This window comes from Pasteuria penetrans (genome assembly GCF_900538055.1).
GTDB classification, from domain to species: Bacteria; Bacillota; Bacilli; order Thermoactinomycetales; family Thermoactinomycetaceae; genus Pasteuria; species Pasteuria penetrans.
In genome coordinates this window covers 115343-173013 of record NZ_UZAC03000001.1, presented here as the reverse complement: position 1 = coordinate 173013, position 57671 = coordinate 115343, and the positions used below count along the sequence as shown (strand labels likewise).

Below are 57671 nucleotides of genomic sequence, written 5' to 3'. Positions count from 1 at the left end.
TATCTTTCCCCCAATCTCCATGGTCTATGCCGTTTTTGGATCTACTCTTTCCCTCTCTGTTTCTGGTGGTAACGAAAACACGGGTCGGATTGCTATTCGATAGGTAAGCCTTGTCCATCAGGATCATATCGGGTTTTATCTGTGCTATGCTTCCCAAATTTCCGTTGGGGTTTCTTGGGGCAATTGTTTTATAATCCCTGCTAGGCCCCCAGACCAGATGTATGGGCTGTCCCTGAATTCAGAAGATTTCAGAACTTTTCTGTGCAATTTCTCGAAGAGTATTTTCGGCGGGGCGGAAAGGTGTCCTTCCCGTCGGCATCCCGCAGATTCCTATACAGGAGCCGGAGGAATGAATCATCCATCCGCCGGACAACGTGCCCCTTCGAGGGGGGGGAACGGGCTTTTCCCACAGGGGGGGTCCCAATGGAAGTAGGGATCGGCCAGAATCGACGGGAGATTGGCGTTCCGTAAATCGTAGAATCAGGAAGGTAATAGGGCTCCTATGGGTGTCTAGGGTACGTTTTCTATAGCCATTTCTGATGATTTTGCAGTATTCCCCACTGTCCCTTTGGTTGCTTTTCCGCCCCAGATATTCATCTTTTTCCTAGCTAGCGAACCATGTCCAAGCTCTTACTGGAAGTTCCCCAGTTTTTATCGTACAGGATTAGATATCCAACGGTCCGGATGGTCTGTTGGGATGGTCTGTTGGGTTGGTATTTCCCATTTTTGTAACTATGGTAAACGATCCAGGAGATTGTTTACCATTTTTTTCTTGCCGATAGGAGCTGGTAGGGTGGTACAAGTATCATGGGGGTATTGAGTCTATACCCTTTTCTATATCTGTAAATTTTTTCTGTGATATAATGGAGGTATATGGGCAAAAAAGGATAGCAATTTATTCCCATTTTTGATCCATCAAGATGGAATCAGTAGTTGATAAAAATACGTTAAAGAAGGGGAAATAGGGTCTGGATTCCCAATACACTTTATCTTTTGTAATATAATAAAAGTATTATAAATATAAATCCATGAAGGAAGTTTCAAAAGTGGAGAGAAAATCCTCCCTGAAAACCTTGTTCAAAAATTCACATCCACAACGAGATGGTGCTTGTGTATGTCGACTATCTCCTTCATGATTTTTCCCCCTCATCACGCCTGTGTCGATCCCGGTGTACAGACGCGGTCCTATTATGTTCCAGGTCTGTGCTGTATGGGGAATGGGAGTTGCATTCACGAGAATAGATTGTCACAATGGGGCGAGGGTGGGCGTTGTTTTTGATGGACGGGAGGAATGAAAAACGTCTGCATGGACATACAATGGCCATTATATAATTTTATTATATAATTATGAAAAATATGTATCCCTATCCGCCCTTTGGGGGGCGGTATGGTTGCTCTCTTGTCCTTAATTTCGTACTGAAATTGTGATGATTCCTGTGGTAGTTGCGGCGAGCAATGCTGGCAATGTGTTTTGCTTCCCGTTTACTATAAATTTATATTTAGTGGCCCCCTCTATCTTTATGGCATTGGGATAGGGTGATGAGGGGAAGAGAATAAGGAGATGGTTTTTTTGTCAGTCGGGGATGCGTTATTACAGGATATGGTAGCTGCACTCAATGAACAGCAGCAGAGGGCTGTACGGACTACGAAGGGTCCCTTGTTAGTGATGGCGGGTGCGGGGAGTGGCAAGACGCGTGTTCTTACCCATCGTGTAGGTTACATCGTAGCCTCCCAGTTGGCTCCCCCCTGGTCGGTTTTGTGTATTACCTTTACCAATAAAGCGGCAGCGGAGATGCGTCATCGAATTCATGCGCTCCTTCCGGGTCAAATGTCGGGCGTGTGGGTACATACTTTTCATGGATTGTGCGCACGGATTCTACGAACCGATATCCAACATCTTGGATATGATCCTACCTTTACCATTTTAGATACGAATGATCAAATCAGTCTTTTGCGTTCTCTGCTGGTAAAGGAAAATTTGGATGTACAAAAATACCCCCCACGTTTGTTTCGTGCCATTATAAGTACGGCGAAAAATGGTGGTTTGACTCCCCATAAAATGTTGGACCAAGCGAGAGGGGCACAGGATGAGCGGGCGGCGAGGATTTACCATTCCTATGAAAAAGCAATGCGTGCACAACAAAGCCTTGATTTTGATGATCTAATGCTTATGGGTTTACGTTTGCTGGAAGAGGTTCCCTCTGTGAGGGAACGCTATGCTAAGAAATTTCGTTATGTTCATGTTGATGAGTACCAGGATACCAATATGCTCCAGTATCGACTCCTGCGGATTTTGACTGCAGTGCATCGTAATTTATGTGTCGTGGGGGATATGGACCAATCGATCTATCGTTTCCGCGGTGCTGATAGGCGAAATGTTAGCCAGCTACGCGGGGATTTTCCTGATCTCACCATGGTTACATTGGAGCAAAATTATCGTTCTACCAAAGTGATCCTACAGGCCGCTAACGAGCTCATCGCCCATAACCCCGAAAGGGAGAAAAAGGTGCTCTGGACAGAGAATCCTAAGGGGGAGAAAATCCGGGTTTATGAGGCCCGTAACGAGAGAGAAGAGGCGGCCTATATTGTCAACGTAATCAACGAGGCGCATAAGAGGGGTGTTCCTTATTCCCATCATGCCGTGCTTTATCGGACGAATGCACAGGCGAGGACCATTGAGGAAACCTTTCTACAGGCCTGCATTCCGTATCGTGTTTGGGGGGGAATGCGTTTCTATGATCGTCGGGAGATTAAGGATGTACTAGCCTATTTGAGGCTCCTCCTTCGGCCTCAGGATGATGTCAGTTTTTCACGCGTTGTCAATGTACCCCGACGGGGTGTCGGGGGCGTAACTCTGGAGCGTCTGCGTACGAAGGCTGCTGAGCTGGGGTGCTCCCTCTGGGAAGCTCTTTCCCATGGAATGGATAAATCGAAAGGTCTGCAATCCTTTTTTAAAATTATGGAAAAATTGATTTCTTCCATGAACTCCTACAACCTACCCGAGTTGATTGATGCTGTGCTGGAGAGTACAGGTTATCTGACGTGGATTGAGCAACAGGAGAAAGAAAAGGCGGAGGATCGTATCGCCTACCTGGATGAATTTCGTTCCCTGGCGGCCAATTTCGACGCTGACTATGTTGAAACATCGGGGAGCGGTGGTATTCGGGAACGTTTACTGGTTTTTCTGACGGATGTAGCGCTATTGACCGATCTAGATCAGGATTCGGAGGAATCCTCCCCGGCTAACGACGTAGTGCAAATGATGACACTGCATAGCGCTAAGGGTCTAGAGTTTCCTTGTGTTTTTTTAGTCGGCATGGAGGAGGAGAATATACCCCATATACGTGCCCTGACAGAGGATCCTTCGGAAGGTCTTTGGGAGGAACGACGACTTATTTATGTTGCTTTGACACGTGCTCAGGAGACACTGCACCTTGTCCATGCGAATGTACGTACCCAATTTGCTGAGACGCTTCGGCGTATACCTTCCCGTTTTTTACAGGAATTGCCGGAGGACTTACTGGTGCATGAAAAAACATTATGGGAAACGTCCACTACCGTGCCTAGCAAACGCAATCGGTTTGTGGCCTCCCCTGCCCCCGCTTCCTTGGTATTGATGAGGGGTGATGTTGTGGAACATGCGAGCTGGGGGGATGGGAAGGTGGTGAATGTGGATGAAAAGGGGGATTCAGTGGTGATTCGGTTTCCTAAACCAGTCGGGGAGAGAAGGTTGTTGTTGTCCTATGCCCCGCTTGTCAAAAAATAATGGGGAAATTCATTTCCTATGCTCCAGTGATGGTACTGGGGTGGATTGGGAACTATGATTGTATCCCCCTGTGGGGTATAAACCGGGGAAACAAGTTGGGGAAGGGGGACAGGTTATGCAGTTGGATCCTTCATGGTCCTTCTCATCCGGACAAGGACAGGGACCTACAAAAGAAGGGGGGAGTAGTGGGCAAGGGGAGGAGTTACGGGCGAAGGAACGGGTGAGGGAGTTGAGGGTTTGGCTGGAGGAGCAAAATCGCCGTTATTATGATTTGGACTCCCCCCATGTTCCGGATTCATTGTATGATGCCCTTTTACAGGAATTGCTTCGGTTGGAGTCGCGTTTCCCACATCTGAGGAAAAAGGATTCACCTAGTGAACGGGTGGGGGGGAGGCCATCTCATTGGTTTGTAAGGGTGGGGCACAAGAATCCCATGCTTAGTATACAAAATGCCTTTAAAATAGAGGATTTGAGAAGTTTTTTGCATCGTAATGAATCGGTAGCGGGGCAACCGGTAGATTATGTTTGTGAGGCGAAGATTGATGGACTTGCCCTTTCTTTGCACTATGAGAAGGGGGATCTGGTCCTTGCTGCTACGCGTGGTGATGGGAAAACGGGGGAGGTGGTTACGGATAACGCTCGCATGATTCAGTCCCTCCCCCTGCGCTTGACGCGTCCTCTGACTTTGGAGGTACGTGGCGAAGTTTACTTACCGTTTTCCATGTTTCGGCGTCTCAACGAAAAGCGTGTGGAGAGAGGGGAATCTGTTTTTGCTAACACCCGTAATGCAGCTGCGGGTTCTCTGCGTCAGTTGAAACCTGATGTGGTGGCGGAGCGGGGGTTGCGTATGGCCGTTTATTCCCTTGTATCCTGCGAGGAGGAGGGTTTACCGACCACACATAGCAGGGTATTGGAATATTTGGATAGCCTTGGTTTTTTCGTCCATCCGGGTTGGGAAAGGGTCCGAGGCTTGGATGCCATTGTTGCATGCTGGGAGGGTTGGAGGTCCCGAAGATCCCAGTTGGGGTTGGCTATTGATGGCGTAGTGATCAAGGTGGATGATTTGGATCTGCAGCGTCGCCTGGGGGCAACGGTCAGGCAGCCCCGTTGGGCCCTTGCTTACAAGTTTCCAACGTCTGAGGGAGTAACCAGGGTATTGGATGTGGATTGGCAGGTGGGGAGAACGGGTGTACTCACTCCCGTCGCTCTCCTTGAACCCATCGAATTGAACCAAACACAGGTGAAGAGGGCCACCCTTCACAACGTGGTTATGATAATGGATAAGGATGTTCGAATCGGGGATCAGGTACGTGTTCATAAGGCTGGGGAGATCATTCCTGGGGTGATCGACGTAGTTCTTTCCGAACGTATTGGTTTGGAGCGGAGGGTTGAGGTGCCTACCCACTGTCCCTCTTGTGGGGGTCCATTAAAACAGGATTCGGCCGTATTGCGTTGTTCTGCCCACGGTACCTGTCCTGCTCAGGCCCAGGAGATGGTACGGCATTATGTTTCCCGAGGGGCGTTGCAGATTGAGGGCGTGGGCGCGAAGATGATTCAGCATCTATTCGAGGCGGGTTTGGTGAGTGATGTGGCTGATTTGTATGTTCTGCGTGTGGAAGATCTACAGAAGCTCCCTCGCGTGGGTGAAAAGGTAGCGAGGAAATTGGTTCAATCTATCCAGTGGAGCAAGAGGTGTTCCTTGGACCGGTTTTTATTTGGTTTGGGTATTCGGTATGTAGGTGGACGGGTGGCATCCCTGTTGGCCCAACATTTTGGTACGCTCCCCAATTTTCTGAATGCCACGGAGGAAACCCTCCATTCCATTCCCGAAGTGGGTCCTATGGTAGTACAGAGTGTGATGGCGTCCCTTTCCTCGCCCGCATTTCGTGATCTTCTATCACGTTTGAAGGAGGCAGGTGTCGAGCCGTTGCCAGCCCCCGCCGTGGATTCCCCTCCCCGTTCGGTGTGGATGGGGAAGAGCGTTGTGTTGACTGGAAGGTTGTCCTCGATGACACGGGGGGAAGCCACACGGTTGCTGCAACGGCAGGGAGCACGGGTGGTTTCCGCTGTGAGCAGAAAGGTGGATTGGTTGATCGTTGGGGAGGGCGCAGGAAGTAAGAAGTTGGTTGCGGAGGATTGGGGTATCGGGGTGCTAAGAGAGGGGGACTTTCTGCGGATGCTTACTGAATCCGGGACCATGGATGAAAACTATGGAAAATAAAGAACATAACCCTTTTTATTGTGGATCCACCTATTGGAATGCATGTACATACCACATTGTTATAAGAAGTGTGTAAAAGGATGCGGAGATTGGGATGGATTTTTTTCCATGTAAATTTCCTCTAGTACAACTTGATAGTTGATAGGTTTTAATTCCTCTTGTATAAGGTTATACAATGGAAGCAGATCTGCGAGATCTCCTCTCAGGGTAGCCGCCGTGTTCGTTACATGGTGTGCAACCTTAAATTTTTCTACTATTTTGATAACTATGGGTGCGTGGTCCGTGTGGCTAGCGGGTGTGTTTTGGGGTGAAAAACTCATATGGAGAAGGGCTTCGGATGACATCGATCAAGGACCTCCTAGGGATTTTAGTAATAATAGGAACATTATTTTAATAAAAATTACAATTGCAGAATAACAAACGAATAATTTCTCTATTTGATTATAACGTGTATAAGTACATCTGTCTAATGGTTCTCTTTGGTATATTAAATTGCATTCCGAATACGGTGTCACTCCAAAAATGGGTAATTTTCTATATTTTTCACACGGTCCGTGGAGTTCTTTTCTGGGGATATTCTTCAACATGTAATCCAAATTATTATAGGTATAAAAGTAAAATTTACATGGTATTATGGTTTTCCTATTTTTTTATTAATATAAATATGTTTACACAATATCGATATCAATAAAACGGATTTGGGGATCGTAATGCTTATAGACGTAAATGGGAGGGGGTTGTTCGCCCCCCTCTACGAAGTAAACGGGTTGCGAAGCATGTGCTGTCGTGACTGAGGCCGCGGGGGCGATCGCGGGGAGTAGTGTACCTGACTACTGTCCTAGACAAATTTTGAAGCACCTTAGACTTTGTTTGTGCAAACTCACCCAATTTTATGAATGAATTATATTTTAAATAAATAATACTTTCTAGTATGGTAGTTTTCTTATAAAATTCCTGTATAGACTTTTCTAGGAATTTTGCGCACGCGATTGGGAATAACTAAGCTTTTGGATAAATATTTGACAATTTATAAATATTTGTGATAGGATCATCGCGCTACTGTGACGGTCATGTTTACCTAGTATATCCTAAGTCGTGATAGCAATTTCGATCCTATATTGCAAAGGAGTTGGGTTTAAGGCATGGGGAAGAGAATTTCCCTAATAACAATAGTACCCCTTGTTTGGGCAATGACTGTTTCCGAAACCGTAGTCAAAGCTGTGTCCCCGTCCGGTGTGGTGAGCTCATCAGCAGACTTGGATGATACCAACATCCTTGACGGAGGGGTCATCGGGGCAATAGAGTCTGATGTTGTGGAACGATCCGACAGGGGGGTAATGGCGTCCTGGGCGGATAGGCCCCAAATACGAGGTAAACGAGATTGCAACACGTGTGCCATCGTAGGTGGGGCTGCAGGTGCGGTCACGGGGATCATTATGTATCTGATACTGTCCTAGATAAATTTGGGTACCTTGAACCTTGTTTGTGCAAACTTACCCAATTTTATGGATGAAGCTCCCCCTTGAAAAGAAATTCCCTTTTCCTGCGTAGTAGGCCCCTCATAAAATCCCCGATTGTGATGATCATGTTTCCATCCAATAGTGTTCCCGAATTGTTATGGTGGCAATTCGAGAATATACTGTTCAGAAAAGGAGCTGGTCTGAAGCATACCGAAGGAAATTTTTTCTAACAGTGACGTTACCCCCAGTTTCGGCGATGACTGTTTCTGGAATTGTGGTTGAAGCTGCGTCTCCGTCTGGTCTATTGGGCCCCTTGATATAATGACATGTGGGTATAATAATAGCGGATTCCCTGTAAGAAGTGGACATGAAATATGGCATGAAGAAAATTTTCATTGGGATTCGGGTAAAAGATGGGTCAGAAGTGGACACATACTGCCCAGGTATCTAGGTGATGCGATGGTCGAGTAGGGCTGCATCTCAGCCAACCCTCTCACAGAACCACACGTAGTACTCTCGCATTATGTAGCTCTTATGGTCCCATAGGATCCTGCCCATCCAAGAACCCCCGTCTGGTGTCACGTTTTCTGTGCCTTCCTCTGCTGTGTTCTATCTGGGTTTCGATCCGATGTTGCTTGGTCCAACTTGCGATCATCCCTTTGCTTTGGATTGTACGTCGGCTGGTCCAGGCAGACCATTCAACCCCCTCGTCCTCCTCTCATTACAAGGGTTTCTCCACTACTATGAGTTGATCCGATCCTGTTCACGGAAGCCTCGATATACCCCTTTATCCCCCTACACCCGACTAGGGCCAGGTATCCATGCAACAGTCTCTCGTGGTTCCCTTATGAAGGCCCCTAAATCAGGTTCATTCCATCTGTATACAGGATGCCGCCAGAACAGTAGGTGGGGTTCGTCCTCCATAGCTTCGTTCCGAGGATAAGTCCCTTGTTTCGACATCGACCACGTCTTTCGATGCTTTTCCCCCATGGTTCACCTTACTAATCTCCCCGATTCATGCAGGACAGGATTCTCCCATCCTGCCTTTTCCAGGAATGCTCACCACCATTGCTCTTTACAACAGCAGCACTGGGTGGTTTGAAACCTGCATACCACCTGCTCTACCGATTTCGGGGGGGCCCCTCTCCCATATCCCCCATAGGGCACGACACAACACACGAGTCCTGTTTTGTAAGGGGCCTGATTGAAATACTGGGTTTCTAACCGACATGGAACCAGTTGGCGAATCGGTGGAATTCGAGGTAAAAACTAAGGAATTGTCACAGAGCCAGGGGGACGGATTGCGGATTATACACTATGAACGTGGGAGTTACTATACAGGGAATGGGGATTGAAATATCGGACCATGGTAGACCCAAAACCGGGGGGGAAACCGATTTGGCACTTTTTTCATGTTTATTTCGCATAATCCGACGGCGCCCACAAGCCTACATAGGACTGTTATTCAACGAATTCATTTCAATGGCTGTTGTTTTTGCTTACACTACATTACTGTATCATCCCAGATTGCAGATTTTACTACAAGGAACGGACATGTACACGGAAATCACGTTCCCCGCTCTGTCCCTTGGGGTTCTTTTGAGTACATCCGCCCCTATTTATTACTCTTTGACTACACTCTATCGGAGCCGCCAAAGTCAGTTTGGTGTTTTTCTACTTTTAGGGATAAAACCACGGCATTTTTTGACTTTGTTGCTGTTGGAAACAGTGATCGTTGGTGGCTGTGCTGTTATCGGGGGTACGGTATTAGGTATAGTTTTGAGTCTGGGTTTGTTATTTTTTCTGGGTAAAACTTTTGAATATATGGAATTTCCTTTTTATTTTTCCTGGACAGCCTTGGCAGATTCCGTTATCAAATCCCTACTCCTCTTCATAGTATTGGCCATTTTCGTTCCTTTTTTTGTACAAAGGAAGAGTCCGATTCAATTGCTCCAGAGCGGGAAGAGGATGGACGATCAACCGGATTTTTTTCCAGGTTCCCTACGAGCTATCATAGCAGTCCTCTGTTTTGTTTTCCTTTTTGCCATTTGTTTTTTCTTGCCTACGGATATAGGTTGGGGGGCAAGTGTATTTTGGATGTTGTATGCCTGTTTTTTTCTTGCCATAGTGGGTAGCCATTTTTTTTATCGCCAAAGCAGTTTATATCTAGCCAGCTTTTTTCGCTGGAAGAAGAATTTTTCCTGGAAGGGTATACGACTACTTTGGATAGGGGATATGGTACATCGTCTGAGGGATAATTCCCGTTTCTTTCATAAATTTTCCATATCTTTAATGGTTCTTTTTATTTTTTCAGGTGTCGGAGTTGCCTTGATGCAGTGGCCCGTAAAGGAAATTGTACGTATGATGGGGGGAACGGTTCCGCAGGTAGAATCTGCGTTACTGTATCACTTAGGTGAAGAGAGTACAATTGATTCCGGGGTAGAAGAGAAGCTGAAATATATGGATCGAATCCTATTGAGGGAGGGATTGATTCGTATAGATATATCTTCATTGATTATAATCAATGAAGATGAGAAAATTAATAATGAACACAGGCTAATGGATGATCAACGACGTGAGGTTTTGCAAAAGGGTAACAGAACCACCCATATGCGGCATCACCAAGGAGGGTTGTTCATTTCTCTCGGGGATTACAATCGAATGAGGAAGGCCTCTGGAAAAACCATTCTATCCCTTGATCATGATTCAGCCGCGGTGTTGTGTGAACAAAAGACTTGTTTAGATCCAGAAATTCCGATGAACTCCATACCTGGGAAATTGGGTGTTAAGGAGGTACAGTATTGGAAACGGATGGGGTTGATAGCTCCCCCCAAGCATGTCGGGAATGTCCCCCAGTGGATATTGGGGGATAGGGTGTATGAAAAGGCTCTACAATACCCTGGTGTCCAAAAATTTCTTGATGCCAATTACCTAGTACCGGAACGTCATATGCATATGAGCCCTAAGCTTTTCGAGGTGTTGGTAAAAGCGCAATCCCTGGATGAGGAGAATCGGTTTGGGAGCTGGCGGGATCAGATCGGGGATCAAAGTTCCGATTCCTTTATCTATAGCGAAGTGGTTGCAAGATACCGGCCGATCCTATTGGGGATTTTGTATCTAATTTCACTTTTGATCACTGGCCCTATCGCGGTGATCTCTGCTGGTAATATGCTATTCTTTCGTGTTTACAATGATATAGAAGATCGGAGACAACAATTTAAAAATCTATTTCGGATCGGTTTTTCTATCTATGATATACAAAAATCGTTTTATATTCAAATTATTTTTATTTTATTTTTACCTACATTGTTGGCTTCCTTTCTAACATTCTGTCAAATTTACTACGGGGCAAGGTTGTTAGAACACTGGCTTCCCATGGAAATAGAGATAGGGAACAAACTTTTTATTTCTACTGGGCTCGTTATTTTCATATGGTTAGCCCTTCAGGTTGCAGTTTTCCTTCCTGCACGTTCACGGGTATTGCATAAGATTAGGGGACAATGAACTTGAAGTTTTTGGGGTAGGTTTATAAATTTTAATGATTACGGAACCAGGGGGACCCAGATGGGTCCTATTTTTTTATGATTCATAATGAAAAGATGCCGTAAGGACTCGAATCGGGGCAGCAGCCCTACCCAGAATGTATTTCACAATGGGAGAGGCAAACGTTTAGACTATGTGATATATACGTATCAAATAACAAAAATTATATAAAAATATTTAAAGATTAAGCACTTTCCATCCCTTACCCATTGAAATCCGGAGACCCCCTGCCGTGAATTCAGGGAAAGATAGCATCATCCATTGGGGGGTAGGTCAGGAGATGTTGTTTAGAGGGAAAAGAAATTGGATTCTGCATGGGAATGTATGGGCGTGCAAAGGGGGTGTAGGGAGAGGGGTATACAGAGGGGCGGGAGGGAAGCTTATGATCGTACCGAAGAGTGTATGGATTTCGGATGTAGATTCAAAGTCAGTGCAGGGGAGGTAGGGAAAACCTGTGGGGCATTGGATCGCATCATTGGATCGTGTATAGGTAAGATGTTTATGGGTCATGTAGAGGGGAGCAAGAGGATTAGGTTTTCCTTACGGGATGAATGATTCTATGAATGGCTAGGATGGGGGAAGGCTCCCTAGGAGTTGACAACGAACGAATCGAAATCGTGTGTCTTCCCTGGTTCCTGCAGGGGGTCTGTTGGGCCCATTCCTATGGAAATCTTGTCGGGGAGGGGGCAAGGGGAAAGATTGAGGGGGCAAAAACAAAAACCCTGGGTTATAGCGGACCGTCTCAGGGATAGGCGATTCATAAAGGGATATGGGAGTGGATTTATTTCTTTATGGAGTTTTTCTCCTGGGATGCCTGTTCCTGCTTCCCGCGTGATGGAAGTTGTGCTGTGTGTAGGCGGTGTTTTTTATGATTCTTTGCGATCGTCAGGGCCCGCAGAGGGCCTTTTTTGTGTATCCTGTATTCGGTGATCCTCGTGGATGGGGTGGCGGTCCTTTTTCATTTCCGTCCATGTTTTTCAGGGGATTTTTGCAAGGCCCAGGAACTTGACAGGATATGGTAGAAATGCTATAGTGAACGCGCCTTTAGCAATGCGGAATGGGCGCCGGAGTAAGGGTGCATTGTTGGAAGAGGGGGACTTCGCGTATGCGTATCCATCTACGGGGAGATCGAATCGCCATCACCGATGCCATGCGGAGCTATGTGGAGAAGAAGGTGTCCCGCTTGAGGAAGTATTTCGAGGGGGAAGAGACGGGAGCTATGTTGGATATCCGTGTGGTGTTTTCCGTGCAGCGTGAGCTGCATCGATCGGAGATTACCATGCAGCTTCCTGGATTTCTTCTTCGTGCCGAGGTGTCGAGTGATGATATGTATGCGTCGATCGATTCTGCTGTAGATAAAATCGAGCGACAGATTCGTAAGTATAAAACCAGAATGCACAGGAAACCGCGCCATGATGTGGCGGTTCAGCAAAAGAAGGCTATTGAGGGTAGATTGGAGCAGTGGCCTCCCTCCGTTCCTGGTATCGATGATGAGGAGGAAATACAGATTGTTCGCACCAAACATTTCCCTCTGAAGCCGATGAATGAGGGGGAGGCCGTGTTACAAATGGAGTTGTTGGGGCACAGTTTTTTTGTTTTCTCCGACGATAGGACAGGAAGGACTAGTGTCGTATACAGGCGGCGGGATGGCCGTTATGGGCTTATTAGTCCAGGTGGGGATTGAATTCCCAGTTCTTTTCTGTACATGGGGGACGAGTGATATGATGCAGGGATTCGTTCCCTCCTTCGTGGGTGGGGTTGCTCCCCTCGTGTTGATAATGGGTAACCATGTCCTTCATAAGTAAAAATATGTTCTTAACAATTTGGTTTAGGCTATCCATAAATTAGTTAATAAATGTTAAAATATAGATATGATTCCTTTGGGTATGGGTATCGATGCTTCTGTTGCAATCATGAGGGAACTGTCATTGGTTGGCTGTCGTGCATTTTTTTGTGCGAGCTTGTTTCATCACACCATATCTGCGTGAATTTGGAGAAATACCTCCTCCGTGGCATGAAAAGCATCGTTGGATCTGCTACACTGAATCTTATCAGGAGTATGCGTAAGGCGTGTTGTGGTAGTTGTGGTATAGGTAGTTACCGGCACTGAGGCGGGAGGCGGACGTGTGCTATGTTAAGGTCCATGCGCAGATGGTTGGATGGTAGCGAGCGAAAAATAAAGAAAATGTTGGCAATTGCTGATCGAATCGATGCTCTAGAGGCGGATTATACAGCCCTCTCCGATGGCGAATTGTGTGCTAAGACGGGCGAATTTCGTCAGCGTATGGAGGCTGGGGAAAGTCTTGACTCCCTCCTCCCGGAGTCCTTTGCGGTGGTGCGAGAGGCCTCCAAACGGACCCTGGGTTTGCGTCATTTTAGGGTGCAATTGGTGGGGGGAATGGTTCTCCATCAAGGTGATATTTCGGAGATGAAAACGGGGGAAGGGAAAACCCTAGTTGCAACCCTCCCTGCCTACCTCAATGCGTTGAGTCAGAAGGGTGTTCATGTCGTTACCGTCAACGACTATCTCGCTCAACGGGATCGTGAGACCGTGGGTAGGATTTATGAATTTTTGGGGCTTACCACGGGGTTGAATTTAGCCCACATGCCTCCGGATATGAAGAGGGAGGCTTATAGGGCCGATATTACCTTTGGTACCAATAATGAGTATGGCTTCGATTATTTGCGTGACAATATGGTTTTACACAAGGAACAACTCACACAGCGTGATCTTCACTATGCGATCATTGACGAGGTAGATAGTATCCTGGTGGATGAGGCTCGTACGCCGTTGATCATTAGTGGTCAAGCTACCAAGGCCACGGATCTTTATTATATGGCGAATCGAGTCGTTCTTTCTTTGGATAAGAAAAAAGATTATAGCGTTGATGTCAAAACAAAGCAAGTTTCGCTTTCTGAGTCTGGGGTTGAACGTGTAGAGAAGGCCCTGGGAATTGATAATCTCTATGATCTCCGTCATGTAACGGTCAACCATCACATTCAGCAGGCGTTGAAAGCCCACGTTCTTATGAAGAGAGATACTGATTATGTAGTCAACGAGGAAGGCGTTCTCATCGTCGATGAATTCACCGGTCGTCTGATGCGTGGTCGCCGTTATAGTGATGGATTGCATCAGGCCATTGAGGCCAAGGAAAATCTGCAGGTTCAGCATGAAAGTATGACACTAGCCACCGTTACCTTGCAGAATTTTTTCCGCCTCTACGACAAGTTGTGCGGTATGACGGGAACGGCGAAAACGGAGGAAGAGGAATTTAGGAAGATATATAAGATGCGGGTTTTGCAGGTTCCTACCCACCGCCCTATGATTCGTGTGGATCTGCCCGATATCTTGTACCGAGGGGCGAATGCCAAGTTTCGTGCGGTCGTACAGGAGATCGTTCATCGGCACGAGAAGGGACAACCTGTCCTGGTGGGGACGGTTTCCATTGAAAATTCGGAGCGTTTGTCGGCTATGATCGCAAAGCATGGTATTAGGCATGAGGTGCTCAACGCTAAAAATCATGCACGTGAGGCTGAGATTATTGCTCAGGCTGGTCAGCGGGGCGCGGTTACCATTGCCACCAACATGGCAGGTCGTGGTACGGATATTGTATTGGGTGAGGGTGTTTCCGATCTTGGTGGACTCCACATCATTGGTACGGAGCGGCATGAGAGTCGTAGAATTGATAATCAATTGCGGGGTCGTTCGGGACGGCAGGGAGATCCTGGTTCCTCCCGGTTCTTCCTCTCCTTTTCCGATGACCTTATGCGGCGCTTCGCATCCGAGAAGACGGAGAAGCTTGTGGAGAAATTGGGTATGGAAGAGGACCAACCCCTGGAGAGTAAAATGTTTACACGTGCTGTGGAGAGGGCCCAAAAAAGGGTTGAGGGTAACAATTTTGATGCGCGCCGTTGGGTTTTACAGTACGACAATGTTCTTAGTCAACAGCGGGAGATTTTGTACAAGCAGCGTCGTCAGGTCTTAACTCAGGACAACCTGGACGGGGTTTTCCAGGGAATGGCAAAGGCTGTTGTTGAGCGTACAGTCCGTGCTCACACAGCGGATGAGTTGACGGAAATGTGGGATTTTGGGGCAATCCGTGATTTTATGGAAAGCCATTTGTTACCGGAGGGTAGGGTGAAACTGGAGGATCTCCAGGGGAAGGAACCCGCGGATATGGAGGCGTGGCTCCTTGAGCGGGTCATGGCTTATTATCATGAGCGGCAGGAGGCATTGGGCAGGGATCAAATGCATGATTTAACGAGGTCTGTTCTGCTTCGTATCGTGGACCGTAAGTGGACGGACCACATCGATGCGATGGAGCATCTGCGACAGGGTGTTCATCTGCGTGCCTATGGTCAGGAGAATCCCCTTCGTTCCTATCAGATGGAAGGTTTTTCGATGTTCGAACAAGTTATTTGGGAGATCCAGGTTGAATCTGTAAAACATGTTTGTAAGACGGTCATTGTCAAGGAGGGGGAATCAACTCGGGGGGAGGAAGAATCAACGGAACCCGATTTTGATTTCCTTGAAAGAATGTTGAGGGAAGCGGGCCGGGTAGGGATTGGCGGTGAGACCAAAGCGGTGGGTCCTGTGCCGCCAGAGGAGAGGTCCCAGCCAGGCGACGAGGGGGATGTGGTGTCCGGAGGTTTACAAATAGAGGAGGAGAAGAAGCAACGGAGGGAGCGGGATGGGGATGGAGAATAAAAATTTGCGGCAGTCCCTACTAGAGGCGGAGCACAAACTTGCCGAGTTACGGAGGTTTCTTTGACCCCGAATCGTTGAGGGTCCTTCTGCAGGAGAGGGAAAACGAATTATCAGATCCTGGTTTTTGGCAGAGGAGTCCAGAGAGTCAGAGGCCCGTTATTGATGCGGTGAAGGTGTTGCGGGAGAGGGTAGCTACTTGGGATTGCCTGGTGCGACAGTGGGAGGATGCGGAGGTTTTACAAACCTTGGTGGGGGAGGAGGGTGGTATTGAGCTCCAAGATGAATGGGCATCGACTGTGGAGAAGTTGTGGTCCAATTTAGAGAGTTTTTCAATGACTCTCCTCCTCTCGGGTCCTTACGATCGGTACTCGGCCTTTGTGGAGTTACACCCTGGTGCAGGCGGTGTAGAGTCCCAAGATTGGGCTGCTATGCTATTGCGTATGTACACCCGCTGGGCGGAGCGAGTGGGTTATCAATCGGAAATTCTCTCCCTATTACCGGGCGGGGAAGCTGGGATCAAGGGGGTGACATTGCGCTTCCAGGGTTCCTATGCCTATGGTCGTTTGCAAACGGAACGAGGTGTACATCGCTTGGTACGCATCTCCCCTTTTGATGCTTCTGGGCGAAGGCATACCTCGTTTGCCTCGGTGACGGTGATGCCCGAGTTGCCACCTGAAGAGGCGGTTGAAGTTCAGACTGCGGATCTCAAGATAGATACCTATCGGGCTAGTGGTGCCGGGGGTCAACATATCAATACAACGGATTCGGCTGTGCGAATTACGCACATTCCGACGGGCCTTGTGGTGACATGTCAATCTGAGCGTTCGCAGATTCAAAATCGTGAGCGGGCTATCAAGGTATTGCAAGCCCGTTTGACGGCCCACCGCGAGGAAGAACGTCAACGCGAGAGGGAGGATCTGCAGGGGGAAAAGGTAGGTATCGATTTTGGTAGTCAGATTCGTTCCTATGTGTTGCATCCCTATCAGATGGTGAAGGATCACCGTACTCAGTATGAAACGGGGAATGTTCAGGCTGTATTGGATGGGGATTTGGATTCTTGTATTGCTGCTGCTTTGCGCTGGCAGTTGGATCAATCAAAGAAATGAGTGGATGGGGTGTTGTGGGTATCCATATAAGGTACGACGGGGGAGTGTGAATAAAAATATTATGGGAATATGGGGGTTGTTGATGGGGGTCCCAATGGCTGGATTGGCTATGGGGATTTTCTTATTCCTTCTGGTTGTGTTTGGGGTTGTTTTCGGAGTGCGTGTATATCGTCGTAGACAATTAGAGGTTGCCGAGTTGGAGAAGATTTTTTCTGAGAATACGTTGGTGGATCGTTCAGGGGACCTTGTCAGGGAATTGTGTAGTCAGGCTACGACGCGTCAGCATAAGGCGATCGCACCGTCATCCCGTGGTGATGGTAGGCGTGGTTCTTCGGACATAGGAACATCAAGTGGGAAAAAGAATGCGGTCCGGCGTGCCGTCCCTCGGCGGTCGGTGGTATCCTTACCACCTGCCCCTGCCCAATTTCCGGGTAAGAATGGTGGGGGTACAGGGAAGCTATTTGTTCCTCCCATGCAGGGGGTAAAGAAGCAGCAGAATCGGGAGGATAGGGTAGTGGAATCTTTGTCATCGGGGGGGACCACAACGGGACGTTATGATAGGGTTCCCGGTGGCACGTTAGATGGTCGTTGGTTTACGGTGCCCCACCAGCAGCGGGATCCATGGCGGTTACCTACCCCTTTGCCGACGGAGGGTGATGCGGGATTATCCGTGGAAGGGTACAGAGGTGGGAAGGTGTTGGGTGGACCCTGGTCCGAAACACCGTTCTGTCAAGGGGTTCTAGAATTAGGATCCAATCAAGGGATTACCGCGCATACGCAGAGGGATGGTACCCCCCAAGAGAAGGAGATGGATCGGTTGTATGCGGATAGTGTTCTGCGATCCTTCTTGGGACGCCATCGTTCCTGGGGGGATCAGCAACAGCGTCCCTGTTCCCCCCCTCAGGGTTCGGTACTACCAAAAGGTGGTTGGTCTCCGTCCCTGTCCGTACGGGTACAGAGGAAGGGGGGACATCAGGATCTTGTCGGGGGCCGATCCCCCAAGGCAAAATCGGGGCTGCGTCGGCGGCGTAAACTAGTAGCAGCGCGGGGCATAATAGATAAGTTACCCGCTCGGCATGCTAGTTTGGGGGGGCATGCGCGTCAGGCGGGTCCTTTGTGATGAATGGGTTCGTAGGGATAGGCCGAGGGTGGAACGTTTTCTTTGTATCCTATGGTCTATTCCTGGTCACCTTCATCTCTTTTTTAGGGTCATCTTGCTCTGATGATCGGGAGCTCTTGGGTCCGGAAGGCGATCGACCCAAGAGTCTAGGTCCCGTCTTCAGGAGGAATGATTGCGGTAGTTGTCATGGAAAATTGGGGCAGGGGGGTGGAATTGGTCCCTCTATACGTGGTGCGTGTCAAACCAGAGGGAAAGGGAAGGTTAGAGATGTATTACTTCGAGGAAAGGGAAACATGCCCTCCTTCCCTGGAATTGCGAATGATCCCCGACAGGTGGATCAATTGTGTAATGAACTGGGGTATAATGAAAAGCAAAGATGACCTGGTCCGAGTTGGGATTAGGTCATCTTTGCTTTTCATAAGATGATGTCGGTTGCAAATAGCCTATTTGTAAACTATTCCGGGATCGTGCAATTTCTTACGGAGAATGTTCTGTTTGTGTCCCTGGGTGTCCGTTCCCTATATCCCTAACTTTTTTATAAAATTTGGATCCTGCTAGATTTGAATGTCCCCTATTGTTATTCCAGGGTATGCGGGGAGATAATTAAGATGTATGGAGAAAAATAGGTACTCTTATCCAAACCATATTTTTTTATTTTTATGTAGTAGTATAAATTGTATATTATGAATCTGTAAGGGGAGGCCCAAAGATGGGAAAAATCTCTCCTAAAAAACTTGGTCAAGAATTTTCATATTACATTATTACATGCTATAATGACATTGATGGTAATAGGGGTTCGCCAGTATATATTAAAAGCAGACTGGAACCCATAACGGGAGGAGGTCCTATTGCTTAACTTCTGAAAATTATGGGACTACAGGGGATATCCAAATACTATGATTCTATATAAATATAATAATGGATTAAAAAACAATATTAACATTGGATATAATATAAAATAGGAGACATGATCCATGAAAGTAATAAATATATTTATAAATAGATACAATACGGTAATTTTATCACTATTTTTGGGTAGCTATCCCGTCATAATAAATGATCATAGTTCTATTTTTGCTGCGGATGGGTCAGGGAGGCAGCAGTATCAATCAACCGAAATACCCCGACTCTGGAGGAGTTAGCACAGAAAAGTCTTATGCGTAAGATGTTAAAAGATATGATAACAGATGAACCATTATCAACAGGAGGGAAACAATGGTATGCACGATTATTAGAATCAGCACGATCGCGAACCAATGAGTTACCCATACCAGAACAGCTGAAGAAGGAATTGGGAAGACGATGGGTGGCAGGGCAATGGGTGACACAAATAGATAATATGGTACCATCATCTATGCCAAGGCGGGAAAGAGAGGAACTGGTGAGACAAGGGATGAGGGAAAGGAGGAACCATTTGTCTCTTGATCTGCGGCCGATGGCACAAAATTAGGAATGTAGTCCCCGCTGACACTCCAGGGAGGGGGATCGGGCGAATCTATGCACCAGGAAGTGTAGCACCAATACCAAATGCACATTCTAACGAACGTGTTAGTGAACGTGTACCTTGTTTCCATCAGTCCATTTGTAGATATTCCAGTTCCAATGATCATAATAATGAAAAAATTTATGATTCGAAACCTAGAACCAATTATACAAATAGAATACAGTCTGAGAATAGAAAAAGGAAATCAGAAATAGAGGAAATAATTGAATCTATAGAGGAAGGGAGCAAACCCTCGACTTCACAACAGGCTAAGAATACCAATACGGGTACGGAATCTCTCGGTTCCAACAACCCTAACGATAGGAATATTAATTATTCGCAGTCCAGTACCAGCGGTCTCGGTAGAACTCAGCCCGCACATAAAAAAGGAAAATCAGAAATAGAGGAAATAATCGAAGCCATAGAGGAGGGGAGCAAACCCTCGACTTCATAACAGACCAGGAATAAGGAAGGATCTGCTTCCCCTAACAACTCCGGTGGGAATGACCAGGGAAAAAAAACAACACACGAAGATTTGAGATAGGGAAAATAGGGTTACTTTAGGGGGCGGGACTGTCAGGGTTCATCCCCTTTTTCTAGAGAGATGGCCAACGAGGGACCGTGCAATTTCTTGTGGGGAATGCCCCATCTATGAATCTAGTCTCACCTTTTGGCAAAGCAATTGATAACATAATAACATTTTATTATGACACTGTTCCTGTTTTATATTTTCGGGGGAAGTCCCCAAAATACTCCGCATCCGAAAAGAAGCGAGAAGCCGCAAATTCCCTTCGAATCATGTCGTCCTTAATCAACATTCCTACGTGAGATCCTTCTACTCAAGGATCTTCAGGGCCACAATGTATCGAGAATTAAGCATCTCAGTACAATGCCCATGGTTAGACCGAAGATAGCTCCGAAAAGGGTACTCTTAAGGATATTCCTAATACCCCTACCACGACCGAAAAATATAGCCCCCCCTATGGCTCCACGGAGGGTACCAGACAATAACCCTTTTCTGCAACCGCTGGATAGGTAGAGTTGGTCCATCCAATTCGTTCCTGATCCATTTTCATCTATGGGTGCTAATGTGACTGTTTCTGACGATGCTTGATCATTGTATGAAGCTATGGTATCAACGGTAGATGTGAGGAAGAGAGCTAATATCAAAGTGATAGGGATCATTCTAGGAAGTACCTTGCCAATAACAGGGAGGAGAAGGAAGACCAGCCATCTCGGGTTTGAGGTGGTTCCAGCACTTTGTATCCGTATTCTCATGGTAGATGAATCAACCTCCTGTTTTTATGAAGGGGATCAAGGGGGAATAACTACCGTAATGCTCCTAGCTTCTCTAGTTTCCCTGCTGGAGTGTGTGGGGGATAACAGCTGTTGAGGAGATTATTACTCCATTCTCAAAGGGGTCCATAAGGGGAAAGGCATGTCGCAATGTATCCCTAGCTTTCCTGCGGGGGTATGAAGAATAACAGCTCTTAGGGTTCTTGGGGGGACGTAGAGTCAGAAAGGGCAGATAATCAGACTTTTCCCTTGATTGTAATGAAGATGAACCCCCTAATCCGAATTCTCTTTCACAATTCTAATTTGAACATAAAAACCTTAGTTCTGCTGACCCTTACCCTGTTTTTGAAAATCATGGATCGCTACTTTTGTCCTTAGACCAGTGTATACAAAAATATCTTAGCTGTTCTCGATCGAAATTCCTGGAAAAAATTCCCAAAATCTAGAGAATTTTAAGACTACAGTACTTCAAAGATAAAGCGTCCTAAGCACCATAAGTATCCCACCACAATGCCTATAACCATGCCAAAGACGCCCCACATGAGGACATTCTTGCGACTTTTGAAAACAAACGCTGTCGCGCATAGGGTACCAAGGATAGCAAAATTAAACAAATTATCTTTGCATTCGTCGGACATAGTAAATCGACCTGGCCAATTCATTTTGGATCCATCTTGATGATCTATAGATGACGGTGGGATTGTCTCTGACAATTTCCTATGATCGGGTGCATCAGTGGCGCGAATGTCGACGGCAAATAAGAGGAGGGAGGTCAATAAGGAGGCAAGAAAGGCTATTCTGAGAAATATCCCATTTAGCATAATGACACACCACAGCCTTTTTCGAAGTCGGTATAAAACATTATAAAACATCTTGTTGTGAGAGAATCACGAGTATATGAATATGGGTCTCCAAAATTTTGCTGCTGTGGCCTAGTCCTCCTTTGTGATCAAATATCTTTGGAACATGTTAAAAAATTTTTATTTTTTCTATATTTTATGGTATTTATGGGGTCTAAATTATGGTGATTCATCATGTATTTTTCTTGCCTTTTTCTATACTTGGGAGCCTATTGATTTGGACCTTATGTATCCCGTGTAACCACCCTCTCGATTCTCGCGAGGGGGATTCTGCCCGGTGGTAGGTTTATTCCGTTCCTAAATTTACACCCTTGTGCTAATTTTGATTATAGGAATGCTGCTGCAGATTCCAGTGATCTCCTCAATGGAAAAAAACTCATCCAATTACAGGGGAGTTCTCCCACCAAAGTTGTCATTTGCTGTTCCTGTCCGGATGAGTCAGCCCTTTCACACAGATACCTTATAACTCATTACGGCCAATCTGCGCTCCAAATACAATACCGTACCGTGACCATGACTGACTACTACGTGCTGATCCAGTTCCATGCATAGGGCCGCAGTTATGTTATCTTTGGTATTGGACCTCTGGCGGTTATCGCCGGAGGGGTCCGTACGACGGCCTCCCAAGTTGCATGGAGAGATCTTTTGTGGAGTTCATTCCGCCTATCGCATAACGCTAAAATAGGAAACAGGTCACCCTTTTTAGCTTTGTTCCAGAGTAACGTGCCACCCTTGGTTTTGACACGGATTACGACTTTCGATGCGTCATCGAACAGTTCGCTTTCGCTGATCTCCTCAACACCCGTCTGGCAGGAATACTTTGCCCCACCTTTTCCCTGATTGCTCACTACCAAGGTACACTCAAACCCCGGGTAGAATCAGAGTAATTTGAAATCTTCCCCTATTGTCCCGGCTTCGAAGGGCCAAAACACAGCACACAACCTTTCTCCATCACTTCTGCACCTAGCTTGGTTTACGCACATCCCTTGGAGAAGGATATAACTGTTTTTTTACAACCTTTTAAACCATGTATTGTATTGGATATCATTGCGTCGCTATCTGTAACAAAGACTCTCCCGGGGGGGAATCGGATGGCAACGCGAAGTGCTACCTTACGGGCAGGCAGGTCGCGCAAAAAACAGGAATCCGGATCTAAAATTACTTCCACTTTCTAATTATGCACTTGATACCATCGATACTAGTCCAAACGAAACCCCCTGGGAGGACCCGGATAGCCATACGGAATGCTGCTTTAGCCGCCTTCTTAGCAGCTTTTTCGACAATGTAGGTACCTACCGGAATTGAATAGGAATCCTCGTCCAGGATCATTTCCAAAGCACATCCGCCCGCATCTTGCAAACTCACGCCTCTTTTAGCACGATTTGTGCATGTATCCACTTTATATTCAGAGTCACGCATGAAAAATACTGTGGGTATGAGTTTCCTATCAACTGTAGAAACCAGGGCACCCACTTTTTCCCCGCTTTCTTTATCTACAATGGTGTGCCCTACAATGTAAGTGGATAGGGGGGAATCATTAAAAAATTTCTGTATTTTTTCAGGGGTAGCCGTTGTCGGAACCCATTGAGACAATAAAACTCCCTGGGTATCCACTCCCAAGCCTCTTTTTCTAAATTCCTCTGATAATTTTCCCTCTTCTTTGAGTGGTTGTCTCATGTATTTTCTTATGGAATCGGATAAATCGACAGGAAGGTCTTGATCTGTTATTTCTATCTCCCTTAATCCTGATTCAGCGGGATCTATCCATTCAGAGGATATGTCATGCATTGGGCTTTCTGATGAGATATGCTTCTCTTTACTGGGGGATGCTTGGATTGAGCTGGATATTGAAATCAAAGAAGTACTAAACAAGGAAATAACAGACACGATCGTAAGCTTTCTCATGGGAGATACTTGCAAACAGACCATCTCCAATCTATATTTTTGATTATTTTTAATCATTAAAGTAAATTCCCCCGTCAATATTGCATTGGCATTCACGACATGAGGGGGGCAATAACGAGGATCACCACTTGGCCGCCAGTGGTCCGAGAGTGAGGTACATATCTTTTCGCAGAGAGTTCGGAAGGGGGGGGGAAACCCATCCAAATGCTTTTGAGACAGAGTGGGCCTAGTGGAGCGTTAGAAACAGTATCCATAAAGGAGGTTGTTCTCCCATGGTGTGCTGCTCCTGCGCAAAGGAAAAGCCACGGCTTCAGGAGTCCCAAACCTTATTACTCCCAGAGTAGGAACCTCCCCCTTTATCTTATCACCCGATAAAGAGGATATGAAACCCTCCATCCTAAGCCGCTTGCTATTAGGGTCTCTTGGCCAAACTTCGGACCTGAAATATCCCTGGGTGGTTTTTTCCTAATTCTGGATTGTAAGGATGAGTTAGGTGGGGGTCCCAGGTTTCCCGAATCTTCACAGGAATACCTGATTCCCGGGAATGGACGGTTGGCAATGGACTCTAGGATATAACTCATTTCATGGTGCTGGTGCGCGAATTAAAAATCAGGTGATTTGGTTTTTTCTGGTATTAATTGTATTTAAAAATAGGATGCATTGATTGCTAATAGTAAATTAATTGATTCTTTATAATATGTACAGATAATTTTTAATGTAAATAATAAATTGAATAGTATGAATGTTTTGGGCCGGATACAATGAAACGTAACGCTTATGGTTGGATTTCTACTATAACCATGGGAACTTGGTTTTTGAATCCATGTTTGTGGAAAGGAATGCCCTATTCCGTACATCTTAGCATGACAAATAGATCAGCCTATAGTGCCGGTTATTTGTATGAATATTTTTAATTATGAGGTATATTAATCACTATATTGCATCCGGTTGCATCCCAAATTTGGTGTCACCCCCCAAAAAAGTGATTTTAGGTTCCTTATCCTTGCCCGCGAATCGCTCCCCTGGGGATATTTTTTAACCAATAATATTGTTTATGAAAAATATAAAAGTTAAAATGCACGGAGGCTACGATTCTGTATAATTGAGTAAATTTTATAAATATTTTTAAATTATATAGGACGACTGCCCTGATACCCGTTTTTGGTATCACCTAAGAAGCTTCGGTTTATATGGTGCTGGCGCGGTTAACAAGGTTCACAATTGTTTCTTGAGGTTCCAATAAAAATGGGGAATGATCCTTTGCCGATTCAGGGTCTCCGGATTTTGATGGGTAGGGTGTGGGAAGGACCTAATCTTTAAGTATTTTTTTATGTAATTTTTGTTAATTTGATACGTATATATCACATAGTCTAATGTTTGCCTCACCCATTGTGAAATACAGATCGTTTGTAAATGAGAGGGGGCTGTTCATACCCCGCATATAGCACACAAACAAGGAAGCGTTTGCGCATCTTTCCGATTTGGATTCCCGCCCATAACTTTCCTGATCCATGGACCCCTCCTCAGAATCCACAGGGGTCCGGATTTTTCCTTACTAACATTTTCTAAGACCCATCAGTAACCTGATGGGTCATTTTTATGGTCAGGGATGATTTTTTCGGGGCAATGAACTTTTTTTTTTACGAATAAATGCACATAGTAACCTGTGAATGCGCGGATCTGTAAACGTTGCTAAAGAACAGATCGGGATTGTGTACCTGGATTTATTATATAATCATATATTTGTATTATTTCTTGCCCCTTTGACAGTTCATGGTAGGGTAGGGAACACACTGGAGGGGGGATTATATTTGCAGGCATGCCACATGTCCCGTCGTAGAGTGATACCCCCCCCTGGCTTGTATAGAATACCACCGGATCCCCCGGCTGAGGGTAGGATGTCGTCGTTACCCCATTTGGGTCGCTCCGGAGGGGGGGGTAGGGGTGGTCCCCCTCCCCCTCGGGGTCGGAGGAAACTTTTTTCCTTGAAGTGGTTTTCTTTGGTGGGTTTCACCTCCCTTTTTATGATTACAGCAGGGTTTGCGACACTTATTCTCATGAACAAAGTGGATGAGAAGGAACTGAACCGGTTGACTTCCTCCTTGCCGGCTAGCTCGTCCATGTATGATGACAAGGATCGTCGTGTCGCCACGATTGGGGATATGGATCGTGAGTTTATCAGTATGAGGCAATTATTGGTCCATAATCCTAAACTACCACAGGCCTTCGTGTCTATGGAGGATAAACGATTTTTTGAACATGGTGGTGTTGATTATAAGGCCATAGCTCGGGCGGCATGGGTGAGCCTCAAATCCCTGAGTCCTAGACAGGGTGGTGGTACGATCACAATGCAGGTGGTTCGTAATTTCTATAGTAAGAGGGAAAAGACCCTTAGTCGTAAGGTCCAGGAGGTTTTTCGATCTATTAATCTCGAGCGGGAACTGTCTAGTTCTATGAATCAACGAGACGCAAAAAATAGAATTTTGGAAACCTATCTAAATATTGTCAGTTTTGGGGGTAATATTCAGGGTGTTTCTATGGCGTCCAAGTCCTTTTTCGGAGTGGATCTGACCAAGCAAACCCTGGAACCTTATCGTGTTGCCCTATTGGTAGCGGCGGTGAAAGGACCCTCCATCTATGGACCGATATCCGAAAATGTATCTAAGGCGATTTCGCGCCGGAATCGAGTGCTTGATGTTTGTGTAAAGGAGGGTGTTTATTCACAGAAGGAGGCGGAAGAGGCGAAGAAAAAAACCATGGGTGTGGATCGTTTGAAACTGAGGAAGTACCAACAACGTATCACCTACCCTGCCTATAAGGAACTGGTCATTCGTGAGTTGGAGAGGGATTATAGCATCGAGGGTTCACAGCTTCGGTTGGGGAATTATCAGATCTACACAGGTTTGAACACGGACATCCAAGGAGCGACGGATAAAGCATTGACGGATGACTCCTATTATCGGGCTAGTAAGGATACTCCGGGTTCTGATACCTCCAGGTGGGAGGCAGCGAGTGCTACCGTTGGGGTGGAAAATGGCCTGGTGGCGGCAATTGGTGGGGGCAGGCGTTATCGTCCAGGGGATGTAATCACCGGGGCAAGTCATCAGAGACAATATGGGTCGGCTATCAAACCCTTGTCTGTATATGGTCCCATCATCGAGAAGACACGGGGGAAGATCAACGAATACTCAATTGTATCGGACGAACCGGTCGCGTCGAACCAGTGGCCGGGTGGAATGGGTCCCAGGAACTATACCCCGGGTTATAAAGGGAATTTGCCCTTTTCGGATGCGGTGGCCCAATCCCTTAATGCGGCTGCCGTGCAATTGTTATTACAAGTTGGATTGGATGAGAGTTTTTCTACACTGCAGGGGTTGGGTATCAAATTGGACCCTGCTGATAAAAACATGGCTCCGTTGGCCTTAGGGGGTCAGAAATATGGGGATACGGCATTGGCCCTGGCAAGAGCCTATACTGCGATCCCTAACAACGGTCGGGTGATTTGCTCCCGTTTCATACGGAGGGTTGTGGGCCCTGATCATCAGGAGATATCTCCAGAGAGGGGTCCGGATCTCAATGGACAGGCGTGCCAGTATGTTGATGGGAGGCCTAGTTTGCCTGTTTTTTCTACTCAAACCTCATGGTATTTGATTCGATTGTTGAAATACGTGACAGGACCGTCGGGTACGGCAAGAAAACTCTCCTTGAGTTGCGGTCAACCCCTCCGTGCAAAGACGGGAACAACACAGAATTACATGTCTGCAGGGTTGGTTGCCTTCACACCCCACTATGTGGTATACACAAATGTTTATGATCCCAGCCATGATCCTTCCAATGGGGGGGTGAGTAGTGGTGGCCCCCCTCTATCGATGGTTCGTGACATCCTAGAGGCGGCTGAATGTAAATCTTCCTCCAACGTTGATTTTGTGAAGCCTCCAGACGTCCAAGATCCTACCCCCCCCGTTACTGTCACTGGGTTGGGCTTACGGTATACTTACGATCCAGTGGGTTCATCCGTTCAGCTCACCTGGCAACCCCAGTTGAGTGGGCCTGCCCCGCTCTCCATGTCCATCACTTATCGCATAACCCGGACGGAAGGGGGGGCGAGTAAGGTTCTTAGTAATAATGCAACGGGTAAAGGTTTCACAGACTCCAATGTACTTCCTGGGAAATCCTATGAATACAAGGTGGAGTCTATGATAGGCGGTTCTGTTGGTTATGGTGAGAAGATCACGGTGGATACCTCCGCCCCCACGGGGGAATCTGGGAGTCCCCCCCTCTCTCCCGATGGATCCCCCCCACCTCCTCCGCCCGGTGGTGAGCCACCCCCTATAGGTGAACCTTTTCCTCCCCCTGGTGGTGGGGGGATCTCCCCTCCCCCTAATGATAAGGGATTGACTTCCCCTGGTAGGGAATCCCCTTCCATTGATAGGGGGAGATTCATCCCCACGAAGGAGGGGGGGAAGATACATCAACCGGGTCCTCCCGGTGACAGTGTTTCTTCCGTATCCTATTCCCATGGGATTTCTTAGATGATAGCTCGTTCTCTTCACATCTTATTCCCATGGGGTGTATTTCCTATAGGGAACACAGGTTTAGGGACCCATATATTGTAGTGGGTCCCTTTTTTTATGCCCATACATAGGTAAGATGTTGCTGAATCCATCTATAATGGGGGGAGAACAATGGGTTTTCTATTTGCATAGGGCTTGTTGTTCTCATGGTTGGGCACCCGTGTATGCTGAATTTCTATATATACATATATTTTACTAAATATTCAGTTATAATCCATGTTTTGAAACCTTGTGTGCCGAAGGATTTTCCAGTGATCTGTTTTCATTCAGACGTGGGTAGTATGTTTTCTTTGGATCCTCCCACCGTCTTTATTTCCCCCGGCTATAGGGGAGGATGGTCCCATTTTTGGTTCTCTGTGGGTATTTTCCATTTGTTTATCCTTTTATTCCTTCGCGGGCCATGATAGGGTATAAGAAGTAGGGAATTTTTTCCGACTAAGGAAGGGATTTTGGAGGTAAAGTATTTATGCGAATGCGTGGTACCGGGGTTTTTGAATTTCTACATCTTGCGAGTACCAAGGCCCCCGTGCATTCGGAGGGTAGGGTTTCCGATCGACTATCTCGTATGCAACGGTTGGCTGTTGCTAAGGCCGATTCTGCCCCCTCCCGACCGCCGAGGAAATCACCGCAGGGCCAGTGGGGATCCTTTGTAAAAAAAACAATTTTATTGGTGTTGTTTACCTGTCTTTTATTGGTAACGAGCGGATTTGTTTTTTTGAAATTATACATTAATCAAATGGAACCAAAATATGTAAAGCAACTTCTGGGTCTGGAAAATTCTTCTCAGCTTTTTGATTCCCAGGGACAGGTGATAGCCCCTATTGGGGATGTTCCTCGTTCCTATGTTTCTTTAGATGATGTGGAGAAACACAATCCGGAACTGGTGAAGCTTTTTCTTCACATAGAGGATCGACGTTTTTTCAATCACTTTGGTTTGGATCCCTACGGTTTGTTGCGGGCCCTTGCGAAGAATATCCTCTCCATGAGTTGGAAGGAGGGTGCTGGAACGATTACTATGCAGGTAGTGCGTATCTTGTCGAATGAGCGACAAACCACACTCTTTCGCAAATTTATGGAGATTACCCGTGCGGTGGCGTTGGAACAAAAGTTGTCCTCCATGGGCTATTCCCGACCCAAGCGGGAGATCTTGCAGGCCTATCTCAACCTCCTGAATTTCGGAGGGGGTGTTCATGGTGTTCGGGATGCCGCGCGTGTTTTTTTTGGCAAGGATATACTGAAACAAAAACTTTCCCCCTGGGAGGTATCGTTGTTAGTTGCTACCCCGAAGGCACAAAACGTTTATGGGCCACTGAGCAAGAAACCAGAGAAGGCACGACAGCGCCGCGATTTGGTTTTGGATGAGGCGTTCGAAGCAGGGATTTATGATAGGGAGGCGGTAGGGGACGCGAAGCAAAAGCCCCTTCCCGAGGTGTCAAAGAAGGCATTGTTACAGCACGAGGCACAGTCTGGTATCGGCTTGGTGTATCGGGATCTTATTGTAAAGGAACTAGAGGAGGATTTTAATATTGATCCGGAACAGATGAAGCTGGGGGGATATAAAGTCTACACCGGCATACGGCCTAAGGAGCAGGAGGCAACGGAACGGGCCCTAAGACAGGATCATCATTATAGGGCGGATAAAAAGTCTGTAGATACTTCGAAATGGAATGCGGCCAGTGCATCCATTGAGCCCCGGACAGGGTTGGTAACGACTATCGGTCCGGGGAGGAATTACCAGAATGGGGATCTTATTACGGGTGTGAAGGAGAAATTGCAGTGGGGATCGACTCTCAAGCCTTTGTCCGTATTTGGCCCCTTGTTAGAAAAAACACAATGTGGTGTGAATGAGTATACAACGGTGGAGGATAAGGAGATCGATATCGATGGGCGGAAACTCAAAAATGCCACTGGCGGGCCACGTGGTGTAGTTCCCTTGTCGCAGGTTGCTGCTGAGTCCCTCAATTTATCGACAGCTTCTTTGTTGGTCGATAAGGTGGGAATTGACAAGAGCTTCTCCACCTTGCAGGATCTGGGTTTACCCATGGTACCGAAGGATAGAAATGTTTCTGCTCTCGCCCTGGGGGGGCAGGATTGGGGGAACACGGCATTGCAGATGGCAAGGGCCTATGGTACCATTGCCAATTTTGGTGTAACTCCTTGTCCCCCCCATTTTGTTGACTATGTTATAGATCCGGAGGGTAAGAGGGTGAAACCTGTGAGGGATCGTTGTGCGGATCAGAAGCGCGTTTTTTCCCGACAATCCTCTTGGTGTTTACTACGGTTGCTAAGGTATGTCAATGAATCCCCCCTAGGTACGGGTAGGAAGTTTGGATTGGGTTGTCAGCAGCCCTTCCGAATGAAAACTGGTACGACCAATGATGATCAATCGGTGAGTGTGTGTACGATTACACCACGCCGTTCTACCTGTGTAATCGTTTATCATCCCGATCGTAAGGATAAGGGAAACTTTGGTATTAGGTCCTCTATGACGTCGTTTATGATGATGCAAAAGATCATGGAGGCAGCGGAGTGTGGTCAGAATTCCGTAGATTTTTCTCCCCCTGAGGGTGTAGTGGATCCTGTTTCCCCCGTTGAAGTGAGCAGTCTTCATTTGTCGGCTACCTATAATGGGCATAGTGTGGACTTAACATGGAACCCGCAATGGAAGGGGGGACAGGGGACCAACCCTACCTATCGGGTCCTTCGATATGATGGGGGTGTATCGGAGGTGCTAACGAACCATCATACGGGAACGAGTTGGAATGATCCCCATGTGGAGGCTAGTCGTTCGTATACCTATGAGGTGGAAATTTATGCGGGGGATCCCTCCCGTTTGCTGAGAAAAGAGAGAGTGACCATCTCCGCGGGGCCCACAGTCTTGGAAGAGTCCGAGACGCCATCATCCCCATTGGGTTCCCCGTAGGGTGGGTCCGAGGGTTCCGCATGAATTCGTCGGTTACTAGATGAGGAAAATTCTATATTCTGGAGGAGTGTGTTGCTTCCGTTCCTATCCTAGGGGACAGCTCTGGATAGGGACTGGGGTCTTTGTTCTTTTTGTTGTGGATTTGAAGTGGTAGAGTTAGGAATAGAGGAAAGGGGAATGGATAGTAGGGTAGGCGCGGGGAGGATTACTCTTTCTTATGTGGTGGGCATCGCGGTAGGTGCTGGTTTTGTTATAGGCAAGGGGGTTTTCGTTTTCTTCACACGGTATGGTGCATGGGGTAATACGGGTATTATCATAGAAAAATCGTATTTTTCGTTGTATTTTTGTATTGAATAATGTCAATAGGGTAGTGATTGCAGGCCACTTTCCATGGGATGTTGGGCCCAAAGTTCCTAGCAGGGTTCCCCAATTCCCGGGGACCTATCTGGATTTCCAAGTAGATTGATTTACTAAGGAAAGTGCCTATGGGCATCTCTATGATATCCTTTCATTTTCCTTATGATTAAATCCCTCCATAACTTTTTACAATATTTTCTTCAATATGAAACAGGGCTGGGGTAGGGGTACACGAATTCCTCCTCCAATTGTTCCCTATCCGATCTCGCTCCATCAGCCCGGACCCAGTGCAGAGTGAATACGCATCCTTATTTTATATGTTATTCTAATTATAACTATAAATATAAAGGTCTATGTCTATGGGGACGATGGAAAATTCTATGATGCCTATACTTACATCACGTTTTGAGGATCGTGTCCTGCCCACAATACGGTGAGGGACCATTAGGGGAGGCAATTTCCCCCCCATATCAGCATCCGTACATGGAGGGTTCGTTCTACCCCTAGTACCCCGTGGTATCTGGTTTTCCGGGGGAATTTGGTGACGTACAAAGGTACGTGGGCTATCTCAAAACCCACCAGAAGGGGAAGTGCACGGGAAATTGTTTCGATGAATCCCGCAGGGCCACATCATCAGCGCGGAAGGGATACCCTTTCCCCAGTACGTATCCCCCTGATCATGTTTTACAAGAATGGATCCCTTAATGAATATTGCAATATTTTTCAGTAACTCTTTCTATGATATTTTGGGGGTCGCCCCATAAAAAATCGGGTAGGTAGGAAGTCTTAGACAATATTTCCTTGGACGACGCAGGGAGGACAAAAAAGGGACCCCAGGCTCCGACACCAAATGTAGAATGCAATCTTGATAACAGTTACCCGAGGATACAAATCACAGTGTTATAATAAAATTTTATTATATTTCCAATCTATATTCATCCGCAGGTATAAAAGATATGAAAGGTATGACTAGATTCATAGGATAGGAATTCCCTATGGGGAAATTGCACGGGCACCAGCCCATATTGGGATAGAAAATAGTAGGAATAGGAGGGGATTGACGAGGGAATTGGGTTGGTATAGAATGACAGATAGAGTGGATGGTTTCGTGGAATTCGTACCTGAGAGCAAGAGATTTTTGTGGTCCTTAGGCTATGATATCAATGATGCTTGATCCATGGCGGTCGATTTTGGTAGACTCGTAGGCTGGTGGTACGAGGGTGCTAGGTGATAGGGATGGTTCTTTTCTCGGGTCGACTTGTCCTTATGTACGTTTTTGGAGATGGGCGAACGAAATGGATAAAACTCCCTCCATTTTCATGATTCATTCCCTCGGGCGGATCACAATCCTGATCCATTGCCAGTATGGTAAAGTTAGGGGGTAGGACGAGCTTTACCATGAATCATGGATTTTATTATGGGGGGGTTTCGCTAGGGATGACAAAGGGACAGTCCAAGGGATTTTGGTGGATACTAGGGACTGTTACGATTCTACCGATTGTTGGTTTGTTCGTTTTTCTTTTTTTTGTGGAGGATCGTCCGGAGAAGGAAGCTCTGTTTCATCCCAGGGTCCGGCATTCGCGGACCGTGCAGGATAGTCAAGGTACCTTGGTAAAGATTCCCGCCGGATTGCCGGGACGCATTGTTTCCTTATCTCCGGTAAATACACAGTTGTTGGCAGCGGTGAATGTGCAACTCCAACTGCCCACTGAGAAGGGTGTTTCGCGGACCAGGATTTTGGAAGAATCGGGCCGTGCAACGGATTCGGGACGAGTGTTGGCCCTAAAGCCTGATTTGGTTTTGGCAGAGGGCGGACAGGAAGCAATCGTAGGGGAGTTACGTAGGTTGGACCCGCAACTACCGGTTTTGGTGTTGGATGCCCGATCGCGCAATGGGGTGAATTCCTCCTTGCATGCGGTTTGCGAAGCCCTGAATTGTAGGGAAAAGGCTGGAAATATTGTCCGGATCAGCGAAAATCAGCGGAGGTCCACAGCGCAAAAGCTGCGGGGTGCGGAGCCGCGTTCCGTTCTCATTGTGCGGGATGGCGAATGGCCCATTGTGGCAGGGCGTGGCAATTTTCTGCAGGAGATCATAGAGGAGGCTAAGGGTTCCAATGTGGTTCTGGCGGAGGAAGCTTGGTCGGGGGTTGGTTGGGATCAGATTGAGGCTTGGGATCCTGATGTCGTGATTGTACCCCGTAGTGTGATGGCGGATTCCGCTTTCTTGGAGCGGTTGAAGGTTCGTTCCTCATCTGGGGAAGAGGGGCGGCATGTTTGTGCTGTGGAGAACCATTTGCTGGACTACAATAGTCCGCGATGGGGCTCCCTATTGGAACCCATAGCACGTTGTTTACATCCGGAGAGTATGGGTACAGTATCCGCAGGACAGGAAGTACCGGATGCGTGGAACGGAAACAAATACAGGTAGAGTATAGTGTGGGTGTACATTTATGATGGCGGCAACGGTTACTGATTTTGGTCCCTCCTCGTGATTCTATTTTCTAGTATTCGTATCCTAAGCATCTGCAGAGTAATTAAAATTTTAAAAAATTATTTATATGTAGGAGTGGATATGGGTCTCTTAGAGGTTCTGTTCTTGCACCAATGCCGGAGGATGGAATGAGGAAATTTATTTCTATATAGCATTGTTCATAGTGGAAGCGACGATATGAAGTACGAGGTATCCCGTGAATGGGCGGGGTAAGAATTGATAGTGGTCCGTCGTTGGGGGAACGAATCCGTGTGGAGGTTTTGTCCGTTGTATGGAGGCGAGTGTCGGCAGGGTCCCGGCCGGCGGGGGCCGTAGTTTTTTGGATGTGTTATAGGGGTGGTGGGCCTGTGTTTTCATTTGGGGTACGGGTTTCCCCCCTGAATCCCTGAGTGGGGGTGTGATCAGGCAGGGTGGGGAGTGGTTCCGGGACGGTTATGGTTCACAGGGGGGCATCATTTTCCCCTTCCAGTGAACGGGGACGGAGAGGGGGGGTGTGCGTTGTACACGCGCGATGGGGATTCCGGGACAACACGTCTATGGGGGGCAACACGGGTAAGAAAGAATGACGCCCTGATGGAGGTCATCGGCGCCATCGATGAACTGAATGCGTGTTTGGGTGAAGCAGCTGCTAGGGCGGAGGCGAGCCAATACGACGATTGGGTGGCAATGATTCGTACGGTTCAACATGATCTTTTTGATGTGAGTGGGCAGTTGGCCCATCCATCGTCGCAGGTTCTCCGATCCTCCCAGGTGGAACGGTTGGAGGGGTGGATTGATGACCTTGTGTTGCAGATGCCGGCTTTACGTTTTTTCGTTTTGCCTGGTGGGACCTTGTTGTCTACCTCCCTGCATTTAGCACGTACGGTGGCACGGCGGGCTGAGAGGCGTATGGTTGCTTGGTTACCGGTGAAACGGGCGGATGGGAAGCTTTTGTTGGCGTATACCAATCGCATTTCCGATTGGTTGTTTGCCCTGGCCCGCGCGGCTAACGAGCGGGCAGGGAGGGGAAATATCCCTCATCAGCCCCATGGACATGTTCAGGAGTAATGAGGTATTGCCTTTTCGTTCCATGCATGAGATAATTGGGTGTCAAGGGTAGTGTCATTTTTGTTGTGTTTCAGGTTTGGATTAGGGTGAGGGGTGTGGGGCGTTTGCCATTTTGGTCATAAAAATGTAGTATAGGGGTGTCTCTGCCTTGTTGGGTTTCCCTTGGCAAGAGAGATAGTTTTTATGGTTCTTGTTCGGGTCTGGTCGTTGGTACTGGATCCGCAGGGGGAGAATCATGGGTGATGAGGCTGGGTTTTTTGGTGGAGTTGCGTCTGTCACGGCGGGACGGAGGGGGTCTCCTGCTTGAGTAAGAGGGATGGATGTTTTCGCCGGGGACCGGTATAATCGAACAGGCTTCCACGGGGTTGTTTAGCTTATTACAAGATACTAGCTTTTGAGGAATGCTCTTTGGAGGGAATACAAACATGAAGATGAAGAAGTTTTCTACGATAGCACTTTCTGGGGTTGTTCTCGGGATGGTCATGCTGGGGAATGATGGCTGCGGTCAGAAGAAGGATTCGTCCTCGGATAGTAGTAATACGGCAGCTACGGCTGAGAAGAAGGATGCATCCCAGCCAGCAGCAAGTCCAGCGGCCCAGCCATCAAAGGATCTACCGGGTTCTGGACCAGCAGCTGGACCAGCTGGATCGCCGGCGGGTGGCGGTTTAGGTTCTTCCCCGTCTCCGTCTGGTTCATCGTCAGTCGTCGGCTTGGGTGACAGTAAGAAGGATGATCCTGCAGATTCTTCTAGCAAGGACAAGGACAAGGATAAGGACAAGGATAAGGATGCTAACAAGAAGCCATAGTGTTTCTCTCCTTGTGTTGGTCTGCTAGACATTCCCTCCGCTGTGAGGGGTGTTCGCCTGTTGTTTCATGACGGTACGAACGAACTTTGTTTGGAGTGATAGGGATACGTCAGGGATAGGGCGTATCTCATGTGAAGTGGGAGGCGGCAAAGCAACAGCAAGAGGGGAACATGGGATCATAATAAAGGCTGCCTCTGTGGGCGGCCTCGTTTTTTGGTTTGTTGTGGTTCCGTTGCTTGGGCAGTGGGCCAGGTGGTTTCCGGACAATTTTTTTATTATTCATAAAAAAACGAAAATAATAGAGGATGTCCGGAAGAGAGAATTGTTGGCGCAATGAATATGGGGGTCTAGCAGCGAAAACATCAGGAATGGTGATGAATGCATCGGGGGGCCACCCAGAGAGTGGTCTCATTTTTATGACCGTGTTTGGATATACCAGAGGATAGGTGGGGGTTAAAGGAGGGTTTGTCGGAACGAGGATGGCCAAGGTTGGGAAAGGTCTCCCGCAGTGGATCGGGGGATCGTGGTTCATAAGCATCTAGGGATGGATTCGGTTTTATGTTTTGGTGGAAATGTCGACACTATAGGGTATCGTAAAAACAACAAGGAGTGGGGAAGGGACCGATGTGGTAATTTCCCTTTACCTCTTGCGTAGTCCATTGTTTCCTCTGTGTGAAGGATAGGTTGTGAATGATTTGGGATTGGTGAAAATCAGGTTGATTCCCTCGGGGTACCTGAAGTTTGCGTGGAAGGTGGTTTTGTTGGATGAATCGTGAGTGCGGCAAGATGGTAAAAAGGCTGGGAATGGGTTTGGGCGTGGCGTGTTTGATGGGTTTGTCCCTTGGGGGGTGTCTCGATAAGAAGGATGAGAATAATGCCCCTGGTTCAGGCCCGGATAAGGACAAGGGCGCTCCCCCTCCCCCCGTTGATTCTAATCCCCCCCCTCCAGCCCCTGGTGACAAGAAGGGGACGGATACGGGGGCTCCCCCCGAACCTGCTCCTGGGGCTCCCCCTGGAGGTCATGGCGGGTCTCCTGGAGGTCCTGGTGGGTCTCCTGGAGGTCCTGGTGGGACCCCTGGTGGTCCCGGTGGTCCTGGTGGTCCTGGCGGGTCTCCCCCCCCTACGGATTCAGCGAAGAAAAAGCATCCCTAAATCCCTGATCTGCCGTCCCGGTTCTTGTTGGGGTTTTGTTCTGAGGAAGGCGTTTCATTGGGATTCGTGGAGACATCCCCTCGTTACGGGGTTGGTGGATGAAGGCGGTCGTTTTACCTCCCGCCAGGGGGGAGTTCGTGGATCCCCCCCTCTGATAAGGACCCCTCTGATTTTTTGCCTATGTTGAACGAGTCGTCCCCAAAGGGGGACGTTTTTTTGTTTCGGGGCCGTGGTGTGGTAAGTGATCCTGCGCCTATAATCTAGTGGAACTTATTGTCAATGCAGGCTAAATATTGACTGTCATTTGCGCACCGTGGTATGCTGTTCCTGCAATTGGGAGGGTTTTGCAGCACCATCCTTGCATGAGTTTTTAGGAGGGAAGATCATGACTTATCTAGTAGGCAAACCTGCCCCTGACTTTTCGATGGAGAGTACAAAGAACCTGGAAAAATTGAATGAGGATGTAAAGCTTTCCGATTACAAAGGGAAATGGTTGGTTTTATTCTTTTATCCCCTTGATTTTACAACGGTTTGTCCTACCGAAATTACGGCCTTCTCAGATCGGTATCAGGAGTTTGTAGACTTGAATGCAGATGTCCTTGGCGTTAGTTCGGACAGTAAATTTACGCACCGAGCTTGGATCAATACGCCGCGTTCCCAGAAGGGTCTGGGTCCATTGAAGTATCCCCTAGGGGATGACCGTCGCTCGCAGGTGGGTCGTGCTTATGGAGTTTTTGATGAGAGTGCCGGAATGTCCCTACGTGGGTTGTTCATCATTGACCCAGAGGGGGTCGTTCGTTATCTGGTCGTGACGGATCTGAGTGTGGGTCGGAGTGTGGATGAGACCTTGCGTGTGTTGCAGGCGTTGCAAACAGGTGAGGCTTGCCCGGCTAATTGGAAACCGGGCCAGAAGACTCTCTAGGCTCCCACGGGTTTGGATAGGTTGCGCGTTTTGTGTGACGGATGGGGGGATGCAGAATGGCTCTGCGATTGCGTGCGCCACTTCCGTCTTTGGATGGTGTTGAGGAATGGGTAGGGGGGTCTCCCTCCTTAGCCACCCTACAGGGATGTCCCGTGTTGGTCCATTTTTGGTCGATTAGTTGTGAGTTGTGCAAAGAGGGTGTACCCACCATCAATGGTTGGCGAGAGAGGTACCCCAAGCTGGCTTTGGTGGGCATTCACATGCCGCGTTCGGAGGAGGATACCCATGTGCCGGCCGTTCGCAGTATGATTAGGAGTTTGTGTCTTCGTCATCCCCAGGGGATTGACAATCGGCACGCGGTGGTGGATGCCTTCTCCAACGAATATGTTCCTGCTTTTTATCTTTTCGACGACCGGCATCAGTTGCGTCATCGTTCGGCGGGAGAACAAGCTTTGCGGTTGCTCCAGCAGTCCCTCTTACGGGTGCTCAAGGAGGTAGGGGTGGAAACGGGGGATGATGGTTGATGGATCTGCATCTTCCTACGGACCTACAGTACACGGTTGAGCATGAATGGATAAGGCGTATGGAAGGGAATCGGGTTCGGATTGGGATTACGGATTTTGCCCAGTCGGAACTGGGGGATATCATTTTCGTGGAGCTCCCGGGTTTAGGTGATCAGGTGGACAGGGGTACGCCACTGGGGAGCGTAGAGTCCGTCAAGACGGTATCTGAGCTCTACTCTCCGGTGACGGGGAAGGTAGTTGCTGTCAATGGTGCCCTGGCGTCTGCTCCGGGGACTGTAAATGAGGATGCTTACGGTAAGGGTTGGCTTGTTGAGGTGGAACTCCCGGGTCCGCTCGGTGATCACGATGGTGACTCCTTGCTTGATGCCGCCTCCTATCGTAAGCATGTTACGGGTGCGTGAAGTGGGTTGAGGAGGAAGCACCAGCCAAGCTCAACCTCTGGCTGGAGGTGCTGCGGCGGCGTGAGGATGGGTATCATGATTTACAAATGGTCAATGTACCGGTTGGGTTACACGATCGTGTACGATTGATCCCCAGGCGTGATGCAGGGGTTCAGCTGGAGATTTTCCCTACTTCCCTTGGGTTGCCCGAGGACTGTCGCAATACGGCCTACCGTGCTGCGATGTTGGTACAGCAACACTTTCCGTCTGTAGGCGGAGTTCGTTTGCAGATCTTTAAAAAAATTCCCGTTGGCGCGGGTTTGGCCGGTGGATCGAGTGATGCGGCCGCGACGTTGCGGGGGATGAATCGGTTGTTCGATTTAGGCATTCCCCTATCCCGGCTGGCCCTGTTGGGTGCTGCCATTGGCTCTGATGTACCTTTTTGTGTTTACAATGGCCTGGCCCGTGTGGAGGGACGGGGGGAGCGCGTGGTGGGGCTTACTTCCTCTCTAGCCCCCCTATGGGTCGTATTGGTTAAGCCGGCCCTCAGTCTGCCTACGGCGTTCGTTTTTGCCCGTTATGCGAGTGGGTTTACCCCGCTCGCCCCGAGTGGCTCAATGGATGCTCTGGTACAGGCTATTCACACCGGGGATTACACTGGGGTTTGTCGGCTCCTTTATAACTCCTTGGAATCGACGGTTTGTGGGACGATTGAGATGGTAGCATGTCTCAGGGATCGTTTGCTTTGGGAGGGCGCGGATGCTGTTCTGTTGTCCGGTAGTGGACCGACAGTCTGTGGTTTTGTCCCAACGAAATCACAGGCGCTCTCTATTCAGAAGAGGCTCTTGTGTGATGAAATGGATTGGGAGGTCTTCGTTGCCCCTCTTTTGTCGCTGTGAGTTTTGTTTCCGGGGGGGGTGGGCAAGCTGTATCGCGGTGGGTGAGGAAGGTGGTCCTCCCTGCCGCGATGCAGTGGGGCAAGCCCTCCCGCTGCATCGTGAAGTTGGTAAGATTAGACATCCTTAAGCAACTGGTGGTGGACGTTCCCGTGAGAATTACTGATGTTCGTTTGCGCAGGGTTGATCGTGAGGGGCAAAGGATGTTGGCTATCGCATCGGTCACAATTGAGGGGAGTTTTGTCGTGCATGGGATCCGCGTTATCAATGGGAAGAACGGAAAGTTCGTAGCCATGCCGAGTAAACGCACGCCCGACGGGGAGTTCCGTGATATTGCTCATCCCATTTGTGCTGAGGCGCGGGAACAAATCGAGGCGGCTGTTCTCAAGGAATACTATGCGGTGGAACCACAGTGTGGAGAGGAGAAGGCAGAGCACTCTGCCTGAAGAAGGGATTGGGTGTGGAAAAAGGCTGGGCGGGAAGAGGCCTGGCTTTTTTGTGTTGAAAAATGCTATGGCTATTTGTTTTTATGGTGTGGATAGGAACGATCCGACCCTCCTTGCTCAGGGCATCCCGTTCCCAGAATTTGGCGGTTCTTTCTTCGACTTCTAATCAAAACTAAATAAATATATTGATATTGTTTGATAGTACTTGCTCTCTCATCCCATGTTTCTTTCAGAAAATAGATCAGCACGATATTTTGTAATAAATATTTCATTTATACTATTATATACTATTATATACAAAATAATGGTAATTATATATTTTGGGTTGAAAAAATGGTAAGAGGTAGTGGAAAATATTTCTGTCCTTGTTGTATAATCCCTCTTATTTATATAAAAGATTATAAGGAGATTGGATGACCGATGGCTTCCCAGCATTGTAACACAATACCCAATCGTTACGGAACAAGGCGGATAGAAACCAGGGAAATTTTCTTGCAAGATCGTCTATGATCTACGGTGGGGCAGGATCACCCATGTATATACACCCAAAGGGGGCACTTCTCCAGGAAAATCATCGAGTAGGACTGGGGCATCTCAGCTAGCTCTCTCACAGAACTGTATGTAATAGTCTTCTATTGTACGGCCCTTCCCATCCCAATCTTCAGACCGTTTCGGTCCTACTCCGCGGTTATGGAGATGTTGCTCTGAGGTTCCCATGGTATCCTCAAGTGGGTTTCCCAATTGAAGTTATCGTTTTGCTGTCCCTGTCAGGGTAAGTCATCATCTCTTTTGCCCCACCTTCATGACAAGGGTCCCATCGCTACTATGGGTCAATCCGACTTCGTGCACGGAAAACCTCGGGTATCTTTGGCTTTTATTATGCCTGGCCGTTGTCAGGGAGGCGTCCGTGCGATGATGACTTCCCAAGTTTCGTGTAAGAGCTTAGATTGAGGTTCTCCCGCTTGTTACCGCATGCCGCCTGGATGTAAGTAGGCCGTCTTCCGTGTCTTCCTCTTCCTAAACCGTTCCCCATCGGAATGTTTCCCCATTGGCTGCCTTTGGGTGATCGGAGGCTTACCACCTATCCAGCCGGCTTTCGGGGGCCCATTACAACTTTCATCGCTTATATAAGCTTGCTGGACACATTCCCCTGAAAACATCGTTCAGGAATTTACACCCACAACAGGATGTTGTCTGTAAAACAGGAAACAAAACCCTCGTGAGTTTTTGTAATTCAGAATCCCCAGCTTACGAATATTTGATGGGGGATCTCTAGAAAAAATTGTACATTATCATTTGCCATGGCGATTCAATTGTGCTAGCATGCAGACAGTCGGGTGTGGTGGGCGCGATCTGAATTTTCTGGGCGGTCCTCCCGTGAAGGACGGCATGGGGTTTTAGGAACAGCATAGGGTTTGAGGGTCCCCGGAAGGTGGGTTTTCCCCGTGATGTTATTATTGTTGGCCTTTTATCCAAACTTTGGGCCCGGAATGTCATCGGATGGCGTTTTTGCCTGATTCTGGACTCAATGGTTTTCGTTCCCGGGACTGAATCGCCAGGCTCCATATTTAGTTAAGAACCATGCTGTTTCGTTTAAAATTGTCTAAATATTTTAAATTTAGGTTATGGAAAGGGGTACGATGAATGGATGAGGCGATTCGTTTTTAAAATGAGTATGATGTTCCTAGTCAGTGCGGTTTCATTGATGGTTGTGTTGACTGCAAGATCGGTGTGATCCTTGTGTCTTCCACTTGATCTTCCCGGCTCCAGTCCGGTTGAGCTGGCCCCTTTGCTCTACCTCCATTATGGAATTTTTTAGCTACTGCGAATCCAGTTCGCCCCTGTGTGGCGATGATCAGTTGCTAGGCATTTGCACGACGAGTAGATAGGTTCTCTTTCTTAGTTTGGTACCGGGGTAGCAATTCCTACCCTCTTGGTTCCGACATGAATTGCAAGTTTCAATGCCTCTTCAGCCGGTTCGCTTGCGCTCATCTCCTCATCACTCACCGGATGGAGTCACGCTCCGTATTTTCCCTAGACGTTCACGACTCATGCTCTTACCGTGGTCTGCGCTAGGGCGGTTTGGAACCTACTACTACCTATCGATCGGTTTCAAAGGGCCTGCTCCTTCCTCATTTTCTCTGCACCTAGCTTGGCGCACCATTACTACGTCTCATATTGTTATGGAACAATTATGTGTTTATTTGATGAAGAGGAGCGGTTGTATTGGGGAAAACCAAAATTCTCTTCCACAATTTTCCGAAATCACGGAAGGAAATTTTGTCTTCAGTCCTATATACCCTATAGAATTACCCAAAAATTTCATAGATCAAACCTGCCAAGAAAATCGCTTTTCACAATGCTTTATGGTAAGATCTAGCGTGTGCATTATAGTTGGGATGATTTTGGTTGGGTGTTGATACGGGAGGTCCTATTCGATTTTCCCTTGCTTCCCGTTCCCGTGTCCATTTCTATTCAATAGGTTCTTCGCGATCATTTTCCGCAGAGCAAAGGAAGGGGGTAAGGAGTTAATGAAGCCATCCATAGGGTGGAAAGGGTCAATATCGTCATCCATTCGTCGAAATATGATCTTTTATTTTGTATTTATAGTTTTAATATATCATATGGCTATGATTGTTCATGCTCTTTCCTATCGATTAGTTTCCGAAAATAATTATTATCCCTATCTTTTTCCCATATATTTATTATTCTCCTTAGCTTCTTTACTAGATTCTGGTCTTCCACCTCAGGAAAGGGATTCGGAAAGGAGTCGTTCTAATTATTACCGATACGTAGTTAGACCCGCAATGAATATTATAAAACTCAAACAGGGGCATTGGTCTTGGGTCTATCACCAGATGTTGCAGGTGAATTCTTACAGAGAAAAATGTGTAAACGAATACCAAGCACAAGGGTTTTCCAAGTTCCGTTGGTACATACCCCTAATTTTAGGTCCCCTGTGGTTTTTGGGGTCTTTGACGTTGTTTTACTACCCAGGATGGAAGTCACCTTGGGTATTGACAGTAGGGATCTGGGGCTGGTGTATATTCTTCAAGTGGCAAATCGAGCGGGAAAGAAAATGGTGCCCCCAGACAGCAACTGTAATGAATCATAATTTTATAAACATAAGAATAATTCATTTTTCACTATTTTTTGCAATTCCTTCCCACTTATTGAGTATATTCGGGGTCATTTTGTCCCCCTTGTTTCGGGAAATTTCTTACTTGATATGGATAGGTCTTTGGTCCATTTCCGTTTTCCCGGCATGGTTGCACCTCCAACTTGGGCAACGTTCAACCCCCGATTCAAACTTTGGTTTATGGACATTGACGGATTCTTATGGGGACTTTGGGAACAAAAAGATACGGTTGAGAGAGCACCCGGGGCAGAACAACCTATATACAACTGTATTTACCTACATCATCATATTTTCTATTGTAATAATGATTGCATCACTACTAAAATAACAAGTACAATAGAAAGACAAGCAAGATAACGGTGGTACCTCTTGGGTGTGTGCAGAAACGGTCTCCAAAAGATGTTGCCAGTTGAAAACCAAATATCCACAGTTGAGTACACATATGGAATTAATTTTTTAAATTTAATAAAAAATAATAATGCAAACAAATGCCAGAGGAACCGTCCCAATCTTTCCATACAGGGAATAACGGAATGGGTATGAAAGAAAAGGGTAACCATCCATCGTATGCGACCGCGCAGGCTGTCCCCCTATCGGGAGCTTCCAGAGGTTCCCTCCTTATGGCCAAAATCCCTCGAGGGGTATACCCCCAGGGGGGGAGTCCTCGCCAGCAGCATCTTGTAAATTCCTAAAGAAATAGGCCCATTGCTCATCCGGTGCGGGATTACTCATATGAATGGCCGTCTTAAGGCTAGGGGGGCATTGGTGACGATCAAGGGAACCGATGCAGGGGAAAGCCGCGAGGGGATTTTTGAAGACCTGGTTCTAGGCGCCCAATGTTTGGGGGAGGGCCGTATAAGGGACCAAACAAGAACCGGTGCAGCGAGAAAAGAATACAGAACCGTACAGAAAACAGCAGAACAACGAAGGATAAGGGCACAAGGATCGGTCCCCCAGAAATCAACGATCCTCATAGAGGAACCAGAACAAGTGGGAGTAACAGAGCACACAGGAGACAATCAATGGAGCTGTTTTATATCGTACGAAAAAACAAGAAAGAACCAATGGAACATTTGCAACACAGTAGGAATGGCAACATCAATTTCCCCTGAGTCAAACGGTTCCATTTCCTAACGCCAAATTTCGCTGGCAATGGATGAGGCCCGTTTCCGCCTGACACAGTAAAACAGCGGCATTATCAGCAAGGGATAGCGGCGTCCCCCCCATACTTTTTCATCATCTCATTGTAGTCTCTCCCGGACCAGTGAACTCCCTCGGAATGCTCTTCGAGGAATCCCTGGTCTTTTGTACTTCCCTCCTTCAGAGCTCTCTTTTTCCCCCCCACTAAAGACACATATTTTTTAAACTCCTTCGCAGATGCTTCCTTCTAAAAAAAGAGACCCTGAAACGGGTCATCAAACGGTGTAGGAGGGACAGAAAAGGTTTTCCGGAGATCTTGGACACCAGATGGGAATGCAACCCCCTCCCCTAAAGTCCTCGTTCAGAAATTCACATGACGGAGGCTATTCGCATTTCTTATTTCCCCCTTTTACTGTGCGCAATACCCAAGAGCGTGTTGGCAAAAACACTATAATTTGGATAACTAGGAATATAGAGAAAGTCCATCCTGTAGAGGATAGCAGCGCACTCCCCACTCCTGTTTCAGCGGGCGAATGGGACTCTAGAGCTCTGGTCATATAATAGATCCAATATAGGGCCAACACGCCAGATATAAACATAGGGATGAAAAAAAGCGAGGCCACTTGTATGCTAATTGATCTTTGCAGTCGATGTATCGGAGCACCAATTCGTAGTAAAGTCTGAAACTGTCGTCGCTGGTTTTCTACGTCATTATAAACACGAAGGAAGAACATGTTCATGATACCGATAAGGGAAGTAGGGCAACCGAGAAAAATCGAGAGTAAATAGAAAACCCCAAATAGGGTTTGCTGATAAGTATTGGCTACCTCACTGTGGATGAAGGGATAGGGGGCTTTACTACTCTCCTCGTTTCGATGTAAGATCTGATTTTTTGGGTCTACTGATTTTGCTTTAACCAGTGTCTTGAGGAGACGGGGATTCATTTTATGGTAGGGCGGTAATAAGTAATTGACATCCCAAAACCGTTGCACATTAGGGTATTGCAAAACCCTTGCATATACCTGACTTCCTAAAATCCACTGAGGGGCGTACTGTGTCCTTTGGAGGGGAACCAGTAATCCCGTTGGTTTTAGATATCGCACCCTCTTAACGCCAAATTTCTCAGGGATAGGGTTAAGGTAGATTTCTTCATTGGGACAGTTTTCTTTCTCACATAATGCTGCGGCTTCGTTAGGACCAAGAGATAGAAATGGTTTTCCAGATGCTTTCAGCATTTCATTGTAGTTTTCGAGGGAGAGAAACCATCCTCTCGTATGCTCCTCCAGCGTAGCTTGGTTTCCGCCTGCCTGCAGGAGCCATCGTTTTTCATCCTGTATAGAGAGGTATTCATCCTTATTATCTACGTAGTCTCCTATCATCAGGGGATAAGAGTCCACACGAATCAAGCCATTGTTCAAAAGTTGTTGATTGATGGATTCTAAATTTCCTTTCTCATTCGGATTGATTTTCCCTTCCTTCCCCAAGCGATAAACAACCAAAGCGGATTCAGTTCTTTGACTGTTTTCCACCATATTTTTGACTATTTCCCCTGTAGGTAATTGTGTAGAGGCAATGAAAATACTTGTAATAAAGAAAAAGAACAATGCAAGGAAAGATAAATTATAGAAAAATCGTGAATTATCATGAAAACGATGAGCCATATTTCCTATCCATAGTAAACGTGTGTTCTTCCAGGAGAAATTTTTGTTCCAACGACAAAAATGAAACAGAGCCAAGCTGCTTTGACGATAAAGGGAGTACATACTCAACGCACTGAGTAGAAAAATGGCATAGTAAACGCATATACCCCAAACCGGATCTACTGGAACAGGTAGGAAAAAACCAATGGCAACCAGGGATCCAAGGGAGAGAATTGCTGCTATAGAATATAAGATGTTCATCGGGAGTTTGGGTCGAGCATCCAGCCTCCTCTCACTTTGGAGCAACTGGACGACGTTTTTACGTTGTATAAGGGGGTGTGTGAATGCAGGGGCCAATATGAGTAGCAGAAGGGGAGTAGTAGTTAAGGTCAGGGCTTTCCATGAAAAGTAGAAGGGGAGCTTTAGCTCCGCTAACTTCAAAGTATGCTCTGCAAGGGATAACAAACCCGGACTCAGCATCATACCGACTAGCACGCCCAAAACAACAGCACAACAACCTACAATCGCAACCTCTAGCAGTAACATAACCCATAGACAACGCGAGCTCATACCCAGAAGAAAAAAAACACCGAATTGCCTCTGTCGGGTTCTATAGAGTGTGACCAGGGAGTAGTAAACAGGAACGGAAACAAGATGTATGATAATAGAAGGCATGAGCAAGAAGTTGAATAGAGGTTCCATTCCTTCCTTGATAACCTGCAGCTGAGGATGAAAGAACAGCGTAGCATAGGAAAAAACTATGGCTAGTGCGGTAACCTCACTCCATAGTAAACCGATATAGGCTTGGGGTCGTCGTACGATCGCGCGACAAATACACCAAAAAAACGTCATTTCCTGATCCCCCAAGGATACGAATTGCGAGAGATAACTTCTCTAGAATCTTAGCATCGAACGGCCTAATGGGTGACTATGAAATCACCCCAGAAATTCTGAGGTGGGAGCAAATCCCCCCTGAAGGGGGTCCTACCATTTCAGGGGGGATAGCATGCAAAATATGACAAAAATACAGCCACCGTGGCTCTTTTACTGCACAAATACCTGTTTTACTTTACAGAAAGGTTTGTCAATCGTTCTAACACGTCCATCTTTCTGCTGCTCGCCCACCAGCAATCATTCCAGCCCCTATAACGAAGGGTCCGGCGGGACCAGTAAATATTCCAGGGATACCTCCTATAGCCATCCCAACCAACCGATGTGTTTCACACGTTTCACCCCAAAAACGTTTATCCCTCCTCTGCAACTTCATCTCTGGTCCGTTCTTGTCTGGCAGTGTTGGCACCACCTCTTTCGGTGGTACATGATCTGGGGACACTGGTGTTGTTTCTTCTGGTCCGTTCTTGTTTGGCAACGTTGGTACTACCTCTTTCGATGATACACTATCTGGAGACATTGGCACTGCTTCTGCGGTGGATTCCACAATGCTGGACGCGGGCGCGACCTCGACCCCAGATGCAAAAGCGATTGTTGCTAAAACAAGTGGTGCAACTCCAGAGAACGTTTTTTTGGATATTTTTATCTTTGACATTTCTTAAAGGTAAGCCTTCTTCTATACTAAAATATTATACCTAATCAATGTAAAAAATAGGTACAAGCAAGATCATAATATATGGTACTATGTATTGGCAACCCAAGGAAAAAAGGATTGAGTTCAATATTATTTCTATTCAACATCTATTTAATTCGTATAATTATACTTTATTTACATAAATAACATATTTTTTGTTTTAATTATAAATTAATCATTTTTTAAAATTTTTTCTCATGTGATGAAAGAATGATCTAAGAACAGGGACCCAACGGGACCCATAAGGGCGTCGTCGAGTAGGGCTGGGGCTGGGCATCTCAGTCAACCCTCTCACAGAACCACACGTACTACTCTCGCATTATGTGGCTCTTATGATCCCATAGGATTTTCCCCATTTAAAACACCAGTCTGGTGTCACGTTCTTCGTACCTTCCTCTGCTGTGTTCTATACGGGTTTCGATCCCATGTTGTCTGGTCCAACTTGCGATCATCTCCTTATCGCAGATTGTGCGTCCAGTTAGACCCATCGGGTCTAACCCACGATCATCTCCTTGCTTCGGATTGTACGTTGGCTGGTCAGGCAGACCATTCAACCCCTTCGCTCCACCCTCATTACAAGGGTTTCTTCACTACTATGAGTTGATCCGACTCTGTTCACGGAAGGCCTCGGTATACCCTTGGCCCTTTTTACACCTGGCTAAGGCCAGGTGTCCGTGCGACAGTCTCTCGTGGTTCCCTATGAGGGCCTACATCAGGTTCATTCCATCTGTGCACCGGATGCCGCCAGGACAGTAGGTGGTTCGCCCTCCATGGCTTCGTTCCAAGGATAGGGTCCGATACCCTTGTTTCGACATCAACTGCGCCTTTCGATGTTTTCCTCCAATGGTTCGCTTTACTAATCTCCCTGATTCACACCTGACAGAATTCTTTCGTCCTGCCTTTTCCCAGAACGTTCACCACCATTGCTCTTTACAACAGCAGCACTGGGTGGTTTGAAACCTGCTTACCACCTGCCGGTTTCGGGGGCCCCTCCCCCATCCCTCATAGAGCACGACACGATACACAGAACCAGGACGGAAAAAAACGGCGAAAAAGAAGGGGCCCAGGAACCTGGTACCCAACCCATCACCAGCAGCAGAAATCGAAAGGGAACCGATGCAGGGGAGCGAGGGGATTTTTGAAGACCTGGTTCCAGGTGTCCAACGTTTGAGGGAGGGCTGTATAAGGGACCAAATAAGAATTGATGCAGAGAGAAAAGAGCACGGAACCGTACAGAAAACAGCAGAACAATGAAGGATAAGGGCACAAGGGTCCCCCCAGAAATCAACGATCCTCATAGAGGACCGGGACAAGTGGGAGTACAGAGCACACAGGGGACAACCAATGGAGATTTTTTATATCGCACGAAAAAACAAGAAAGAACCAACGGAACATTTGCAACACAGTGAACAGAAAAGGGGGGACTCCTGGTCCCCCTATGTTTACACGTTCCTATCTAGAATCGATCAAACGAAACGCTTCCTTACCTTGTACAATACTGATAAACAGGCCAGCAAAAACATTATGGTTTGAATACCCAAAAATACGACAATGACTTGCCCAGAAGCAGATACCATAGGCGATAAAGCATCGATCTCGCCCTCTTGCCCCACGGACAAGGGGACAAGGTATTCCAGGGAACGAACTAGATAGTAAAGTGCACCGGCCGTTAGGATGACAGCCAACAGTAAGGGTAGGGAAAAAAGCAGAGCGATTTGAATAATGATAGACCTTTGCAGTTGATACATTGAAAAACCAATTCTCAGCAGGTTAAAAAATTGTTGTTGTTGATCCTCCATGTCGTTATAAATCCGAAGCAATAAAAAATTACCGGCAATGAAAACAAAAACAAGAGAGATGATGAGCAGGGAAAGCAAAACCAAAACGATAACCCATTTTATATTATACTCAGAAATTCTATTATAAACAATATGACCCGATGCCCCACGGGAATTCTTATCCCCGGAAACATGACCGGGATCCTTTCGATCCAACATACTAGCGGAGGACAACACCCCAAGGACTTGGGAATTCACCTTACCCTGCGCGGATATATAACTAACATCCTGCACCTTTTTGACATCGGATTGGCGGGAAATATGATCATACACCTGTTTCCCCACTACCCACTGTGGTACAAATCCTTCCACCAAAGTATCAGCTGAAGGGTGAAGGTGATACTTCAGGGGTGGCAACATCAATTTCCCCTGGGTCAAACGGTCCCATTTCCTAACGCCAAATTTCGCTGGCAATGGATTGAGGGTTGTCTCCGAACAATCCCCCGTCTCCGCCTGACACAGCAAAACAGCGGCATCATCAGCAAGGGACAACGGCGCCCCCCCATACTTTCTCATCATCTCATTGTAGTCTCTCTCGGACCAGTAAATTCCCTCGGAATGCTCCTCGAGGAATCTCTGGCCTTTTGTACTTCCCTCTTTCAGAGCTCTTTCCTTTTCCCCCACTAAGGACACATACTTCTTGAACTCCTTTGCAGATGCCTCTTCCCGCGGACTTAGGTCCCCAGAACCCCCGGGTCCACGATTTTCTGAAAAACCAAAACGGGACAGGATAGGGTTTTCCCGGTTCAAAAGAACCAGAGGCTTCGAATCTACGCGCAACAAACCACCATCCACCCGGAGGATCTGATCCATCGACTGAAAACTTTTGTGTGCACGGCAGTCACCCTCCCCCTCCCCTCCTAGGAATCGATAAATGAGCAGGGGAGCTTCCCTCATCCCCTGCTCCGTTTCCGGGGACTTCGACGTATCCAATGTGATACCGGTATTCCCTGTATCCCCATCCGTTGTAACCTTGATATCAACCTCCTTGAATAGGGCCACCACAACGCTCACCGAAGTAAAAAGAATCAACAGGAGCATGGAAAGAAACCAGAAAAAACGGGAATTATCGCGCAATCGATGCGCCAAATTCCCCATCCACAGTAGCCGTATCCCTCGCCAAGAGAAGGATCGATTCCAACGAAACCACTTCGCTAGGCCCACGCTCCCCTGGCGATAGAAAAGGTAGGAGCCCACAAAAGTCAGAACCGTGCCGATAGGAACTATAAACTTGACAGAATCCGGGAATTTACCAAAAGTATCAAGGGGTAGAAAGAAGAGAACCGAGAACACAATCTCCAAAAAGAGAAACGACACGAGGGCTCGCAACGACCCCCCTGGGGGCTCTGGTTTATCGTCCATCCTCCTCTTGCCCCGCAAGAGTTGAATTACCTTTTGATTTCGCACGAAAAGAGCCATGACTATGGAAGCCGATAGGAATACTATCAAGGAAGAAGCCACCGTGATTCCGAGAGCGCCCCATGAAAAATGGAAATCCAACTGTGCATATTCAATGAAGGTAGTGGTAAAGGACTCAAATCCTAAGTTCAAAACCACACCCAACAACGCCCCGAAGATCACAGCACAAAAACCTATGAACATGCTTTCTGATGCTAGCATGATCCGCAACTGTTTGGGTTCCATACCCAGGAGCAGAAGGGTTCCCAATTGTTCCTGTCGGCCCTTGTACAGCGTGAGCAGAGAATAAAAAATGGAAAAAAAGGAACAGGCCATGAGTACATAAAACATGAACTCAAACATGGATTCCATGGTATCCTTGAACATCTGTAGCTGGGGATGAAACATAAACGATGCATAAGCAAAAATTACTGATGAAATAACGATCGCATTCAACAGCAGACCCAGATAGGGTTGTGGTCGTCTGCGGATCATACAAACCACACAAGATAAAAATGTCACTTTCACAACCTCTTAACCTCCCCAATGTAACAATATGGGTCCCCGTACCTTGATAGATCCGGGGGACTATTATTTTTACAGTAAATAATAAAAAATAGTCACGGGGTGGGCCCATAGATACCCTCTGCAATAGGAATATTCATTCGATATAAACCCACAAAGCAGGGCAGTCTTGTCGGACTCCCTAAGAGGTTTATACCGGTACTTGCCCCCTCACCTATGATCACGCCGATCCCCGTTGCTATCCCTCTGATTCTACTGGTTTTTCCTGATATCGTCGGTTGCAGATTTCTCTAGCATACATTGATCCGCTCCCACAATGGAAAGTTATAGGATACGGCGCTGATTTACTTTTTTTCACTAACACCGAAATTAAGTTCAATCTGCTAGGGAAACTCAACGACCTAAGTTATGGTCATGGTTAGAACCCATACAAATGCATGTTTGGTTTCCTTTCTTTCCCCAACAAATGTGCCAGCATCTCTTAGAACGTTCCAAAGATTCTAGGACTTCATCCTTATCAACAACAGTAGGCAACGATACATCCTCCACAGGTGGAGTATTCCCCTTTGTTATCACACTATTCGGGATTGAAGGAATCTCACTCAATGTATCTGTTGACATTTGTTTGGCAGTAGGCAATGACACATTTTCCACAGGCAAAATATCTTTTTCCACTGCTATGCTCTTTGGGATGGAAGGGGTCTCTTCTAATCTTCCCGCGTTTTCCTGCGCTGACACTGGTCCGAAGGAAGAAGCAAGAACAGCACTTGATAGCATTACACATGCAACAGTTTTTACTAGTTCCCTATTCTGTCCAAACAATTTCATAATGTAGACCACTCCTCTAAGTTTTAATTTTATTAATTAATGTTATAAAGATCGTAGTCCGTATAATGCTACAGATCGTAATTAACTATCCACTACAAGCAAGATCGTAATATATAGTCCTATGTATCGGCAACCCAAGGAAAAAAGGATTGATTTACCTATTACTTTCATTCAACATCTATTTAATTCGCATAATTATACTTTATTTACACAAATAACATATTTTTGTTTCTAATAATAAATTAATCATTTTTTAAAATTTTTTTATCAGGAACCTGGTACTCAGCTCACCATCAGCAAAAATTGAAAGAGAAAGGGTAACAGGGACTACATGGAGGAAGGCAAAACTGGAACAGCAAAAGAATACTAAGAGGATGATAAGGAGCCCATCAGAACATGGGCAACAAGAGAATAAGGGAAACTTCACGTCGAATAGGGTTGGCTGAGATGCCAACCCTATTCGATAAGACTTTAAAAATAAATTATAAAGAAAGACTAAATAAAATATATAAGTAATTTATTAATATATAGAATATTAAAATACTAATATAGAAACAAAAACGAAAAACAAGGTAGGGAGTGTCCAAATAGCTAACTAGTGTCGTCCATACTTTGGACCCGACATCCATAAGCGCGCCTACCAAGATTCGAACTTGGGCACCTGGTTCCGGAGACCAGTGCTCTATCCCCTGAGCTATAGGCGCAAAACATGCTCCCATTGTATCACGGATCATAGGGGAACGGCAAGATCGGTGTTTTTGTGCGCGGCGGGATTGGGAAGATCAACAGGAATGACATTGGGTATGGAACGTTTTATTGTGGCGGGGAAGATTCTGGATATTGTTAGGGTTGTTCGTTTTTTTTGCCATTTCCCATAGGGTTGGGTACAATTCCAGATAACCCTTCTATAGTGCATCCAACCCATGGAGAACAGTCCGTTAGAGTACTGTCTATTTTGGATAAGGTATTTACTAGTCGGTAAAAAGGTCAACCTGTGGTAGAATGGAGGGGGTCAGAGGTTATGGGAAAGTTTATTATATAGAAAATTGCATTCCTTACATAAATTGGGGACGCCGTTTCGGAACAGCTAGAGGAGGAGGAAGATAGAATGGGCAAGTTGGGGGTAGGTATCAATGGTTTCGGCCGGATTGGCCGTCGTTTTTTTCGTGCCCTGTGGGGGCATCCGCGCTTTCAGGTTACAAGGATTAATGATTTAGGGAACGCGGCAACTTTGGCTCATCTGTTGCAATATGATTCGGTTCACGGGAAATTTACAGCCACGGTAAGAGTAGAAGGGGACACCTTGTGGATTGATGATAGGCACAAGGTTCATGTGAGCTCACAGCCGGACCCAGCCCAACTGGCTTGGGGAGAGCATCAAGTGGCGTATGTCGTTGAGTCCACCGGGCGTTATACCCAACGTGCCGACGCGATGAAACATCTGACGGGGGGTGTTGAGCGTGTCATCATTTCAGCACCCACGGGGGATGCCGATTGGACGGTAGTTATGGGTGTAAACGAGGGAATGTATGATCCCGGTCGCCATCGCGTCCTCTCTAATGCGTCCTGTACTACCAATGGGTTGGCTCCGGTTGTGAAGATTTTGCATGATTATTATGATGTTTTGCGCGGTTCTATGACTACGATTCATGCTTATACGAATGATCAACAGATTCTCGATCTCCCCCACAAGGATCTACGTCGTGCGCGGGCCGCGGGTCTTTCGATCATTCCGACTACTACGGGAGCGGCTCGCGCTATATCGGAGGTCATTCCATCGCTCGCGGGGAGGCTGGAGGGTTCGGCACTCCGTGTTCCGGTTTCCAATGTTTCCATTATCGATCTTGTAGTTCAATTAGCTAAGCCAACGAATAGGGATGAACTCAATGCCCTTTTTCAGAAGGAAGCTGCGAAATCGGAGGGTGTCCTTGCCTATTCCACTGAACCCTTGGTTTCGGTGGACTACAACGGCGATACCCATTCCGCCACGGTAGATGCCCTTTCTACCGCTGTTGTGGGTGATCACTTAGCACATGTAGTGGCCTGGTATGACAACGAATCCGGGTATGTTCATCGGTTGATTGATCTACTAGAGTTTTTATCCACGAGATGAGGTCCGTGGATGTTATGGGGGAGGTTGGATTCATGCCGAAACAGAGTTTGGCGCAGACACCGGTGAGAGGGAAGCGTGTACTCTGCCGGCTTGATAGTAATGTTCCGCTGACGGCGACAGGGGGGGTTGCCGATGATACAAGAATTCTTGCCTCCCTGCCTACGCTGCATTATTTGCAGGATGAGGGGGCAAGGACCATTGTTTTGGGCCATTTGGGTCGTCCCCGGGGCGAGGTAGTGCCCTCCCTTCGCATGGCCCCCGTGGCGGAGAGGGTTGCCTCCCTCTTGAGGGTACCTGTGGGGTGCACACAAGAAGCGGTGGGGGAGAGTGTTGTGGCTGCCACGCGGTACTTGTGGCCTGGTGGAATCCTTTTTCTAGAGAATGTACGTTTTTGTCCGGGTGAAACAGAAAATGATCCCGAGCTGGCCCGGCAATGGGCCCAACTGGCCGATCTCTATGTGAATGATGCCTTTGGGGTAGCACATCGCCGTCATGCTTCCAATTATGGTGTGGCAAACCACCTACCTTCTGTGGCGGGTTTCCTGTTGGAGAAGGAATGGAATACTCTGCATGGTGCTCTTCGGAATCCTGTGCGACCCTTTGTGGCCCTGCTAGGGGGGGCCAAGGTAGATGATAAAATTGCGGTGTTCCATCATTTGCTGGATGGGGCCGATCGGTTACTCATCGGGGGCGGTATGGCTTGTGCTTTTCTGGCTGCACAGGGATATAGAATGGGGCGGTCCACCCCTTCTTCCCATAGGGTGATTGAGCAGGCGAAACGCATTCTGTCGATGGCAAAACCCCAGCAGTTGCAGTTACCTGTGGATGTATGCGTAGCTGATTCCTTTTTGGAAAAAGCGGAATCGCGGGTGGTTGGAATAAGGGATGTAGAGGATTGTCATTATGTGTTGGACATTGGCCCACGGACACGCGGGCACTTTTTGCGGTGGATTCAGGAGGCTGGTCAGGTGATTTGGAATGGTCCCATGGGTGTTTTCGAGTGGCCTTCCTTTGCGGAGGGTACAAAATCTGTGGCTTCCGCCATGGCACAAACCCCCGCGAAAACGATCGTTGGGGGCGGGGATTCCTTAGCTGCTCTTCAACAGATGGGGTATCTGAATGCTATGAATCATTTTTCCACGGGTGGCGGTGCTATGCTTGCCCTATTAGCGGGGAAATCCTTTCCAGCTTGGGATATATTAGATGAATCATGGGAGGGAAGTCAAGGATCGTGAAATCATGCGTAGTGGTAGCGAATTGGAAAATGAACAAAACACCGGATCAGGTAGAAGAATTCTGCCGGAAGTTTCATTCGCAGGTTCCCCAACGACCTGCGAATGTGACAACTATAATTTGTCCAACTTTTCTGTCTATTACTACCGTGGCCGGGTGTATGCGTGGTGTTGACTGGGGAATGGGGGCGCAGGACGGTCACTGGCATCCGGAGGGGGCTTATACGGGGGATGTTAGTATGGCCATGCTTCGTCGGGTGGGTGTTACCCACGTGTTGATAGGTCATTCCGAACGGCGTATTCAGCATAATGAGGATGATGCGGCTGTACAGCGTAAGGTGACGGCTGCCCGTAGCGTGGGCTTGGTTCCTATTCTTTGCGTTGGGGAGCGAATAGAAGAGCGTTTGGCAGGGAAGGCAGGGGAGGTTGTGAGCCAGCAGATCGAGAGGGCTTTGGCTACCGTCCCGGCGGATCAATTGACGGGGGTTCTCTTGGCTTACGAGCCTGTATGGTCGATTGGCACAGGGCAGGCCGCCTCCCCTCACGATGCGCGTACGATGGTGGGTGTCATACGTTCTGTTTTACAGAGATGGGGGGAAGGTGCCCGGGCGGACCAGGTGTGCATTTTGTATGGGGGCAGTGTGACGGAGGGGAATGTAAAACAATATCTCGCTGCAGGGATGAATGGTGTTCTTGTTGGTAAGGCGAGTCTTGATCCCGTTCTCCTCCATCGTTTGGTTCTCTCTGCGGGGGAGGGTGCGTGATGGATGGCCCCTAGGCCCCGTGGGGCATCCCCATAGGAACTCTATGGAATTCCTATGTAGGGGGCGTTGTACAAGCAAAACCCTGTTCTATATCTACTCACACTCATTGATTGATTAAATTTTTTAAAAATATATTCGTATAGGTACCAGGGGGTAAGAAAGGAAATCACTGGGGCGATGACGGTTGCTGCCACCGTCCCTTGCATTCGCATTGTGTACGGATGACACGAACTGGGTTCTATGTACATGTGGCATTCTGTATGGTATTTCTACTGATTGGTTTGTATGGATGCTATGATTGACCCATCATTCATGGTGATGAAAAGCTCCTATTTTGTACCGTGGGAAGGCAAAGAAGGTTTCCTGTGGGTGTGTCCGATCGTGTTGCGTAGATTTTCCTGGGGGTGTGTGGTATTCAGGAGTTTCTGTAGGGAATCCATCGGGGCATAACTGGGGGTATTTTCGGGGCTTCTTGTACAAGGGGTAGTTTATAGGGTAGAGTGGATGGGGGGTGGGGTGTTGGTCCGTCGTGTTTTATGTTCCCACTGAAATTTCCTATTTCCCCCAATGTGGATTGTATGGGTGGATGTAAGTCTGATGTTCATTATTTCTTATAATTCATTTCCCAATATAATTTGATAAATATTATGATATTTAATAAAATTTTGTACTATTATGGATGCACAGTGAAAGGATCGCCCCATAATCCTAAGGAAGATTATGGGGTGGGCGTTTTCTCCGGTCCCCAATCCCCCGTATTCGTTTTTCAGAGATGGGGGACTCCCCTTGCTTTCCAGGTTTGTTTGTTCCGTTGTGGGACGGATTACGAATACATATCCAAGTGTCGTGTGTTTCATCAAAGAATTGTGTTGATCTAGGAAATTTATGATGTGATAGCGGGATAGGGTGGAACCATCGGGGGTTCTTGCGGAGCCTTTCTTTGGGCCCGAGGTGGATTCATCCGCATCGATAGGGGGCACACCGTTTCTATTGTCGTGGGGTCCAGGATGGTTGCGCGGGGGGTAGGAGGAGAATGGAAGTGGATTTTAGGCCGGTGGTGCTCGTTGTTCTGGACGGATGGGGGTTACGCGATGATCCTAAGGGTAATGCGATCCAACAGGCTAGGACACCCAATTTTTCCGCTTACCAAAGAGGGTACGTACATACCTTTTTACGGGCCAGTGGTACGGTAGTTGGTTTGCCTGAAGGTCAAATGGGTAATTCCGAGGTAGGGCATCTTACGTTGGGTGCAGGGAGATTGATAGAACAGGATTTAACGCGTATCCAATCAGCTGTTCGTTCGGGTGCCTTTACGGACAACAGTGTTCTCCAGGCTGCCCTGGAACATACACGTGTATCAGGAAAGGGATTGCATCTTTGTGGATTACTGTCGGATGGGGGGGTGCATAGTCACATCGACCACATGTTGTTGTTGATAGAAATGGCGGCTGAGTGGGGGTTGACTAGGGTCTACCTGCATCCCT

Annotated in this window: 46 protein-coding genes, 1 tRNA gene and 1 pseudogene (1 of these 48 cut by a window edge); 35 read left to right on the top strand and 13 right to left on the bottom strand. The window is 47.3% G+C overall.

Annotation, left to right across the window (positions count from 1 at the left end; genetic code table 11):
• Window positions 1–1570: 1570 nt before the first annotated feature.
• The 3 genes from PPRES148_RS00690 to PPRES148_RS12150 all read left to right on the top strand — a co-directional run bounded on the left by PPRES148_RS00690 (window position 1571) and on the right by PPRES148_RS12150 (window position 7444).
• Window positions 1571–3766: an ATP-dependent helicase gene (locus PPRES148_RS00690; RefSeq protein ID WP_187820296.1), complete on the top strand. Its 2196-nt coding sequence runs from the start codon at window positions 1571–1573 to the stop codon at window positions 3764–3766.
• Between the two features lie 115 nt (window positions 3767–3881).
• Window positions 3882–5987: an NAD-dependent DNA ligase LigA gene (gene ligA, locus PPRES148_RS00685; protein ID WP_149452768.1), complete on the top strand. Its 2106-nt coding sequence runs from the start codon at window positions 3882–3884 to the stop codon at window positions 5985–5987.
• Between the two features lie 1142 nt (window positions 5988–7129).
• On the top strand, window positions 7130–7444 hold the full coding sequence (locus tag PPRES148_RS12150) for a hypothetical protein (protein WP_149452767.1): 315 nt from the start codon (window positions 7130–7132) through the stop codon (window positions 7442–7444).
• A gap of 871 nt (window positions 7445–8315) precedes the next feature.
• Here the strand turns inward: PPRES148_RS12150 and PPRES148_RS12700 are convergent.
• Window positions 8316–8444, bottom strand: coding sequence for a hypothetical protein (locus PPRES148_RS12700; protein WP_281289882.1), 129 nt, complete (start codon window positions 8442–8444; stop codon window positions 8316–8318).
• A gap of 401 nt (window positions 8445–8845) precedes the next feature.
• Between PPRES148_RS12700 and PPRES148_RS00675 the strand changes: the two genes are divergently transcribed.
• From PPRES148_RS00675 to PPRES148_RS00635, 9 genes and pseudogenes are all read left to right on the top strand, one after another.
• On the top strand, window positions 8846–10951 hold the full coding sequence (locus PPRES148_RS00675) for an FtsX-like permease family protein (protein ID WP_187820293.1): 2106 nt from the start codon (window positions 8846–8848) through the stop codon (window positions 10949–10951).
• A gap of 342 nt (window positions 10952–11293) precedes the next feature.
• On the top strand, window positions 11294–11545 hold the full coding sequence (locus PPRES148_RS00670) for a hypothetical protein (protein ID WP_149452765.1): 252 nt from the start codon (window positions 11294–11296) through the stop codon (window positions 11543–11545).
• Window positions 11546–11553: 8 nt separating this feature from the next.
• A complete protein-coding gene (locus tag PPRES148_RS00665) occupies window positions 11554–11742 on the top strand; it encodes a hypothetical protein (RefSeq protein WP_149452764.1) in 189 nt (62 codons plus the stop codon).
• 353 nt (window positions 11743–12095) lie between these two features.
• Entirely contained in the window at window positions 12096–12674 is a 579-nt protein-coding gene (gene hpf / locus PPRES148_RS00660; RefSeq protein WP_149452763.1) for a ribosome hibernation-promoting factor, HPF/YfiA family, read from the top strand.
• A gap of 447 nt (window positions 12675–13121) precedes the next feature.
• Window positions 13122–15488 (top strand): annotated as a pseudogene (gene secA / locus PPRES148_RS00655) (preprotein translocase subunit SecA); the annotation flags it as partial.
• A 199-nt stretch (window positions 15489–15687) separates the two neighbouring features.
• A protein-coding gene (gene prfB, locus PPRES148_RS00650) for a peptide chain release factor 2 (protein ID WP_246142867.1) occupies window positions 15688–16804 on the top strand; the annotation gives its coding sequence in 2 pieces (ribosomal slippage) (window positions 15688–15759 and window positions 15761–16804; 1116 coding nt in all).
• Between the two features lie 82 nt (window positions 16805–16886).
• Complete coding sequence (locus PPRES148_RS00645) at window positions 16887–17924, top strand: hypothetical protein (protein WP_149452760.1); 1038 nt, start codon at window positions 16887–16889, stop codon at window positions 17922–17924.
• On the top strand, window positions 17924–18304 hold the full coding sequence (locus PPRES148_RS13160; protein ID WP_425468255.1) for a c-type cytochrome: 381 nt from the start codon (window positions 17924–17926) through the stop codon (window positions 18302–18304). The genes PPRES148_RS00645 and PPRES148_RS13160 overlap by 1 nt, the downstream gene beginning before the upstream one ends.
• 797 nt (window positions 18305–19101) lie before the next feature.
• Entirely contained in the window at window positions 19102–19374 is a 273-nt protein-coding gene (locus PPRES148_RS00635; protein ID WP_149452758.1) for a hypothetical protein, read from the top strand.
• 882 nt (window positions 19375–20256) lie between these two features.
• On the opposite strand, the gene PPRES148_RS12145 is transcribed toward PPRES148_RS00635, so the two are convergent.
• From PPRES148_RS12145 to PPRES148_RS00615, 4 genes are all read right to left on the bottom strand, one after another.
• Window positions 20257–20685, bottom strand: a complete 429-nt coding sequence (locus PPRES148_RS12145) for a hypothetical protein (protein WP_149452757.1) — start codon at window positions 20683–20685, stop codon at window positions 20257–20259.
• A gap of 476 nt (window positions 20686–21161) precedes the next feature.
• Complete coding sequence (locus PPRES148_RS00625) at window positions 21162–21524, bottom strand: hypothetical protein (protein WP_149452756.1); 363 nt, start codon at window positions 21522–21524, stop codon at window positions 21162–21164.
• 599 nt (window positions 21525–22123) lie between these two features.
• Window positions 22124–22417, bottom strand: a complete 294-nt coding sequence (locus tag PPRES148_RS12140) for a hypothetical protein (protein ID WP_149452755.1) — start codon at window positions 22415–22417, stop codon at window positions 22124–22126.
• Window positions 22418–22721: 304 nt separating this feature from the next.
• A complete protein-coding gene (locus PPRES148_RS00615) occupies window positions 22722–23546 on the bottom strand; it encodes a hypothetical protein (RefSeq protein ID WP_149452754.1) in 825 nt (274 codons plus the stop codon).
• A gap of 1733 nt (window positions 23547–25279) precedes the next feature.
• On the opposite strand from PPRES148_RS00615, the gene PPRES148_RS00610 reads away from it, so the two are divergent.
• From PPRES148_RS00610 to spoVG, 15 genes are all read left to right on the top strand, one after another.
• The gene (locus PPRES148_RS00610) at window positions 25280–28000 is read left to right on the top strand and encodes a transglycosylase domain-containing protein (protein ID WP_187820285.1); all 2721 of its coding nucleotides are present in this window, start codon (window positions 25280–25282) and stop codon (window positions 27998–28000) included.
• Window positions 28001–28508: 508 nt separating this feature from the next.
• Window positions 28509–30965, top strand: a complete 2457-nt coding sequence (locus PPRES148_RS00605; RefSeq protein ID WP_149452752.1) for a transglycosylase domain-containing protein — start codon at window positions 28509–28511, stop codon at window positions 30963–30965.
• Between the two features lie 177 nt (window positions 30966–31142).
• The gene (locus PPRES148_RS00600) at window positions 31143–31322 is read left to right on the top strand and encodes a hypothetical protein (RefSeq protein ID WP_149452751.1); all 180 of its coding nucleotides are present in this window, start codon (window positions 31143–31145) and stop codon (window positions 31320–31322) included.
• A gap of 1437 nt (window positions 31323–32759) precedes the next feature.
• The gene (locus PPRES148_RS00595) at window positions 32760–33749 is read left to right on the top strand and encodes an ABC transporter substrate-binding protein (protein ID WP_187820283.1); all 990 of its coding nucleotides are present in this window, start codon (window positions 32760–32762) and stop codon (window positions 33747–33749) included.
• Between the two features lie 263 nt (window positions 33750–34012).
• The gene (locus PPRES148_RS12135; protein ID WP_149452749.1) at window positions 34013–34201 is read left to right on the top strand and encodes a hypothetical protein; all 189 of its coding nucleotides are present in this window, start codon (window positions 34013–34015) and stop codon (window positions 34199–34201) included.
• Window positions 34202–34229: 28 nt separating this feature from the next.
• Window positions 34230–34859, top strand: coding sequence for a cob(I)yrinic acid a,c-diamide adenosyltransferase (locus PPRES148_RS00585; RefSeq protein WP_223127889.1), 630 nt, complete (start codon window positions 34230–34232; stop codon window positions 34857–34859).
• 137 nt (window positions 34860–34996) lie between these two features.
• Window positions 34997–35170 carry a hypothetical protein gene (locus PPRES148_RS10260; RefSeq protein ID WP_187820282.1) on the top strand — a complete coding sequence of 58 codons (174 nt, stop codon included), beginning with the start codon at window positions 34997–34999 and terminating at the stop codon, window positions 35168–35170.
• A gap of 114 nt (window positions 35171–35284) precedes the next feature.
• Window positions 35285–35665 (top strand): hypothetical protein, encoded by a 381-nt coding sequence (locus PPRES148_RS00580; RefSeq protein WP_149452748.1) that lies wholly within the window; start codon window positions 35285–35287, stop codon window positions 35663–35665.
• Window positions 35666–35732: 67 nt separating this feature from the next.
• Complete coding sequence (locus PPRES148_RS00575; RefSeq protein ID WP_149452747.1) at window positions 35733–36002, top strand: hypothetical protein; 270 nt, start codon at window positions 35733–35735, stop codon at window positions 36000–36002.
• A 528-nt stretch (window positions 36003–36530) separates the two neighbouring features.
• Window positions 36531–37004, top strand: a complete 474-nt coding sequence (locus PPRES148_RS00570; protein WP_149452746.1) for a hypothetical protein — start codon at window positions 36531–36533, stop codon at window positions 37002–37004.
• Between the two features lie 198 nt (window positions 37005–37202).
• Window positions 37203–37739, top strand: a complete 537-nt coding sequence (locus tag PPRES148_RS00565; protein ID WP_149452745.1) for a peroxiredoxin — start codon at window positions 37203–37205, stop codon at window positions 37737–37739.
• Between the two features lie 56 nt (window positions 37740–37795).
• Window positions 37796–38263 carry a TlpA family protein disulfide reductase gene (locus PPRES148_RS00560; protein WP_342779827.1) on the top strand — a complete coding sequence of 156 codons (468 nt, stop codon included), beginning with the start codon at window positions 37796–37798 and terminating at the stop codon, window positions 38261–38263.
• Window positions 38263–38664: a glycine cleavage system protein GcvH gene (gene gcvH / locus PPRES148_RS00555; protein WP_425468254.1), complete on the top strand. Its 402-nt coding sequence runs from the start codon at window positions 38263–38265 to the stop codon at window positions 38662–38664. Before PPRES148_RS00560 ends, gcvH begins: the two co-directional genes overlap by 1 nt.
• Entirely contained in the window at window positions 38661–39542 is an 882-nt protein-coding gene (gene ispE, locus PPRES148_RS00550; protein ID WP_149452744.1) for a 4-(cytidine 5'-diphospho)-2-C-methyl-D-erythritol kinase, read from the top strand. Before gcvH ends, ispE begins: the two co-directional genes overlap by 4 nt.
• Window positions 39543–39691: 149 nt before the next feature.
• A complete protein-coding gene (gene spoVG / locus PPRES148_RS00545; protein WP_149454163.1) occupies window positions 39692–39985 on the top strand; it encodes a septation regulator SpoVG in 294 nt (97 codons plus the stop codon).
• A gap of 965 nt (window positions 39986–40950) precedes the next feature.
• Here spoVG and PPRES148_RS00535 read toward each other — a convergent pair.
• On the bottom strand, window positions 40951–41145 hold the full coding sequence (locus tag PPRES148_RS00535; protein WP_149452742.1) for a hypothetical protein: 195 nt from the start codon (window positions 41143–41145) through the stop codon (window positions 40951–40953).
• Window positions 41146–42394: 1249 nt separating this feature from the next.
• Here PPRES148_RS00535 and PPRES148_RS12695 point away from each other — a divergent pair.
• The gene (locus PPRES148_RS12695; RefSeq protein ID WP_281289880.1) at window positions 42395–42517 is read left to right on the top strand and encodes a hypothetical protein; all 123 of its coding nucleotides are present in this window, start codon (window positions 42395–42397) and stop codon (window positions 42515–42517) included.
• 1372 nt (window positions 42518–43889) lie between these two features.
• Window positions 43890–44258: a hypothetical protein gene (locus PPRES148_RS00530; protein ID WP_149452741.1), complete on the top strand. Its 369-nt coding sequence runs from the start codon at window positions 43890–43892 to the stop codon at window positions 44256–44258.
• A gap of 64 nt (window positions 44259–44322) precedes the next feature.
• On the opposite strand, the gene PPRES148_RS10250 is transcribed toward PPRES148_RS00530, so the two are convergent.
• The 4 genes from PPRES148_RS10250 to PPRES148_RS12130 all read right to left on the bottom strand — a co-directional run bounded on the left by PPRES148_RS10250 (window position 44323) and on the right by PPRES148_RS12130 (window position 48043).
• On the bottom strand, window positions 44323–44478 hold the full coding sequence (locus tag PPRES148_RS10250) for a hypothetical protein (RefSeq protein WP_187820280.1): 156 nt from the start codon (window positions 44476–44478) through the stop codon (window positions 44323–44325).
• Window positions 44479–44647: 169 nt separating this feature from the next.
• Window positions 44648–46756, bottom strand: a complete 2109-nt coding sequence (locus PPRES148_RS00525) for an FtsX-like permease family protein (RefSeq protein ID WP_149452740.1) — start codon at window positions 46754–46756, stop codon at window positions 44648–44650.
• 241 nt (window positions 46757–46997) lie between these two features.
• On the bottom strand, window positions 46998–47450 hold the full coding sequence (locus PPRES148_RS00520) for a hypothetical protein (RefSeq protein ID WP_149452739.1): 453 nt from the start codon (window positions 47448–47450) through the stop codon (window positions 46998–47000).
• A 395-nt stretch (window positions 47451–47845) separates the two neighbouring features.
• The gene (locus tag PPRES148_RS12130; RefSeq protein WP_149452738.1) at window positions 47846–48043 is read right to left on the bottom strand and encodes a hypothetical protein; all 198 of its coding nucleotides are present in this window, start codon (window positions 48041–48043) and stop codon (window positions 47846–47848) included.
• A gap of 562 nt (window positions 48044–48605) precedes the next feature.
• On the opposite strand from PPRES148_RS12130, the gene PPRES148_RS12125 reads away from it, so the two are divergent.
• Window positions 48606–48743 carry a hypothetical protein gene (locus PPRES148_RS12125; protein WP_223127888.1) on the top strand — a complete coding sequence of 46 codons (138 nt, stop codon included), beginning with the start codon at window positions 48606–48608 and terminating at the stop codon, window positions 48741–48743.
• Window positions 48744–48955: 212 nt separating this feature from the next.
• Here the strand turns inward: PPRES148_RS12125 and PPRES148_RS00510 are convergent, their stop codons facing one another.
• The 3 genes from PPRES148_RS00510 to PPRES148_RS00500 all read right to left on the bottom strand — a co-directional run bounded on the left by PPRES148_RS00510 (window position 48956) and on the right by PPRES148_RS00500 (window position 52782).
• Window positions 48956–51253 (bottom strand): ABC transporter permease, encoded by a 2298-nt coding sequence (locus PPRES148_RS00510; RefSeq protein WP_149452737.1) that lies wholly within the window; start codon window positions 51251–51253, stop codon window positions 48956–48958.
• A gap of 390 nt (window positions 51254–51643) precedes the next feature.
• Window positions 51644–52078 (bottom strand): hypothetical protein, encoded by a 435-nt coding sequence (locus PPRES148_RS00505; protein ID WP_149452736.1) that lies wholly within the window; start codon window positions 52076–52078, stop codon window positions 51644–51646.
• Between the two features lie 632 nt (window positions 52079–52710).
• Window positions 52711–52782 (bottom strand) — tRNA-Arg (locus PPRES148_RS00500).
• A 48-nt stretch (window positions 52783–52830) separates the two neighbouring features.
• Here PPRES148_RS00500 and PPRES148_RS12690 point away from each other — a divergent pair.
• The 5 genes from PPRES148_RS12690 to gpmI all read left to right on the top strand — a co-directional run.
• Window positions 52831–52956, top strand: coding sequence for a hypothetical protein (locus tag PPRES148_RS12690; RefSeq protein ID WP_281289879.1), 126 nt, complete (start codon window positions 52831–52833; stop codon window positions 52954–52956).
• A gap of 230 nt (window positions 52957–53186) precedes the next feature.
• Window positions 53187–54191, top strand: coding sequence for a type I glyceraldehyde-3-phosphate dehydrogenase (gene gap / locus PPRES148_RS00495; protein ID WP_149452735.1), 1005 nt, complete (start codon window positions 53187–53189; stop codon window positions 54189–54191).
• 32 nt (window positions 54192–54223) lie between these two features.
• A complete protein-coding gene (locus PPRES148_RS00490; RefSeq protein WP_149452734.1) occupies window positions 54224–55426 on the top strand; it encodes a phosphoglycerate kinase in 1203 nt (400 codons plus the stop codon).
• Window positions 55423–56187: a triose-phosphate isomerase gene (gene tpiA, locus PPRES148_RS00485; RefSeq protein WP_187820277.1), complete on the top strand. Its 765-nt coding sequence runs from the start codon at window positions 55423–55425 to the stop codon at window positions 56185–56187. Before PPRES148_RS00490 ends, tpiA begins: the two co-directional genes overlap by 4 nt.
• Before the next feature lie 1039 nt (window positions 56188–57226).
• A protein-coding gene (gene gpmI / locus PPRES148_RS00480; protein WP_149454162.1) for a 2,3-bisphosphoglycerate-independent phosphoglycerate mutase crosses the window boundary here: on the top strand, window positions 57227–57671 show its start. The gene runs 1133 nt beyond the window's last position; the window shows 445 of its 1578 coding nt (coding positions 1–445); its start codon is at window positions 57227–57229; the stop codon falls past the right edge of the window.

Bases quoted from the DNA above. Each gene is read 5' to 3' on its own strand.
- gap (WP_149452735.1), top strand. From the start codon at position 53,187: ATGGGCAAGTTGGGGGTAGGTATCAATGGTTTCGGCCGGATTGGCCGT.
- PPRES148_RS00525 (WP_149452740.1), bottom strand. From the start codon at position 46,756: ATGACGTTTTTTTGGTGTATTTGTCGCGCGATCGTACGACGACCCCAA.
- PPRES148_RS00595 (WP_187820283.1), top strand. From the start codon at position 32,760: ATGACAAAGGGACAGTCCAAGGGATTTTGGTGGATACTAGGGACTGTT.
- PPRES148_RS00575 (WP_149452747.1), top strand. From the start codon at position 35,733: ATGACGGTACGAACGAACTTTGTTTGGAGTGATAGGGATACGTCAGGG.
- PPRES148_RS12145 (WP_149452757.1), bottom strand. From the start codon at position 20,685: ATGAGAATACGGATACAAAGTGCTGGAACCACCTCAAACCCGAGATGG.
- PPRES148_RS13160 (WP_425468255.1), top strand. From the start codon at position 17,924: ATGAATGGGTTCGTAGGGATAGGCCGAGGGTGGAACGTTTTCTTTGTA.
- PPRES148_RS00625 (WP_149452756.1), bottom strand. From the start codon at position 21,524: ATGCTAAATGGGATATTTCTCAGAATAGCCTTTCTTGCCTCCTTATTG.
- PPRES148_RS00635 (WP_149452758.1), top strand. From the start codon at position 19,102: ATGATAACAGATGAACCATTATCAACAGGAGGGAAACAATGGTATGCA.
- gcvH (WP_425468254.1), top strand. From the start codon at position 38,263: ATGGATCTGCATCTTCCTACGGACCTACAGTACACGGTTGAGCATGAA.
- hpf (WP_149452763.1), top strand. From the start codon at position 12,096: ATGCGTATCCATCTACGGGGAGATCGAATCGCCATCACCGATGCCATG.
- PPRES148_RS00645 (WP_149452760.1), top strand. From the start codon at position 16,887: ATGGGGGTCCCAATGGCTGGATTGGCTATGGGGATTTTCTTATTCCTT.
- PPRES148_RS00535 (WP_149452742.1), bottom strand. From the start codon at position 41,145: ATGTTTTCAGGGGAATGTGTCCAGCAAGCTTATATAAGCGATGAAAGT.
- PPRES148_RS00520 (WP_149452739.1), bottom strand. From the start codon at position 47,450: ATGTCAAAGATAAAAATATCCAAAAAAACGTTCTCTGGAGTTGCACCA.
- PPRES148_RS00580 (WP_149452748.1), top strand. From the start codon at position 35,285: ATGAAGATGAAGAAGTTTTCTACGATAGCACTTTCTGGGGTTGTTCTC.
- PPRES148_RS00605 (WP_149452752.1), top strand. From the start codon at position 28,509: ATGCGAATGCGTGGTACCGGGGTTTTTGAATTTCTACATCTTGCGAGT.
- PPRES148_RS00560 (WP_342779827.1), top strand. From the start codon at position 37,796: ATGGCTCTGCGATTGCGTGCGCCACTTCCGTCTTTGGATGGTGTTGAG.
- PPRES148_RS00505 (WP_149452736.1), bottom strand. From the start codon at position 52,078: ATGAAATTGTTTGGACAGAATAGGGAACTAGTAAAAACTGTTGCATGT.
- PPRES148_RS00490 (WP_149452734.1), top strand. From the start codon at position 54,224: ATGCCGAAACAGAGTTTGGCGCAGACACCGGTGAGAGGGAAGCGTGTA.
- ligA (WP_149452768.1), top strand. From the start codon at position 3,882: ATGCAGTTGGATCCTTCATGGTCCTTCTCATCCGGACAAGGACAGGGA.
- PPRES148_RS00665 (WP_149452764.1), top strand. From the start codon at position 11,554: ATGGCTAGGATGGGGGAAGGCTCCCTAGGAGTTGACAACGAACGAATC.
- PPRES148_RS12125 (WP_223127888.1), top strand. From the start codon at position 48,606: ATGCAGGGGAGCGAGGGGATTTTTGAAGACCTGGTTCCAGGTGTCCAA.
- PPRES148_RS12135 (WP_149452749.1), top strand. From the start codon at position 34,013: ATGGGCGGGGTAAGAATTGATAGTGGTCCGTCGTTGGGGGAACGAATC.
- PPRES148_RS00570 (WP_149452746.1), top strand. From the start codon at position 36,531: ATGAGAATAATGCCCCTGGTTCAGGCCCGGATAAGGACAAGGGCGCTC.
- PPRES148_RS12150 (WP_149452767.1), top strand. From the start codon at position 7,130: ATGGGGAAGAGAATTTCCCTAATAACAATAGTACCCCTTGTTTGGGCA.
- PPRES148_RS00565 (WP_149452745.1), top strand. From the start codon at position 37,203: ATGACTTATCTAGTAGGCAAACCTGCCCCTGACTTTTCGATGGAGAGT.
- PPRES148_RS00600 (WP_149452751.1), top strand. From the start codon at position 31,143: ATGGATAGTAGGGTAGGCGCGGGGAGGATTACTCTTTCTTATGTGGTG.